General features: G+C 74.8%; 49 protein-coding genes (2 of these 49 running past the window's edge). 41 read left to right on the plus strand and 8 right to left on the minus strand.

The window, feature by feature from the left end:
* Positions 1 to 141, plus strand: the 3' end of a protein-coding gene (locus QRT03_RS06185; RefSeq protein ID WP_286051613.1) for a YybH family protein. The gene continues 642 nt to the left of window position 1, outside the view; the window shows 141 of its 783 coding nt (coding positions 643-783); the start codon falls outside the window, past its left edge; it ends in the stop codon at positions 139 to 141.
* 79 nt (positions 142 to 220) lie between these two features.
* On the opposite strand, the gene QRT03_RS06190 is transcribed toward QRT03_RS06185, so the two are convergent.
* Positions 221 to 931 carry a M23 family metallopeptidase gene (locus QRT03_RS06190; RefSeq protein WP_286052080.1) on the minus strand — a complete coding sequence of 237 codons (711 nt, stop codon included), beginning with the start codon at positions 929 to 931 and terminating at the stop codon, positions 221 to 223.
* A 588-nt stretch (positions 932 to 1,519) separates the two neighbouring features.
* A complete protein-coding gene (locus QRT03_RS06195; RefSeq protein ID WP_286051614.1) occupies positions 1,520 to 2,398 on the minus strand; it encodes an alpha/beta fold hydrolase in 879 nt (292 codons plus the stop codon).
* Positions 2,399 to 2,600: 202 nt separating this feature from the next.
* On the opposite strand from QRT03_RS06195, the gene QRT03_RS06200 reads away from it, so the two are divergent.
* The 10 genes from QRT03_RS06200 to QRT03_RS06245 all read left to right on the plus strand — a co-directional run bounded on the left by QRT03_RS06200 (position 2,601) and on the right by QRT03_RS06245 (position 15,436).
* Positions 2,601 to 4,439 carry a hypothetical protein gene (locus QRT03_RS06200; protein ID WP_286051615.1) on the plus strand — a complete coding sequence of 613 codons (1,839 nt, stop codon included), beginning with the start codon at positions 2,601 to 2,603 and terminating at the stop codon, positions 4,437 to 4,439.
* A 174-nt stretch (positions 4,440 to 4,613) separates the two neighbouring features.
* Complete coding sequence (gene sucC / locus QRT03_RS06205; RefSeq protein WP_286051616.1) at positions 4,614 to 5,789, plus strand: ADP-forming succinate--CoA ligase subunit beta; 1,176 nt, start codon at positions 4,614 to 4,616, stop codon at positions 5,787 to 5,789.
* 1 nt (position 5,790) lies between these two features.
* Positions 5,791 to 6,672: a succinate--CoA ligase subunit alpha gene (sucD, locus tag QRT03_RS06210; RefSeq protein WP_286051617.1), complete on the plus strand. Its 882-nt coding sequence runs from the start codon at positions 5,791 to 5,793 to the stop codon at positions 6,670 to 6,672.
* A gap of 163 nt (positions 6,673 to 6,835) precedes the next feature.
* Complete coding sequence (locus tag QRT03_RS06215) at positions 6,836 to 8,158, plus strand: DUF5336 domain-containing protein (RefSeq protein ID WP_286051618.1); 1,323 nt, start codon at positions 6,836 to 6,838, stop codon at positions 8,156 to 8,158.
* Between the two features lie 196 nt (positions 8,159 to 8,354).
* Positions 8,355 to 9,659 carry a cell division protein PerM gene (locus tag QRT03_RS06220; protein ID WP_286051619.1) on the plus strand — a complete coding sequence of 435 codons (1,305 nt, stop codon included), beginning with the start codon at positions 8,355 to 8,357 and terminating at the stop codon, positions 9,657 to 9,659.
* A 64-nt stretch (positions 9,660 to 9,723) separates the two neighbouring features.
* On the plus strand, positions 9,724 to 10,350 hold the full coding sequence (gene purN / locus QRT03_RS06225) for a phosphoribosylglycinamide formyltransferase (RefSeq protein WP_286052081.1): 627 nt from the start codon (positions 9,724 to 9,726) through the stop codon (positions 10,348 to 10,350).
* A gap of 8 nt (positions 10,351 to 10,358) precedes the next feature.
* Positions 10,359 to 11,948 carry a bifunctional phosphoribosylaminoimidazolecarboxamide formyltransferase/IMP cyclohydrolase gene (gene purH, locus QRT03_RS06230; RefSeq protein ID WP_286052082.1) on the plus strand — a complete coding sequence of 530 codons (1,590 nt, stop codon included), beginning with the start codon at positions 10,359 to 10,361 and terminating at the stop codon, positions 11,946 to 11,948.
* Positions 11,949 to 12,110: 162 nt separating this feature from the next.
* On the plus strand, positions 12,111 to 12,692 hold the full coding sequence (locus QRT03_RS06235; protein WP_286051620.1) for a hypothetical protein: 582 nt from the start codon (positions 12,111 to 12,113) through the stop codon (positions 12,690 to 12,692).
* Between the two features lie 222 nt (positions 12,693 to 12,914).
* Complete coding sequence (locus QRT03_RS06240) at positions 12,915 to 13,709, plus strand: hypothetical protein (RefSeq protein ID WP_286051621.1); 795 nt, start codon at positions 12,915 to 12,917, stop codon at positions 13,707 to 13,709.
* Positions 13,710 to 13,786: 77 nt separating this feature from the next.
* Positions 13,787 to 15,436, plus strand: a complete 1,650-nt coding sequence (locus QRT03_RS06245; protein ID WP_286052083.1) for a DNA polymerase Y family protein — start codon at positions 13,787 to 13,789, stop codon at positions 15,434 to 15,436.
* Here QRT03_RS06245 and QRT03_RS06250 read toward each other — a convergent pair.
* Entirely contained in the window at positions 15,427 to 15,831 is a 405-nt protein-coding gene (locus QRT03_RS06250) for a VOC family protein (protein ID WP_286051622.1), read from the minus strand. The genes QRT03_RS06245 and QRT03_RS06250 overlap by 10 nt on opposite strands.
* Before the next feature lie 92 nt (positions 15,832 to 15,923).
* On the opposite strand from QRT03_RS06250, the gene QRT03_RS06255 reads away from it, so the two are divergent.
* The 3 genes from QRT03_RS06255 (at position 15,924) to QRT03_RS06265 (ending at position 21,741) form a co-directional block, all read left to right on the plus strand.
* Complete coding sequence (locus QRT03_RS06255) at positions 15,924 to 17,738, plus strand: DEAD/DEAH box helicase (RefSeq protein WP_286051623.1); 1,815 nt, start codon at positions 15,924 to 15,926, stop codon at positions 17,736 to 17,738.
* Positions 17,732 to 18,211 (plus strand): hypothetical protein, encoded by a 480-nt coding sequence (locus QRT03_RS06260; protein WP_286051624.1) that lies wholly within the window; start codon positions 17,732 to 17,734, stop codon positions 18,209 to 18,211. The genes QRT03_RS06255 and QRT03_RS06260 overlap by 7 nt, the downstream gene beginning before the upstream one ends.
* Positions 18,212 to 18,303: 92 nt before the next feature.
* Entirely contained in the window at positions 18,304 to 21,741 is a 3,438-nt protein-coding gene (locus QRT03_RS06265) for an error-prone DNA polymerase (protein ID WP_286051625.1), read from the plus strand.
* Between the two features lie 79 nt (positions 21,742 to 21,820).
* Here the strand turns inward: QRT03_RS06265 and QRT03_RS06270 are convergent, their stop codons facing one another.
* Entirely contained in the window at positions 21,821 to 22,489 is a 669-nt protein-coding gene (locus QRT03_RS06270; RefSeq protein WP_286051627.1) for a GPR1/FUN34/YaaH family transporter, read from the minus strand.
* Between the two features lie 232 nt (positions 22,490 to 22,721).
* On the opposite strand from QRT03_RS06270, the gene QRT03_RS06275 reads away from it, so the two are divergent.
* The 18 genes from QRT03_RS06275 to QRT03_RS06360 all read left to right on the plus strand — a co-directional run bounded on the left by QRT03_RS06275 (position 22,722) and on the right by QRT03_RS06360 (position 43,058).
* Positions 22,722 to 23,213: a hypothetical protein gene (locus QRT03_RS06275; RefSeq protein WP_286051628.1), complete on the plus strand. Its 492-nt coding sequence runs from the start codon at positions 22,722 to 22,724 to the stop codon at positions 23,211 to 23,213.
* Entirely contained in the window at positions 23,210 to 25,081 is a 1,872-nt protein-coding gene (locus tag QRT03_RS06280; RefSeq protein WP_286051629.1) for an NAD-binding protein, read from the plus strand. The genes QRT03_RS06275 and QRT03_RS06280 overlap by 4 nt, the downstream gene beginning before the upstream one ends.
* Before the next feature lie 8 nt (positions 25,082 to 25,089).
* On the plus strand, positions 25,090 to 25,938 hold the full coding sequence (locus QRT03_RS06285; RefSeq protein WP_286051630.1) for a bifunctional methylenetetrahydrofolate dehydrogenase/methenyltetrahydrofolate cyclohydrolase: 849 nt from the start codon (positions 25,090 to 25,092) through the stop codon (positions 25,936 to 25,938).
* A gap of 5 nt (positions 25,939 to 25,943) precedes the next feature.
* Positions 25,944 to 26,390, plus strand: coding sequence for a DUF3017 domain-containing protein (locus tag QRT03_RS06290; protein ID WP_286051631.1), 447 nt, complete (start codon positions 25,944 to 25,946; stop codon positions 26,388 to 26,390).
* A 180-nt stretch (positions 26,391 to 26,570) separates the two neighbouring features.
* A complete protein-coding gene (locus QRT03_RS06295; protein ID WP_286051632.1) occupies positions 26,571 to 27,785 on the plus strand; it encodes an NADP-dependent isocitrate dehydrogenase in 1,215 nt (404 codons plus the stop codon).
* Between the two features lie 107 nt (positions 27,786 to 27,892).
* Positions 27,893 to 29,068 carry an AI-2E family transporter gene (locus tag QRT03_RS06300; RefSeq protein WP_286051633.1) on the plus strand — a complete coding sequence of 392 codons (1,176 nt, stop codon included), beginning with the start codon at positions 27,893 to 27,895 and terminating at the stop codon, positions 29,066 to 29,068.
* A 102-nt stretch (positions 29,069 to 29,170) separates the two neighbouring features.
* A complete protein-coding gene (locus QRT03_RS06305) occupies positions 29,171 to 30,502 on the plus strand; it encodes an AI-2E family transporter (protein WP_286051634.1) in 1,332 nt (443 codons plus the stop codon).
* Between the two features lie 114 nt (positions 30,503 to 30,616).
* Positions 30,617 to 31,513 (plus strand): factor-independent urate hydroxylase, encoded by an 897-nt coding sequence (pucL, locus tag QRT03_RS06310; protein ID WP_286051635.1) that lies wholly within the window; start codon positions 30,617 to 30,619, stop codon positions 31,511 to 31,513.
* A complete protein-coding gene (locus QRT03_RS06315; protein ID WP_286051636.1) occupies positions 31,513 to 32,955 on the plus strand; it encodes a nucleobase:cation symporter-2 family protein in 1,443 nt (480 codons plus the stop codon). Before pucL ends, QRT03_RS06315 begins: the two co-directional genes overlap by 1 nt.
* 20 nt (positions 32,956 to 32,975) lie before the next feature.
* Positions 32,976 to 34,271, plus strand: a complete 1,296-nt coding sequence (locus QRT03_RS06320) for an amidohydrolase family protein (RefSeq protein ID WP_286051637.1) — start codon at positions 32,976 to 32,978, stop codon at positions 34,269 to 34,271.
* Positions 34,272 to 34,365: 94 nt separating this feature from the next.
* On the plus strand, positions 34,366 to 35,358 hold the full coding sequence (locus tag QRT03_RS06325; RefSeq protein ID WP_286051638.1) for an isopenicillin N synthase family dioxygenase: 993 nt from the start codon (positions 34,366 to 34,368) through the stop codon (positions 35,356 to 35,358).
* On the plus strand, positions 35,355 to 35,834 hold the full coding sequence (locus QRT03_RS06330) for a nucleoside deaminase (RefSeq protein ID WP_286051639.1): 480 nt from the start codon (positions 35,355 to 35,357) through the stop codon (positions 35,832 to 35,834). Before QRT03_RS06325 ends, QRT03_RS06330 begins: the two co-directional genes overlap by 4 nt.
* Positions 35,834 to 36,700, plus strand: coding sequence for an FAD binding domain-containing protein (locus QRT03_RS06335; RefSeq protein WP_286051640.1), 867 nt, complete (start codon positions 35,834 to 35,836; stop codon positions 36,698 to 36,700). The genes QRT03_RS06330 and QRT03_RS06335 overlap by 1 nt, the downstream gene beginning before the upstream one ends.
* Positions 36,697 to 39,441 carry a molybdopterin-dependent oxidoreductase gene (locus QRT03_RS06340; RefSeq protein ID WP_286051641.1) on the plus strand — a complete coding sequence of 915 codons (2,745 nt, stop codon included), beginning with the start codon at positions 36,697 to 36,699 and terminating at the stop codon, positions 39,439 to 39,441. Before QRT03_RS06335 ends, QRT03_RS06340 begins: the two co-directional genes overlap by 4 nt.
* Positions 39,442 to 39,498: 57 nt before the next feature.
* Positions 39,499 to 40,593 (plus strand): ABC transporter substrate-binding protein, encoded by a 1,095-nt coding sequence (locus tag QRT03_RS06345; protein WP_286051642.1) that lies wholly within the window; start codon positions 39,499 to 39,501, stop codon positions 40,591 to 40,593.
* 7 nt (positions 40,594 to 40,600) lie between these two features.
* On the plus strand, positions 40,601 to 41,407 hold the full coding sequence (locus tag QRT03_RS06350; RefSeq protein WP_286051643.1) for an ABC transporter ATP-binding protein: 807 nt from the start codon (positions 40,601 to 40,603) through the stop codon (positions 41,405 to 41,407).
* On the plus strand, positions 41,404 to 42,198 hold the full coding sequence (locus QRT03_RS06355) for an ABC transporter permease (RefSeq protein ID WP_286051644.1): 795 nt from the start codon (positions 41,404 to 41,406) through the stop codon (positions 42,196 to 42,198). The genes QRT03_RS06350 and QRT03_RS06355 overlap by 4 nt, the downstream gene beginning before the upstream one ends.
* Entirely contained in the window at positions 42,195 to 43,058 is an 864-nt protein-coding gene (locus QRT03_RS06360; protein WP_286051645.1) for an ABC transporter permease, read from the plus strand. The genes QRT03_RS06355 and QRT03_RS06360 overlap by 4 nt, the downstream gene beginning before the upstream one ends.
* Before the next feature lie 64 nt (positions 43,059 to 43,122).
* Here QRT03_RS06360 and QRT03_RS06365 read toward each other — a convergent pair whose 3' ends face one another.
* Positions 43,123 to 44,118 (minus strand): LLM class flavin-dependent oxidoreductase, encoded by a 996-nt coding sequence (locus tag QRT03_RS06365; protein ID WP_286051647.1) that lies wholly within the window; start codon positions 44,116 to 44,118, stop codon positions 43,123 to 43,125.
* Positions 44,119 to 44,313: 195 nt separating this feature from the next.
* Here QRT03_RS06365 and QRT03_RS06370 point away from each other — a divergent pair, with 195 nt between their 5' ends.
* The 6 genes from QRT03_RS06370 to yhjD all read left to right on the plus strand — a co-directional run bounded on the left by QRT03_RS06370 (position 44,314) and on the right by yhjD (position 51,531).
* Positions 44,314 to 45,003 (plus strand): response regulator, encoded by a 690-nt coding sequence (locus tag QRT03_RS06370; RefSeq protein WP_286051649.1) that lies wholly within the window; start codon positions 44,314 to 44,316, stop codon positions 45,001 to 45,003.
* Complete coding sequence (locus QRT03_RS06375) at positions 45,000 to 46,706, plus strand: ATP-binding protein (protein ID WP_286051650.1); 1,707 nt, start codon at positions 45,000 to 45,002, stop codon at positions 46,704 to 46,706. Before QRT03_RS06370 ends, QRT03_RS06375 begins: the two co-directional genes overlap by 4 nt.
* The gene (gene cofG, locus QRT03_RS06380; protein ID WP_286051651.1) at positions 46,699 to 47,925 is read left to right on the plus strand and encodes a 7,8-didemethyl-8-hydroxy-5-deazariboflavin synthase CofG; all 1,227 of its coding nucleotides are present in this window, start codon (positions 46,699 to 46,701) and stop codon (positions 47,923 to 47,925) included. The genes QRT03_RS06375 and cofG overlap by 8 nt, the downstream gene beginning before the upstream one ends.
* Positions 47,922 to 48,950, plus strand: a complete 1,029-nt coding sequence (locus QRT03_RS06385) for an FO synthase (RefSeq protein WP_286051652.1) — start codon at positions 47,922 to 47,924, stop codon at positions 48,948 to 48,950. Before cofG ends, QRT03_RS06385 begins: the two co-directional genes overlap by 4 nt.
* Positions 48,947 to 50,416: a flavin-containing monooxygenase gene (locus QRT03_RS06390; RefSeq protein WP_286051653.1), complete on the plus strand. Its 1,470-nt coding sequence runs from the start codon at positions 48,947 to 48,949 to the stop codon at positions 50,414 to 50,416. Before QRT03_RS06385 ends, QRT03_RS06390 begins: the two co-directional genes overlap by 4 nt.
* Positions 50,417 to 50,478: 62 nt before the next feature.
* Positions 50,479 to 51,531, plus strand: a complete 1,053-nt coding sequence (gene yhjD / locus QRT03_RS06395; RefSeq protein ID WP_286051654.1) for an inner membrane protein YhjD — start codon at positions 50,479 to 50,481, stop codon at positions 51,529 to 51,531.
* Positions 51,532 to 51,628: 97 nt separating this feature from the next.
* On the opposite strand, the gene QRT03_RS06400 is transcribed toward yhjD, so the two are convergent.
* From QRT03_RS06400 to QRT03_RS06410, 3 genes are all read right to left on the minus strand, one after another.
* On the minus strand, positions 51,629 to 52,813 hold the full coding sequence (locus QRT03_RS06400; protein ID WP_286051655.1) for a D-alanyl-D-alanine carboxypeptidase family protein: 1,185 nt from the start codon (positions 52,811 to 52,813) through the stop codon (positions 51,629 to 51,631).
* 120 nt (positions 52,814 to 52,933) lie between these two features.
* Positions 52,934 to 54,121, minus strand: coding sequence for a coiled-coil domain-containing protein (locus QRT03_RS06405; protein WP_286051656.1), 1,188 nt, complete (start codon positions 54,119 to 54,121; stop codon positions 52,934 to 52,936).
* A 189-nt stretch (positions 54,122 to 54,310) separates the two neighbouring features.
* Complete coding sequence (locus QRT03_RS06410; protein ID WP_286051657.1) at positions 54,311 to 55,675, minus strand: primosomal protein; 1,365 nt, start codon at positions 55,673 to 55,675, stop codon at positions 54,311 to 54,313.
* Positions 55,676 to 55,820: 145 nt separating this feature from the next.
* On the opposite strand from QRT03_RS06410, the gene QRT03_RS06415 reads away from it, so the two are divergent.
* From QRT03_RS06415 to QRT03_RS06425, 3 genes are all read left to right on the plus strand, one after another.
* Positions 55,821 to 56,741, plus strand: a complete 921-nt coding sequence (locus QRT03_RS06415) for a haloalkane dehalogenase (protein WP_286051658.1) — start codon at positions 55,821 to 55,823, stop codon at positions 56,739 to 56,741.
* A gap of 160 nt (positions 56,742 to 56,901) precedes the next feature.
* Complete coding sequence (locus tag QRT03_RS06420) at positions 56,902 to 57,315, plus strand: hypothetical protein (RefSeq protein ID WP_286051659.1); 414 nt, start codon at positions 56,902 to 56,904, stop codon at positions 57,313 to 57,315.
* A 304-nt stretch (positions 57,316 to 57,619) separates the two neighbouring features.
* On the plus strand, positions 57,620 to 57,671 hold the 5' portion of the coding sequence (locus tag QRT03_RS06425; protein ID WP_286051660.1) for a hypothetical protein. Its footprint extends 314 nt past the window's final position; 52 of the gene's 366 nt are visible here — the first part of the coding sequence; its start codon is at positions 57,620 to 57,622; the stop codon falls past the right edge of the window.

Genomic DNA, 57,671 nt, shown 5'->3' on the forward strand with positions numbered 1-57,671 from the left:
GTGTCGTGGGGGCTGGACCGGGTGCGGGGGACGGGACCCGACGGCGAACCCTTCGAGACGTGGTCGCGGGGCACCCGGGTGTTCGCCTGGCGCGACGGCCGGTGGCTGCTCGTCCACCAGCACGTGTCGGTGCCCGCGTGAGGCCCCGCCCGCACCGAACGAACGGCACCCTCGCTGCCTCTATGTGCGCGAGAGTGCCGTTCGCTCCGGGAAGGGAGTGCTAGTCGGCCGACGCGCCGAGGGAGATGCCCCGCTCAGCGAGCCACGGCAGCGGGTTGATCTTCGAGCCGCCGGAGGTCCAGACCTCGAAGTGCAGGTGCGGCCCGGTCGACTGACCGCGGTTGCCGATCTCCGCGATCTCCTGCCCGGCCTTCACCTTCTGCCCCTCTTTGACGTAGGAGCGGTTGATGTGGCCGTAGACGTTGATCGTGCCGTCCTCGAGCTGCACCCGGACCCACATCCCGAACCCGCTCGCCGGGCCGGACTCGAGGACCGTGCCGTCGGCGACCGAGACGATCGGCGTGCCGATCGAGTTGGCGATGTCGACGCCGCGGTGCGAGGTGCCCCAGCGGGCACCGAAACCGGAGGTGAACCGGCCCTCGGCGGGCTTGACGAACTTCGGGGCACGGGCGGCGGCCTCGCGGGCCGCGGCGGCGTCGGCGACCTTGCGGGCCTTCGACAGCGAGGAGACCTGGCCGGTCGAGGACGGGGTCGGCGCGATCGCCATGACGCCGGTGGTGGCGGCGTCGAGGGCGTTCGGCGTCGACGCCGCGACCGGCGACGGGGCGGCCGCGGTGGAGGTGCCGGCGGAGAGCGCCAGGTCGGCGCGGGTCTCGCCGGTCGGGGCGTCGAGACCGCTGGAGACGACGCTGTGCCCGGCGGTCGCCAGCGCGCCGGCGGCGACCGCGGCGACGGCGAGGCGGCCGGTCAGCGGGTTGGACGCGCGCCGCGGCTCGGGACGGGTGGGACCGGCCGGGCCGGACCCGGCGTCGGGACGCTGCGGGGCCGGGCGCACCGAGGCCGGCGGGTGCGCCGGGAGCGCCGGGGCGCGACCGGAACCGCCGACGAACGCGGCCGTGCGGCCGTCGTCCACGGGGCGCGGAGCCGGGCGGGAGGGGGCGAAGCGGGGACCGCCGCCGAACAGGCCGGGGCCTCCGGCGCCCGCGAGTGCGGGCGCGCCGAAGGCAGGCGCACCGAATCCGGCGAATCCGTCGAGCCGGGGAGCGAAGGGGACGGCCGGGCGGGGGGAGCTGTGACGCGCCAAGACCTTCCTTCCGCAGGTCGGGGCCGGGCGCGAACGACGATGGCGTGGGGGCGCCGGACGGATCGTCGGGGTCGATCCGTGAGCCGTTCGTGACCGCACCGTGATGCTGGACCAGCGGACGGTGTCACGGAACCCCAGGTCCCGGCAAACTCCGACCCACGGTTCACCCGGGCTGCACGCCGTGCGCGCGTCCGTGCGCGCCGAGCGGTCATCACACGGTCGGGTGAGTGGGACAACCGGTTCGGCCGCAGGACGTCAGCCCGCGACCGCGGTCACCGCCCGGCCCCGCTCGCGCGGCGAGCCCGTCCGGCCCAGACGGCAGGCCACGAGGTGGACGACGGCGGGGTCGATCGTCATGGACATGTGCCCGACGTGGTCGAGGCGCACGTTCTCCACCTGCAGGTCCGGGTGGTCGAGCCGGGCGTTGCGCTGCGGGATGATCAGCTGGTCCATCCGGCTGTACACCGCGAGGAACCGCGTGCGGCAGTCCGGCGCGGGTTCCTCGAGCTCGCGCAGGAGGTCCGACCCGGGCTGGAGCTGGCGCGGGACGAGGGTCGGTGGCAGCAGGTGGGCGATCGCCGAGCCGCGGTGCGGGGTCCCCAGGGTCACGAGCGTGTCCACGCGGGCGTCGCCGCCCAGGCGCTGCACGTAGTAGCGGGCGATCAGGCCGCCGAGGGAGTGCCCGACGACGTGGACGCGGTCGGTTCCAGAGGCCGCGCACAGCCGCTCGACGTGGTCGCCCAGGTCGCGGGCGGCCGTGCGGATGTCGCCCGTGAACGCGGTCATGGGGCTGTAGTTGACGGCCTGGACGGTGCCGAGACCGCGGCGGCGCAGGGCCCGGGCGAGGTAGTGGAAGATCGACCGGTTGTCGACGATGCCGTGGACGAGCAGCACGGGAGTGCTCGACCCGTGCAGGTCGGACACCACGAGCGACCGCTCGCCGGGGGAGAGCGTCTCGGTGCGGTGGTGGGCGTGGACGCCGCCGGGGCGCAGGGCCTCGTCGATCAGACCCCACGGATAGACCGACAGGTGGACCGCGGTGTAGGCGAGCTCGACCGCGAGGCCGCGGACGCCGGCGGGGACACCGACGGTGCGGGCGGCGTAGGACAGCGCTCCCCAGGTCTGCGAGGCCACGGAGGTCACTGCCCCGAGGGGGCCGGCTCGGTCCGCCGCCGACGATGGCGACGTAACCGCGGTCACGTCCATGAGGTCGACGTTAGGCGACGTTCACCGGCGTGTCGCCCCGGCGCGTCAGCTGATCGATCCAGAGTCGATCTCGTGCGCTCCGGCGGGTGAGTGCGGGGAGCGATCGGGTACACGCCTAGCCTTCCGGGGCATGACGGCCTCCCGAGCCGAACCGCGGTCGAGCCCGTCCGGGCCCGTCGACGTGCGGGTGGACCGGACCGACCGGGGTCCGGCGGCGCGCACCTGGTGGATCGCCGCGGCCCTCGTCGTCATCGCCGCCGCGCTGCGCATCGCGGTCGCGGTCGTCGCTCCCGGACCGATCGGAGCGCCGACCCGCGCCGCCGGGGTGCTGGCCCCGGTCCTCGCCGTCGCCGCCGCCCTCGCGCCCGGTCTCGCCACGCGCCGCGCCCGCCGGGAGGCGGGCGCGGCCTCGCTCGCCGCGCCCGCGGCGCTGGGCGTGCTGGGGATCGGCGGCCTGCTCGTCGACCTCACGCTGCTCGTCGACCCGGTCTCCGCGGCCCGCCCGGACGTCCTGCCCTCCGGGCTCTCCGTCCTGCCCCCGCCGATCGCGGCGCTCCTCGTGGCGGCCGACCTGGCGCTGGTCCTCGCGGCGGTGGTGGCCGTGCTCGGACTGGTCCGCATCGCCCGCGCGGGCGGCGCGGCGGTGTTCGGCGGGCACCCGCCCGGCACGCTGGTCCGCCCCGGCGCGGGCGCCGCCGTCGCCGCGGCCGGACTCGTCGCCGCCCCCTTCACCGTCGAGGGCCCGCTCAGCGGCTTCGCCCCCCACGCCGTGCCGGACACCGCCGCCCCGGCAGGGATCGGGACGGCGCTGCTCGCGCTGACGCTCCTGGTGGTCGCCCTGCTGCCGGGCGTCCGGCCGCACGAGCCGGGCGCCGATCCCGAGACGGGGATGCGGGTCCGCCGCGCGGTCCACACCGCGCTGGGGGCGGGCGTCGTCGCGACGGCCGCCCCGCTGGTCGCGGCCTCGGTCGCGCGTTCCGGGCTCGCGCTGTCGCCCGGGGCCGTGCTCGCCCTCGCCGGCGGGCTGCTGCTGATCGGGATGCCCGCGCGGACCGCGGTGCTGCGCTCGCGGGCCGCGGGGGTCGCGGCGCTGCTCACGTCCGTGGCGGCCCTGTTCGGCGCGCTGCTGCCGACCACGGTGCTGCCCGGCACCCCCGACCTCCCCACCGCGCCGATCGACACCGGCACCGGGGTCCTGCTGCTGCCCGCGGCGGCCGTGCTCGCGCTGCCGGCCGTGCTCGTCGTCGTCGGGACCCCGCGGCTGGTGGTGCGGGCCCGGCCGACCCTGTCGGTCGCGTGGCTGACGGTGCCCTTCGCCGCGGGACCCGCCCTGGACCTGGTGCTGGCCGCGCTGGACAGCTCGGCGCCGGCCGTGGACCCCTTGGGCGTGACCACGCTGCCGATGACCGGCGCGGGCGTCGGGGCCGGGGGATGGGCCGTGGTCGGCGCGCTCGTGCTCGCGGTGCTCACCGCGGTGTTCGCCGTCGGGGCCGGGTTCGCGGAGCGCCGGGACGTCGCGGGGGCGTCGTCGCCGCTCGGTGCGCGCCCCGCCGACGGGACCGACACCGTCGAGCCGGACCCCGCGATGCTGCCGATGTGCGCGCTCGCGGCGGTGCTCGCGGTGCCCGGCTTCGGCGGGCCCCTGGCGCGCGACGCGCTCGCCGCGAACGCCGCCGGCGGTGTCTGGCAGAACCCGGGTGCGGCGGCCTGGGGGTCGCTCGCCGGCGTGGTGGGGGTGGCGATCGCGGTGCTGCTCGCGCCCCGCGCCCGTCCTGCCCGAGCGCTCGCGCTGCTGGCGGCGGCGGGTGCGCTGCTCGTGGTGCGGCTCTCCGCGCTGGTGCTCACCCCGCCCCGGCCGGGGGAGAACGTCGGGATCGGCACCTGGGCCGCGATCGTGTGCCTGCTCGTCACGCTCGGCGCGGCCGTGGTCTCGGTGATGGAGGTGCGTGCGCGCGCCCGGGAGGGGTAGCGCGTAGCGCACCTCACCCCGGTCGCACGGCCGGTCCACCCGACACGCCGCTAGGGTCGCCCTCGGTTCCCGCCCGACGAGGTCCGGACCGCCACGGGCGGTCCGTGTGGCCCGCGGGACCGCCGCCGGAGTCCACCGACGGATGCTGCCGGTCAGTGATGGAGGAGTTCACGAGTGGACCTGTACGAGTACCAGGCGAAGGACCTCTTCGCCGCGCACGGAGTGCCGGTCCTGCCGGGCCGCACCGTCGACACGGCGTCCGACGCCGAGGCCGCCGCGGGTGAGATCGGCGGCGCCGTCGTCGTCAAGGCCCAGGTCAAGACGGGTGGCCGCGGCAAGGCGGGCGGCGTCAAGCTGGCGAAGGACCCGGCGGAGGCCAAGGAGAAGGCCCAGGCCATCCTCGGGCTGGACATCAAGGGCCACGTGGTCCACCGCGTGCTGGTCACCGAGGCGAGCGACATCGCGGAGGAGTACTACTTCTCCTTCCTGCTCGACCGCTCGAACCGCACCTTCCTCGCGATGTGCTCCGCCGAGGGCGGCATGGAGATCGAGGAGCTCGCGGTCGAGCGCCCCGAGGCCCTCGCCCGGGTGCCGATCGACGCGATCACCGGCGTCGACAAGGCGAAGGCGCAGGAGATCGTCTCGAAGGGCAACCTGCCGGCCGAGGTCGCCGACGAGGCCGCCGACGTCATCGTCAAGCTGTGGGACACCTTCGTCGCCGAGGACGCCACGCTGGTCGAGGTGAACCCGCTGGTGCGCGACCCGCAGGACCGGGTCGTCGCCCTCGACGGCAAGGTCACCCTCGACGAGAACGCGGACTTCCGCCACGAGGCGCACGGCGCCCTCGTCGACGAGCGCACCGAGAACCCGCTCGAGGCGAAGGCCAAGGCCAAGGGCCTGAACTACGTCAAGCTCGACGACGGCCAGGTCGGCATCATCGGCAACGGCGCGGGTCTGGTCATGTCGACCCTCGACGTCGTCGCCTACGCCGGCGAGCAGTACGGCGGGATGAAGCCCGCCAACTTCCTCGACATCGGCGGCGGCGCGTCGGCCGAGGTCATGGCGGCCGGGCTCGACGTCATCCTCGGTGACGACGACGTGCGCAGCGTCTTCGTCAACGTCTTCGGCGGCATCACCGCGTGCGACGCGGTGGCCAACGGCATCGTCGAGGCGCTGAAGATCCTGGGCGACGACGCGACCAAGCCGCTGGTCGTCCGGCTCGACGGCAACAACGTCGACGAGGGCCGGCGGATCCTCTCCGAGGCGAACCACCCGCTCGTCACCGTGGTGGGCACGATGGACGACGCGGCCGCGAAGGCCGCCGAGCTTGCCGCGAAGGCTGGTGCGTGAGATGTCGATCTTCCTGAACGAGAACAGCAAGGTCATCGTCCAGGGGCTCACCGGCTCCGAGGGCATGAAGCACGGCCGCAAGATGCTCGCCGCGGGCACGCAGCTCGTCGGCGGCGTCAACGCCCGCAAGGCCGGCACCCAGGTCGACGTCGACGGCACCTCGGTGAACGTCTACGGCGGCGTCGAGGAGGCCATGAAGGAGACCGGGGCGGACGTCTCGGTCATCTTCGTACCGCCGAAGTTCGCCAAGGACGCGGTCGTCGAGGCCGTCGACGCGGGCATCGGCCTCGCCGTCGTCATCACCGAGGGCATCCCGGTGCACGACTCGGCGTGGTTCTGGGCGCACGCCACCGCCAACGGCAACCGCACCCGGATCATCGGCCCGAACTGCCCCGGGATCATCTCGCCCGGGAAGTCGCTGGCCGGCATCATCCCGGCGAACATCTCGGGCCCGGGGAAGATGGGTCTGGTGTCCAAGTCGGGCACGCTGACCTACCAGATGATGTACGAGCTGCGTGACATCGGCTTCTCCACCGGCATCGGCATCGGTGGCGACCCGATCATCGGCACCACGCACATCGACGCGCTCGAGGCGTTCCAGAACGACCCCGAGACCGAGGCCATCGTCATGATCGGCGAGATCGGTGGCGACGCCGAGGAGCGTGCCGCCGACTACATCAAGGCGAACGTGACGAAGCCGGTCGTCGGCTACGTCGCCGGCTTCACCGCGCCCGAGGGCAAGACGATGGGCCACGCCGGTGCGATCGTGTCCGGCTCGGCCGGCACCGCCCAGGCGAAGAAGGAGGCCCTGGAGGCCGCGGGCGTCAAGGTCGGCAAGACGCCGACCGAGACCGCCGACCTCGCCCGTTCGCTGGTCTCCTAGGTTCGGTCTGAGGCAGGGTGGGCCGACCGCGGGAGGGCTCCCGCGGTCGGCTCGACGGCGTCGTCACCGCAGGAGGGCTCGTCCGATGAGTACAGGACCCACGGCGGGTGCACCGCAATCCGGGCCCCCGGGCCCGGCGGCCGGACGGAGCGGGCAGCCCTACGTGCCCGCACCCGGGCAGCCGCCGTCGTCGGCGCCGAACCCCGCGGTCGGCAGCCCGAGCCAGCCCTTCGGTGGACAGTCGCCCTACGGGGGGTCGTCGTGGGCCGGGGCGGGCGCGCCCGGATCCGGCCCTGCGCCCGGGGGTCCCGCCGGGCAGCAGGGGTCGGCGTGGGGTCGCCCCGCGCCGCCGCCCACCCCGAGCCGGGGGGTCCCGGCCGGGCCGCAGGCCCCCAACCCCTACGCCGCGGCGACGGTCCCGGCGACGCCGCACCCGGCCGCGTCGCGCGCCTCGTCGTCTCCGTCCTCCTCGTCCTCCCCGGCGGCCGCCGACGGCGTTCCGAGCGGTCCCGGCCGGATCGCCGCGCTCGCGACGGCGGGCCTGGGGCTGCTGGCGTTCATCGCGACCTTCTTCACCAGCTTCGACCCCGCCGGCCTGCTGCCGGCGCTCGTCGTCGGCGGCGGCCTCCTGACCGGGGCCGCCGTGCTGCCGCACGCGCCCCGCACCGTGGTGCCGGGCGCGGTCGTCTCGGTGACCGCGGCGCTGGTCAGCCTGCAGACCCTGTCGGTGACCGACGGGTCCGACATCGTGGTGGTCGTGCTCGCCGTCCTGGGCGCGGCGGCGGCCGTCGTCGCCGCGCTGTTCGCGACCGGACTGGTCTCGGGCGGCGGGACGAAGTCCGTCGCGAGCGCGCCCGCCCAGGGGCCCGCCCCGGCGTCCGCGTCGACCCCGTACGGCGGCGGCTCGCCGTCCGGACCGCACTTCCTGCCGAACGAGCAGGCGACCCAGCGCGTGGCCCCGTCCCCGCAGCAGGCCCCGCCGCCCCGGCAGCCCGCCCCGACGCAGGTCGCACCCTCGTTCGGGACGGGGCAGGGCTCGGGCGGCACCGGCCCGCAGCCCTCGATCGACGACGCGGCCGCCCGGACGCAGGTCGTCCCGCGGTCGCCGGAGTCGTCGGCCGAGCCGGCGGAGGCCTCGTCGGGGTCGTCGACCCCCGAGCCTGCCGCTCCCGCACCGACGGTGACCGACGGGCGGGCCTCGTCGACCGAGGGCACCGGGTCGTCGGGGTCCGGTCCGGCCACCCCGGCGGGCGGGGTCTCGCCGGCCGCCGGTCCGTCGGCCGAGGGTCCGTCCGCGGGCGAGGGCGACCGACCGGCGAGCGCGATGATGGCGTCGCAGAGCGGGGGTGGGACACCCACCCAGGAGCATCGGGAGTCCGAGGAGGACACCCCGCCGTCCGGGATCCCGCGCCCGACCGGCTGGGGCGTCCCGGACCGCGACGGCCCGGGCTCGAACTCCGACCGTCCCGGGGCGCACGAGCGCTGATCCGCCGTCGGGGCCACGGGCAGCTTGTCGCGGGGAGCTGACGGGCCGGGTGCGGCTTGTCGTTGGGATTCCCAGCGACAAGGTGCGGCCAGGCCGTCGGGAACCCGCGACAAGATGGTCGGGTGGGCAGTGCCGCCGCGGCTGTGACGGCGTGGCACCCCCGCTCGCGCGCCGACGCCTGGAATTGTCGGCTCGCGTGAGCGCACCGGCCCGGGAAGACACGGAGGAGACCGGCGACGAGCCGACCCCCGCCCGCCCCGCGATCCCGCCGCGGCTGGCGGTGCTGGCCGAGGTCGCGTTCGTGCCGGTCGTCGTCTCCTACCTCGCCGTCGTGGTGCTCGCGGCGCTGATCACCGCGGCGGCGTCCGGCACCTCCCCGGGCGGCACCCCGGGGCTCGCGCAGGCCCTCGGGACCGGGATCCCGCTGTGGCTGGCGGTGCACCTCGTCCCGCTGACGATCTCCGGGGCGCCGCTGGGTGCGCTGCCGCTCGCACCCGCGATCGGGGTCGGCGTGCTCGTCGCGACGCTCGCCCGACGCGGCGTGGCGCGGCTCCGGACCCCCGCGACCGAGCAGCACCCCTGGACCTCGTGCGCCGTCCCCGTCGTCGCGGCCGCCGCGGCCGTGCACGCCGCCGCCGGGGTCCTCGCCGCCGCGCTGCTCACCCCGGACGCGGCCACCGTCCCCGCCGACGCCTCCCCGGCGACGGCGGGTGTGGTCGCCGGCCTGCTGGCGGCGGTCGCGGCGGGCGCCGGGGTCGCCGGGCCGTGCGGGCTCGCCGGGCTGGTCGCGGGCGTGCCGGTCTGGGTGCGTCGCGGGGTGCGCGCCGGCCTGGGCGCGACGGTCGCCCTGCTCGCGAACGGAACCGTCCTGCTGCTGGTCGTGCTCCTCGCCCACGCGGACGCGGTGGCGGCGGTCTTCACGACGATCGCGCCGGAGGCGGGCAGCGGGGCCGGGCTGTGGCTGCTCGACGTCGCGTACCTGCCCAACGCCGTCGTCGCCGCGACCTCCTGGCTGCTCGGCCCCGGGTTCGCCGTGGGCGCGGTCAGCGCCGCCCCGACCGGCGCCGTCCCCGGGCTCGTGCCGCCCCTCCCGCTCGCGGCGTTGCTCCCGTCCGGGCCGCCGCCGACCTGGACCGGCCTGGTGTTCGCCCTGCCGCTCGCCGTCGGGAGCCTGGTCGGCTGGACCCTGGCCCCGTCGTCACCCGACACCGCCACCCGGCTGCGTTCGGTCGGCGTCGCCGCCGGGGTCACCGGGGTGGCGCTCGCCGTCGCCGCCCTGCTCGCGGGGGGCCGGCTGGGCTCGGGGCCGTTCGACCCGGTCGTCGTGCCGGTCGGGTGGGCGCTGCTCGCGGGGATCGCGTGGACCGGCGTGCCGGGGGCGGTCGTCGCGGCCCTCGCCGCGCCCGCCCCGGCCCGACCCGTCGTCGTGGAGGAGCCCGAAGAGGACACGACCGGGGAGCGTGTCGAGCCCGACACGCCGGAGGTCACCGAGCAGGGTTAGGGTGATCGGCGAGGATCGTCGAGACGCCGGAGCCCAGGTCTGTGCACGGCGGCAAGGAGTCCCGCTGAGCACGCACCGCTGGGAACTGCCCACACCCGCCCGCGTCGTGGTCCTCGCCTCCGGCTCCGGCAGCCTCCTGCAGGCCCTGCTCGACGAGGCCGCGGGCTGCGGGATCGCCGTCGTCGCCGTGATCTCCGACCGGGACGGCGTCGCCGCCCTGGACCGGGCCCGCGCCGCGGGGACCGAACCCGTCGTCGTGAAGGTGTCCGACCATCCCGACCGTGCGGCGTGGGACGTCGCCCTCGCCGACGCGGTCGACGGGTTCGCGCCGGACCTCGTGGTCTCCGCGGGATTCATGAAGGTCCTCGGGTCCGCCTTCCTCGCCCGCTTCGGCGGGCGCACGATCAACACCCACCCCGCGCTGCTGCCCGCCTTCCCCGGCGCGCACGGCGTCCGCGACGCGCTCGCGTACGGGGTGAAGGTCACCGGGGCCACCGTCCACCTCGTCGACGACGGCGTGGACACCGGCCCGGTGCTGGCCCAGGAGGCCGTCGTCGTCGACCCGGACGACACCGAGCCGACGCTGCACGAGCGGATCAAGGTCGTGGAGCGCCGCATGCTCGTCGAGACCGTCGCGGCGCTGGTGCGCCACGGCGCCACCACCACCGGACGGACAGTGAGGTTCCCGTGAGCGACACCGTGACGGACGACGGAGGCCGCCGGCCCATCCGCCGCGCCCTGGTCAGCGTGTTCGACAAGGCCGGCCTGCTCGACCTCGCGACCGGCCTGCACGCCGCGGGCGTCGAGATCGTGTCGACCGGGTCCACCGCGTCGCGGATCGCGGACGCCGGCGTCCCGGTCACCCGCGTCGAGGAGCTGACCGGCTTCCCGGAGTGCCTCGACGGCCGCGTCAAGACCCTCCACCCGCGCGTGCACGCGGGTCTGCTCGCCGACTCGCGGCTGCCCGAGCACGTCCAGCAGCTCTCCGACCTCGGCATCGCGCCGTTCGACCTGCTCGTGGTGAACCTCTACCCCTTCACCCAGACGGTGGCCTCCGGCGCCTCGCCCGACGACTGCGTCGAGCAGATCGACATCGGCGGCCCGGCGATGATCCGGGCGTCGGCGAAGAACCACGAGACGATGACGGTGCTCACCGACCCGACGCGCTACGCGTGGCTGCTCGAGCAGGCCAAGAACGGCGGTGTCACCCTCGCCGACCGGCGCGCGCTCGCGGCCGAGGCGTTCCGGCACACCGCGTCCTACGACGTCGCGGTCGCCTCCTGGATGGGCAACGTGCTCGCGCCCGATCCGGCGACCTCCTCCGAGGGTGCGACGGTGCCGTTCCCGGGCTGGGTCGGGACGACCGCGCGGCGGCGGGCCGTCCTGCGCTACGGCGAGAACCCGCACCAGGCCGCGGCCCTCTACGGCGACCCGGAGTCGACCGTCGGGATCGCCGGCGCGGTCCAGCTGCACGGCAAGGAGATGTCCTACAACAACTACGTGGACGCCGACGCCGCCTGGCGTGCCGCGCACGACCACTCGTCCGAGCAGGTGTGCGTCGCGATCATCAAGCACGCGAACCCCTGCGGCATCGCGGTCGGTACCGACGTCGCGGACACGCACGCCCGGGCCCACGCGTGCGACCCGACCTCGGCGTTCGGCGGGGTGATCGCGGTGAACACCGAGGTCACGGTGGCCGCGGCGGAGCAGATCGCGGAGATCTTCACCGAGGTCGTCGTCGCGCCGTCCTACGCCGAGGGCGCGGTCGACGTGCTCGCGCGGAAGAAGAACATCCGGGTCCTGACGGCGCAGTGGTCGCCCGCGGCGGTCGAGCAGCGGCCGATCTCCGGCGGAATCCTCGTGCAGCAGCGCGACGCGGTGGACGCCCCCGGGGACGACCCGTCGTCGTGGACCCTGGCGACCGGGACCGCGGTGTCGGACTCCGTGCTCGCGGACCTCGCGTTCGCGTGGCGGGCGTGCCGGGCGGTGAAGTCGAACGCGATCCTGCTCGCGCACGACGGGGCGACGGTGGGCGTCGGGATGGGACAGGTGAACCGGGTCGACTCGGCCCGGCTGGCGGTCACCCGGGCCGGCGACCGCGTCCGCGGGTCGGTGGCGGCCTCGGACGCGTTCTTCCCGTTCCCGGATGGCTTCGAGGTGCTCGCCGAGGCGGGCGTCGCCGCGGTGGTGCAGCCGGGCGGGTCGGTGCGCGACGCGGCGACGATCGAGGCGGCCGAGAAGGCCGGGGTCGCGATGTACATGACGGGGACGCGGCACTTCGCGCACTAGGTGGCTTCGCCGAGAGCTGCACCAGGCATCCTCCGGGGAGTCCGGACGTGCCTGGTGTAGCTCTCGTGGACGTCATGGGGATTCGTGGGAACCGATGCGGCGGGTGACCACTCCAAGAGGTGAGGGCGCCCGGCCGGGTGCTCCCGTTCTCGAGGAGGTCCCGTGACTCTGCGCCGCATCCCGTCTGAACCCGGTCCGCTGACGATCCGACGTCCGACGCCGCTGTCCGACGTGGTCGCCGCCGCCCGCGTGAAGCACGCGGAGACGATCGACGCGTTCGTCGCCTGGAGCGCGGTGATGGGACGGGACGTGGATCCCGATGTCGCTGCACTGGTGCACGCGGTCGAGGACGACGACCGTTCGCGGACGTCCCATCGAGGGTGGGACCGGGCGTCGTTCTACTCGTTCTACCGGAACCGCCTCTGGAACTGGTGCAGCCTCGCGGACTGCGACTACCCGGACGACCTGCCCGAGTTCCTCTGGCTCTGGCTCCACCACCGTCGACTCAGCGGACGATGGGGCGCCGACGACGAGCCTCTGCACGAGTTGCTCAAGGTGCTTCTCTGCTATGGCGACATCGGGTTCGATGGCTGGCCGATGCCGGAGGGGGAGACCCGGCGGCTCGTCCCCTGCGAATGCATGGTGTCGAGGGACTACCCGCCTCCTCCGGGGCCTGCCCCGACGATCGCCGATCTCGAGGACGAGGCCGAGGACGACCTCGGCCCGATCGAACGGCATCGGTGAGGTCGGCTTGATCAACGAGTACTCCCGGTGGCTGGTGGTCGCGGTGACCGCCCGGGGTGCTCGTTGATCAAGGGCGACCGCTCGGTGCGTGCGTCCCCGAGATCTCGGGGTGAGCCGCCGACCGGCCCGAGTGACGTCGTCGTCGCGTCGTGGCGCGTTGTCGGTGGGGTGGGCTACCGTTCTTCTCGTTCGAACTCATGTTCGATGATCGAGGAGGGCGCGATGTCGGTGGCGCACGATCTGCTGGCCGGTCGGGTCGCGGAGCTCGGGCTCGTCCGGGCCTCGGAGCTGCCCGCGCGGGGTGCCCGGGCGGCAGCCTCGCACACCCGGCCGACACCGGTGCCGGCGTCGCGTCCGGCGTCACCCGAACCGGAACCGGAGCCCCCGCACGATCCGGAGCAGGCCCTGCTGCCGGTGTCCGGCGCGCTCGCCGGCCTGCTCCCGTGGGGCGGGCTGCGGCGGGGGTCGACGGTGTCGGTGCACGGGTCGACCGCCCTGCTGCTCGCGCTCGTGGCGCAGGCCTCGCGGGCGGGGTCGTGGTGCGCGCTGGTCGGGCTGCCGGGGGTCGGGATGGCCGCGGCGCACGAGGCGGGGCTGGATCTCGCGTGCACGGCCCTGGTCCCGCGGCCCGGCCCGCGTCCGGCCACGGTGGTCGCGGCGCTGGTCGACGGGGTGGACGTCGTCGTGCTCGGGGGTGCGTCGGCGTGGCGGGCGGGCGACCGGCAGCGGCTCGCCGCGCGGGTCCGGCAGAAGGGCGCGGTGCTCGTCCCGGTCGGGGCGTGGCCGGGCGCGGACGTCGAGCTGCACGCCACCGGCGGCACCTGGTCGGGGCTGCTGGGCGACGGCGCGGGCCGGCTGCGGTCCCGGCGGGTGCACCTGCGCTGCGCCGCGCGCGGGCGGGCGCGGGACCTGGGTTCCGACGTCCTCCTGCCGGGTCCCGGCGGCGGGTGCGCTCCCGTGCGCGACGACGAGGCGGGTCCGCTCGGGGCGGACCTCGCACCCGTGAGGGCGGGGTGACGGAGAGCCCGACCCGGGTGGCGGGAGACGGAGCGGAGCGGAGCTCGACCCGGGCAGGGACGGACGGGCCACTGCGGGTGGTCGCGCTGTGGTGCCCGGACTGGCCGGTGGTCGCGGCCTGTGCGGAGTCCGGCATCCCGGCGGACCGGCCTGCCGCGGTGCTCGTCGGGCACCGGGTCGTGGCCTGCTCGGCGACCGCGCGGGCCCAGGGGATCCGGCGGGGCCTGCGGCGGCGCGAGGCCCAGGCGCGGTGCCCCGACCTGGCGGTGCTCGGCCGGGACGCCGAACGGGACGCCCGCGCGTTCGAGACGGTCGCGGCGGCGGTCGAGGAGCTCACGCCCGGGGTCGAGGTGATCCGGCCGGGGCTCGTCGTGCTCGCCGCCCGCGGGCCGGCGCGCTACTTCGGCGGCGAGGAGGTGGTGGCGGAGCGGCTGGTCGACCACGTCGCGGCGCGGGCCCGGGTGGAGTGCCAGGTCGGGGTGGCCGACGGGGTGTTCGCCGCCTCCCTCGCCGCGCGCCGCAGCACGATCGTGCCGCCCGGGGGGTCGCGGGCGTTCCTCGCGCCGCGCCCGGTCGTCGAGCTGGAGCTGGAACCGGGGGTGGAGCCGGACACCGCGGGGGCCGACGGCCCGGGGACGACGGCGCGGGCGGACCTGATCGGCCTGCTGCGACGCCTCGGGTTGACCACGCTCGGGGACTTCGCCGCACTCCCGGCCGTGGACGTCGCCTCCCGGTTCGACGCCGCCGCCGTGCGGGCGCACCGGCTCGCCCGCGGTCTCGACGAGCGGCCGCCGTCGCGGCGACAGGTGCCCGACGAGCTGACCGTGGAGGTCCCGCTCGACCCGCCGGTCGACCGGGTGGACGCCGCCGCCTTCGCCTCCCGGGCGCTCGCCGAACGGCTGCACCACGTCCTGGGGGAGGCGGGGCTGGCCTGTACCCGGCTCGGGGTGCAGGCGCGCACCGTCGGTGGGGACGACCTCGCCCGGACCTGGCGCTGCGCCGAGCCGCTCACGCCGTCGGCCACCGCCGACCGGGTGCGCTGGCAGCTCGAGGGGTGGCTGTCGCGGCGGAGCACGGGGCGCAGTGGGGACGGGCTGGCGGTGCTGCGGCTGGTGCCCGAGGAGGTCGTCGACGCCGGGCGGCTGCAGCTCGGGCTCTGGGGCGAGACCGGGGCGGCCGACGAGCGTGCCGGGCGGGCCCTGGTGCGGGTGCAGGGACTGCTCGGACCGGAGGAGGTGGTCACCGGGGTCCCGGGCGGGGGGCGCGGGCCCGCCGAGCGCATCCGCGCGGTGCCGTGGGGCGACGAGCGCGCGCCCGCGCTCGATCCCGGGGCGCCCTGGCCCGGGATGCTACCGGCGCCGTCACCGTCCACGGTCCCGCCCGAGCCGGCGCCGGCACGGGTCCTCGACGTGGCCGGTCGACCGGTCCGGGCCGCACCCCGCGGTCGGCTCACCGCGCCCCCGGCCTTCGTCGGGATCGGCGACGGCGAGTGCGCGCCGGTGCGGGCCTGGGGCGGCCCGTGGCCCGAGGAGGGTCGCTGGTGGGACCCGGCGGCGCCCGTCGGCTGCCTGCGGGTCCAGGTGGTGTGCGTGCAGGACGACTCGGATCCCGACCCGGCCGCCGACCTCGCTCCCGATCCGGTCGCCTCCTCGGCCGACGCCGCCGGGCTGGCGCTCCTGCTGGTCCTGCGTGACGACCGGTGGGCCGTCGAGGGGATCTACGACTGACCGGGCGGGGTGGCGACCTGCCAGAGGTGCCCGTCCGGGTCGGCGAACGTCGCGGAGTAGCCGCCCCACGGAGGTGCGGTCGGTCGTTCGACCACGGCCGCGCCCGCCGCCTCCGCCCGGGCGAACACCGTGTCCACCTCCGTCGCGGTGTCCGCGACCAGTCCGAGCAGGCACTCGGACACCCCCGGCGCGGCCACGTCGTGCTCCCCGGTGACCCATCCGAAGCCGCCGCGCGGGATGAACATCAGCCACAGTCCGTCGTTCACCACGATCTGCAGCGGCTCCGGGACACCGTCCTCGGCGGGCTCGCCCACCGCGTCGAACCCCAGGTCGCGGTAGAAGGCGTGCGCGCGGACGCGGTCGTCGGTGGGCAGGGCCAGGAGTACCGGAGCCATGTCAGTACGGTATCAGGACTCGACGGTACGGAAAGAGCGATGTGCGCGCCGTGGGGTCCGGCTGCTACCCAGGACCGGTGGGGATCGGGGACGTGCAGCTGAGTTTCCTGGTGGAGCGCGAGGTGTTCGCGTGGTGGGGCGGGGACGATCCGCTCGGAGCCGCCCGGGCGGTGGGTCTCGACGCGGACGCCGACTCCGTCGCCCTCGTCCGGCCGGAGGACGGGGTCATGACGGTGGGCCCGGTGTCGGTCGCGGTGAGCCCGGCCGAACCGACGATCGCCGCGTTGGCGGCCGCGGTGCCACCCGACGGATGGGGGCGGTCGGTCCGGGCCTGGCGCGACGTCGCCGTCGCCCTGGACGCGGGGCCCGTCCTCGCCGACGACGACCGGGCCAGGCTGGCCGCGGGCCTGCCCGTCGCGGCCCACGCCGGGGTCGGCGCGGACGGGGCGACCGTCTGGACCGCACGCGTCGCGGTCGACACGGCCGCCCGCCTGGTGGACGCCGCCTCCGACGCGCCGTCGGTGTGGCCGCGGCTGCGCCCGTACCAGCGGGCCGGGGCGCAGTGGCTGCACTCCCGTCTCGACGAGGCCGGCGGGGCGCTGCTCGCCGACGAGATGGGACTGGGCAAGACCGTCCAGGCGATCGCGGTCCTCGCCTCGAGGTCGGGGCCGCACCTCGTGGTGTGCCCGGCCTCGGTGGCCGGGACCTGGCATCGGGAGATCCTCCGCTTCGCACCGGAACTGGGCGTCGTGGAGCACGGGTCGCGCGCCGGCCGGCCCAGGCCGGGCGCGGTCGTCGTCGCCACCTACGGGCAGCTACGGGCAGCCGCGGTCCTGGCCGACACGAGCTGGGACGTCGTCGTCCTGGACGAGGCCCAACAGATCAAGAATCCGGACACCGCCACCTCGCGTCGCGCGCGTTCCCTCGTCGCGCGGGGGCGCATCGCGCTGAGCGGGACGCCCGTGGAGAACCGGCTGGACGACCTCTGGGCCCTGCTCGCGTTCACCACCCCCGAGGTCCTCGGGACGCGGTCGTCGTTCCGGCGCCGGTTCGCGGGCGCGCGGGCCGGTGGTGGGGCCGCCGCCGGCCGGGTGGCGGCGCTCGTCGGACCGCACCTCCTGCGGCGCCGCAAGGCCGAGGTGGCCACCGAGCTGCCCGCCCGACTCGACCTGGCGCACGGTCTCGACCCGACCGACGAGCAGCGGCGGCTGCACCGCGCGGCGCTGGACGACGCGCTGGGGCACGGGCTCGGGGCGGGCCGCGACCGCCGGGGTCGCGTGCTCGCCCTGCTCACCCGCCTCAAGCAGATCTGCGTGCAGCCCGCGCTCGTCGCGGAGACGGTCGACGGCGGACTCGACGGGCGCTCCGCGTCGTGGGACCGGCTGACCGAACTGCTCGGCGAGATCGTCGACAACGGCGACGCGGCGCTCGTCTTCACCCAGTACCGCCGCGCCGGCGAGCTCCTGGCCGCCCACCTGGCGGGCCGGGTGACCGACGCCCCGGCCCCGTTCCTGCACGGCGGGCTCTCCCGGGCCCGGCGGGAGCGGCTGGTCGAGGAGTTCTCCCACGACGACGGGCCTCCCGTGCTCGTCCTCAGCCTCCGGGCCGCGGGGACCGGGCTGACCCTGACCCGCGCCACCCACGTCCTGCACCTGGACCGCTGGTGGAATCCCGCCGTCGAGGCGCAGGCGTCCGACCGGGCACACCGCATCGGCCAGACGCGCACCGTCACGGTGCACACCTTCGCCACCCGCGGGACGGTCGAGGTGCTGATCGCGGATCTGCACCGGGACAAGCGCGGGATCGCGTCGGCCGCCCTGGGTGAGGCGGGCGGGGACGCGGTCGGTGCTCTCACCCGGCTCGGGGACGAGGAGCTGCGTGCGGTCCTGGAGGCGGCGCCGTGCTGAACGAGTTCGGGACCACGGAACGTGGCCGGGCGTGGCTGCGGCTGGCCGAGCCGCTGCGCGTCGTCCGGCCCAACCCGCACCTGGTGAGCGCCCGGTCGCTCGCCCGGTCGGACCGGGTGGAGCTGCGCCGGACCGTTCCCGGCCGGATCGAGGCGACGGTGGCCGACCGGCGGACGGTGGAGGTCGAGCTGACCTTTCCTCTCTGGGACGACGCCGAGCTCGCCGCTGCCCGGGGCGGGGAGTTCCCGGGCCTCGTTCCCGACGACGGGTCGGTGCGGGCCCGGTGCGGCTGCGGCCGGTCCGGCGACGCGCGCTGCCGGCACGTGCTCGCGACCCTGATCGAGCTCGCCCGCCGCGTCGACGAGTCGCCCGAGCTGGCGCCGGCCCTGCGCGGGCTCGAGGTGTCCGGGGCGGCGGCGGACCCCACACGCATCCGGATCGCCGACCTCGACCCGTCGGCGTTCTGGACCTGATCGGGGAATCCGCGCCACGCTGTCGGACCCTCCCGCTACAGTCGATCCCATCGAACAGATGTTCGAGCAGAGGCGATCGGGGAGGCCGAGGGATGGGCTGGGGCAATCCGGCGGTCAGCTGGTCGGAGATGGAACGGATCCTCGCGGGGAAGCCGGTCCGGCCGGGGGACGCCCGGGCGCGGCGGCGTCCCGAGGTCGACGGGCCGGGCGCCGTGCACCCCGCCGACGTCGCGGCGGTCCCGGTGCGTCCCAGCCGATCGCGGGACGTGGTGCACCCCGGTGACGGGGGCGACTCGCCGGCCTGGAGCCGCACCCGGGCGCCGTACTCGCCGCCGCGGACGCCCCGGGCGGACAGCACGGCCACGGTCCCCTACGCCGAGCTGCACGCCCACTCCACGTACAGCTTCCTCGACGGCGCGAGCCAGCCCGAGGAGCTCGTCGAGGAGGCCCACCGGCTGGGGCTGGAGGCGATCGCGCTCACCGACCACGACGGGATGTACGGCGTGGTCCGGTTCGCCGAGGCCGCGCACGAGCTGGACGTCAGGACGGTCTTCGGGTCCGAGCTCTCGCTGGGGCTGTCCGCGCCGCAGAACGGGGTGGCCGACCCGGAGGGCGAGCACCTCCTGGTGCTGGCCCGCGACCCCGACGGCTACCGCGCGATCTCCCGGGCGGTCACGGAGGCGGCGATGGACCCGCGGGCCGAGAAGGGCCACCCGGTGTACGACCTGGAGCGCACCGCGGCGACGCTGCGCGACCGGGTGGTCGTGCTCACCGGCTGCCGCAAGGGCCACGTCCGGCGGGCACTGGCGAGCGGGGGGCCGGAGGCCGCGGCCGCGGCGCTGGACCGGCTGGTGGGGCTGTTCGGGGCCGAGTCGGTGGCGGTGGAGCTCACCGACCACGGGCTGCCGGTCGACGTCGAGCGCAACGACCTGCTGGCCGACCTGGCGGCCCGGGCCGGCCTGCCCACGGTCGCGAGCACCGCGGCGCACTACGCGACGCCCGACCGGGCCCGGATCGCCGCGGCCCTGGGAGCGGTGCGGGCCCGGCGCAGCCTCGACGAGGCCGAGGGCTGGCTGCCGCCGGGCACGGCGCACCTGCGCTCCGGGGCGGAGATGGCCACCCGGTTCGCCCGCCACCCCGAGGCGGTGACCCATGCCGCGGTGCTCGGCCGGGAGTGCGCGTTCGAGCTGGCGCTGCTCGCGCCCGAGCTCCCGCCGTTCACGGTCCCGGAGGGGGAGACCGAGGCGAGCTGGCTGCGTCACCTGGTCGACCACGGCGGCCGCGGGCGCTACGGCAGCCGCACCGACAGTCCGCGCGCGTGGGAGGTGATCGACCACGAGATGGCGATCATCGAGGGGCAGGGTTTCCCGGGGTACTTCCTCATCGTCGCCGACATCGTGCGGTTCTGCCGCGAGGCCGACATCTACTGCCAGGGCCGTGGATCGGCGGCCAACTCGGCGGTCTGCTTCGCCCTCGGCATCACCCACGTCGACGCGGTGCAGATGGACCTGCTCTTCGAGCGGTTCCTCTCCCCGGAGCGCGACGGCTACCCCGACATCGACCTCGACATCGAGTCCGACCGGCGCGAGGAGGTCATCCAGTACGTCTACCGCCGCTACGGGCGGGACCGGGCCGCGCAGGTCGCCAACGTCATCACCTACCGGCCCCGTTCGGCGGTCCGCGACGCGGCCCGGGCGCTCGGGCACTCCCAGGGCCAGCAGGACGCCTGGAGCAAGCACCTCGACCGGTGGGGCCCGGGGGCCGACCTGGGCGACCAGGTGCCGGGGATGCCGCGTGCGGTGGCCACCCTCGCCGAACAGATCGCGGGCTTCCCGCGCCACCTCGGCATCCACTCCGGCGGCATGGTGATCTGCGACCGGCCGGTCGACCAGGTGGTGCCGGTGGAGTGGGCGCGGATGGAGGACCGCAGCGTCATCCAGTGGGACAAGGACGACGCCGCCGCGGTCGGCCTGGTCAAGTTCGACCTGCTCGGGCTGGGCATGCTCTCGGTGCTGCACTACGCCAGCGACTACGTCGCCGCCCACCACGGGCGGCGCATCGAGCTCCACGAGCTGCAGCCCACCGATCCCGAGGTCTTCGCGATGCTCGCGCGGGGCGACTCGGTGGGGGTGTTCCAGGTGGAGTCGCGCGCCCAGATGGCCACCCTGCCGCGGTTGAAGCCCCGGAAGTTCTACGACCTGGTGGTGGAGGTCGCGCTCATCCGCCCCGGTCCGATCCAGGGCGGGTCGGTGCACCCCTACATCCGGCGGCGCAACGGCGACGAGCGCGTGGTCTACGACCACCCGCTGTGCGAGCCCGCCCTCCACAAGACCCTGGGGGTGCCCCTGTTCCAGGAGCAGCTGATGCAGCTGGCCACCGACGTCGCCGGGTTCTCCGCCGCCGAGGCCGACGAGCTGCGGCGGGCGCTCTCGGCGAAGCGCTCCGAGGAACGCCTCGAGCGCCTGCGGGACCGCTTCTACGCCGGCATGGCCCGCAACCAGATCACCGGTGACCTCGCCGACCGGATCTTCGCCAAGACCAAGGCGTTCGCGAACTTCGGCTTCCCGGAGAGCCACTCGATCAGCTTCGCGTCCCTGGTCTACGTGTCGGCCTGGTACAAGCACTACTTCCCGGCGGCGTTCTGCGCGGCCCTGTTGCGCGCGCAGCCGATGGGCTTCTACTCCCCGCAGAGCCTGGTGGCCGACGCCCGTCGGCACGGGGTCGTCGTGCTCGGCCCCGACGTCACCCGCAGCCGCGCCGAGCCCGAGCTCGAGGCGCACCCCGACAGCGAGGGCGACGTCGCCGTGCGCCTGGGGCTCGCGTCCGTGCGGGGGCTCGGCGACGAGGTCGCGGAGCGGATCGTCGCGGCGCGGGAGAGGGCCCCGTTCGACGGCCCCGCCGATCTCGCCCGCCGTGCCGACCTCACCACCGCCCACCTGGAGGCGCTGGCCACCGGCGGGGCCCTGGCGTGCTTCGGGCTGGAGCGGCGGGAGGCCCTGTGGGCCGCGGGAGCGGCGGCCGCGGGCACCGCGGTGGTGCGCGGCGGCGCCCGGCAGGACCGCTTGCCCGACTCCGCGGTCGGGCTCGACGCGCCCGCCCTGCCGGGGATGTCCGCGGTGGAGCTGACGATCGCCGACGTCTGGGCCACGGGCCTCACCCCCGACGGGCACCCGGTGACCCACCTGCGCGCCGAACTGGACCGGCGCGGTGCCTACAGCGTCGCGGGGGTGGCGACGGTGCCGGAGGGGGAGCGGATCGAGGTCGGTGGCGTCGTCACCCACCGGCAGCGCCCGGCGACGGCGGGCGGGACGACGTTCCTCAACCTCGAGGACGAGACCGGGATGCTCAACGTGGTCTGCTCGGAGGGGCTGTGGGCGCGCCACCGGGTCGTGGCGCGGACGAGCGCGGCGCTGGTGATCCGCGGTCGGGTGGAGCGCGCGCACGACGCCCCGAGCGTGGTCAACCTCGTGGCCGATCGGGTGGAACGTCTGGATCTGGTGGTTCCGTCACGGTCGCGTGATTTCCAGTGACCGGGGCCCGGCACACTGCCTGGGGTGTCCCCGGCCGGTGCGAACGGCCGGGGACACCCCCGTCAGCGGTGGTGGGGGCTCAGCCGCCGACGAGCGGCTTGCCCATGGGGAGGGCGCCGCCACCGGTCGCCTGGCCCAGCGCGTCGAAGAACAGGTAGACGCCGACCAGGGTGAACGCGAACACCGCGATGCCACCCCCGAACAGCAGACCCGTCGACCCGCCGGCGGTGCCCAGCAGCACGAGCAGCAGCGCGATGTCGACCAGCACGAACAGCAGGGTGAACACCGCCGGCAGCCGCAGCGACGCGAGCGTGAGGACGACGACGCCGATCAGCCAGGTGAGCAGGAACGTCTCCTGGGCCGCCACCGCCGCGCCCTCCGCGGTCGCGTCGCCGAACCAGTTGTGCCCGAGCCCGACCACCAGCAACGCGAAGCTCAACCAGAAGCCCGCGAAGATCCCGAAGATGGCCGCCACCGCTCCGGCCCCCGTGCGGATGGCCCAGAGGCAGGCCACGACCTGGCCGATGCCGGTGCACATGAACAGGATCGGGACCATGCCGATCGCCGCGTTGTCGGACGAGCCGGTGAAGCCGATCAGGTAGAGACCCAGCGCGATCGACCCGATCACGAACGTCGGGACACCCACCAGGGCCGGGTTGGCGGCCGCCGCGGCCGCCTCGTCGGCAGCTGCGTCAGCCGCCCGGGTGTCGGCGGCGTGCGCCCCCGTACTCTCGTCGACCGTGGTCATCGCCACTCCTTCGTGCTGCAGATGACGGGGCGTGGCGACGCCGGTGCTGCTCCGGGCGTCGCACGGTGACCCGCTGACTGATCGAGTGTGATCTCACGCACCGCACACGCGGAACCGACCGTCCGTAGGGGTAAGCGCCTGCCATGACGGCTCGTGTACCGGTTCAGGCATGCTCGCGCCCATGAGGCGCCTGCCCCGTTCCAGCCGGTCGGACAGTGTCACCGGAGGGGGAGTGCCTCTCCGTCTCCTCTCCGGCGTCCTCGCCGGGGCCGCCGGGACGGCCGCGATGACGATCACCGGGCGGCTCCATCGGGAGCTGTACGCCCGGCGCCGGGGCGTGGCGCCGTCGGAGATCACCGAGATCCTCGACTACGACGACAGCGACCACGTGGTCGTCGCGGCGTCCAGGCTGTTGCAGGCGGTGTCCGGGCGGGCACCGGAGTCCTCCGGCGCCCGGCGAGCCCTGTTCTGGCTCGTGCACTGGGGATACGGGTCCGCGGTGGGTGTGGCCCACGCCGAGCTGCGGCACCGCCTCGGGGAGCCCACGGCAGGCATCGCCTTCTTCCTCGGCTGCCAGACGATGGCGCTCTCGCTGTTCCCGGTCCTCGGCGGCACCCCGGCCCCGTGGCGCTGGACGCCCCGACTGATGACGACGAGCCTCGCCCAGCACGTGGTCTACGCCGGGGCGGTCGCGGGCGCCGACGCCGCGCTCGCCCGGGGATGAGCGCCGACCACGACCTCGCCCCGCCCCCGCGGGACCACGTCGTCGTGTGCGGCCTCGGCGGCCTGGGCTGGCGGATCGTCGAGCAGCTCCACCACCGGGGTGAGCCGGTCGTCGTGGTCGACCGCGCCCCAGACCCGGCCCGGGTCCGGGTCCTCGCCGACCGCGGGGTCGCCGTCGTCGAGGCGGACGCGACCCTGCCCGGCAGCCTGGAGGTGGCCGGCCTCGCCGGGGCGCGTGCCGTGGTGTGCGTCGAGGACGGCGACGCCGGGGAACTGCGCAACCTCCACGTCGCCCTCCAGGTCCGGGAGCACCGCCCCGGCCTCCGGGTCGTCACCGCCATCGGCAACGCCGCGATCGGGCGGGCCGTGGCCGACGACCCGGGACCCGGATCGGTGCTCGACGTCGCCGACCTCGTCACGCCGGCCCTCGTCGAAGCGTGCCTGCGCAGCCCGGTGCACGCCCTCGACGTCGCCGGGAGCCGGTTCGTCGCCGTCGCGACGACCGCGCCCGCCCCGGGCACCCTGCGGTCGCTCTACGGCGACCTGGCGCCGCTCGCGGTCACCGACTCCTCCGGCGCCGTGCACGTCTGCCCGAGCCGCGACCACCCCGTGGGGGCGGGCGAGGCGGTGACGTTGCTCGGCACCGGCGAGGAGATCGCCGCCGCCGCCGTCGACACCGGGCCTCCGTCCGCCCCGCGCCGTCGCGCGCCGACCACCCGGCGCGGCGGCGGGTACGACCCGGACGCGGCCCGGGGTCGTGCCGGTCCCACGACCCGGACGCTGGCCGTCCTGACGGCGCTCGGCCGGGAGTCCGACCGCGGCCTGCGGTGGGCCCTCGTGGCGCTCCTCGGGCTGCTCGTGGTGTCGACGGCGGTGATCTCGCTCGGCTACCGCTACCCCGACGGCACCCACATGGCCGTCGTCGACGCGCTGTACTTCACGGTGGAGTCCGTCGCCACGGTCGGCTTCGGCGACTTCAGCTTCGCCGACCAGCACGTCTGGCTGCGGCTGTGGGCGGTCTTCCTCATGCTCGCCGGGATCGTCACCACCGCGATCCCGATCGCCTTCTTCACCGACATGCTGATCAGCCGACGGCTCTCCGCGACCGCGGGACGACGGGCCGCGTCGGCGGCGGTGGGCCACGTGGTCATCGTCGGCCTGGGGGCGGTCGGTGTGTCGGTGCTGGAGGCGCTGGCCGCCCGCGGCCGCGACGTCGTGGTCGTGGAGGCCGACCCGCGCAACCGGCACCTGCCGCGCGCCCGCACGCTGGGCGTGCCGGTGGTGTTCGGGGACGCGACCACCCCGGCGGTCCTGCGCGACGCCCGCGTGCCGCAGGCCGCGGCGGTGGCCGTGCTCACCAGCGACGACATGGCCAACATCGAGACCGGGCTCGCCGTGCGCGACGTGCTCGCCGCCCGGTGGGACGACGTGCCCGTGGTGCTGCGGCTCTTCGACCGCGAGCTGGGCCGCACGGTCGCCGCCCGGTTCGGGTTCGGGGCGGTCCGGTCGATCGACGAGCTCGCCGCGCCGTGGTTCGTCGGTGCCGCGCTCGGGCTGGACGTGCTCGGCACCTTCCCGGTGCACGGGCACGCCTTCCTGCTGGGGCGGCTGCGGGTGGAGCCGGGCAGCGGCCTCGACGGGCTCGCGATGCGCGACCTCTCCCTCCGGACGCGGGTGATCGCCCTGCGCCGGGCCGCCGCCGACGACCCGGCGCGCCACGACGCCCCGCTCGAGCACCCGCCCCGGCGGGACACCCGCTTCGCCGCCGGTGACCAGGTGTTCCTGGTCGGGCCGGACTCCGAGCTGCTCGAGGTCCTCACCCGGTCCCGGACCGAGGCCCCTGACGTGCGGAGTCCGGGCGGGACATGATGGGTGGCGTGACCGCGACGATCCTGGACGGCAAGGCCACCCTCGCGACGATCAGCGCCGAGCTCGCGGAGCGCGTCGCGAAGCTCACCGCGGACGGACGGACACCCGGCCTCGGCACGGTGCTGGTCGGCGACGACCCCGGGTCGCAGTCCTACGTCCGCGCGAAGCACCGGGACTGCGCCAAGGTCGGGATCGAGTCGATCCGCCGCGACCTGCCCGCGGACGCCACCCAGGCCGACGTCGAGCGGGCCGTCGACGAGCTGAACGCCGACCCGGCGTGCACCGGCTACATCGTGCAGCTGCCCCTGCCGAAGGGCGTCGACGCGAACGCGGTGCTCGAGCGGATCGACCCGGACAAGGACGCCGACGGGCTGCACCCGACCAACCTCGGCCGCCTCGTGCTGAACGAGCCGGCGCCGCTGCCGTGCACGCCGCGCGGCATCGTCGAGCTGCTCCGCCGCTACGAGGTGCCGCTGGACGGGGCGAAGGTCACGGTGCTCGGCCGCGGCCTGACCGTGGGCCGGCCCCTGGGCCTGCTGCTCACGCGTCGGTCGGAGAACGCGACGGTCACCCTGTGCCACACCGGCACCCGCGACCTGGCGGCCGAGACCCGGGCCGCCGACGTGATCGTCGCGGCCGCCGGAGTCCCCGGCATCATCACCGCGGACATGGTCAAGCCGGGCGCGGCCGTCCTCGACGTCGGCGTCTCGCGCGGCCCGGACGGGATCCTGGGCGACGTGGCGGAGGACGTCCGGGAGGTCGCGGGCTTCGTCGCCCCGAACCCGGGCGGGGTCGGCCCGATGACGCGCGCGATGCTGCTCACCAACGTGGTCGAGCGTGCGGAGGCGGGAGGCTGACGGCGATGACGGAGCCGGAGCGCCCGGACGGGCCCGACCCGGCGTCGGGAACGACGACGGACGTCGAGGATGCGGATTCCCTGCCACTGGATGACAGCAACGACGCGCTGCCACACGAGGGTCCCCGGCACGCCCGCCCGCCCCGCACCGTCGGCGACTACGCCCGCGCGCTGCTGCACCGGCTGCGCGCGCAGGCGGCGCTCGCGTCGGTGCTGGCGGTGCTGGTCGTCGGGTTCGTCCGGATCGCGCTGCAGCACTGGCGGGACGGCACGACGATCGTCGGGATCGCCCTGCTCCTCGCGGCCGTGCTGCGGGTGGCCCTGCCCGACCGCACCGTCGGCCTGCTCGCCGTCCGGCCGCGCCGCACGGACGTGCTCACCTACGCACTGTTCGGGGCCGTGGTGATCCTGCTCTCGCTCACGATCACCGGCGGACCCCTGACCGTCCGCTGACGGCCCCCCGACGGGGTGACCCGTGCGACCCGCCACGGCCGGTCGCGCGGAGTGTCACGTTGATAGCGTGCGGGAAGTGGGAGCGCACGGGGCCGTGCCGGACCGGACGGCCGTCGGAAGCGCGATCCCGAGTGAGTCCGTGCGGCGCCGTCACCCGGCGCGAGAGGAGAGCCCGCAGACGTGGCGAAGATCAAGGTGGAGGGCACCGTCGTCGAGCTGGACGGCGACGAGATGACCCGGATCATCTGGCAGTTCATCAAGGACAAGCTGATCCACCCGTACCTCGAGATCGACCTCGAGTACTACGACCTCGGGATCGAGTATCGCGACCAGACCGACGACCAGGTCACGGTGGACGCGGCGAACGCGATCAAGAAGCACGGCGTCGGCGTGAAGTGCGCGACGATCACGCCGGACGAGGCGCGGGTCGAGGAGTTCGGCCTCAAGCGGATGTACCGCTCGCCCAACGGCACCATCCGCAACATCCTCGGCGGCACGATCTTCCGCGAGCCGATCGTCTGTTCCAACATCCCGCGCTACGTCCCGCACTGGACGAAGCCGATCGTCGTCGGCCGCCACGCCCACGGCGACCAGTACCTGGCCCAGGACTTCAAGGTCCCCGGCCCGGGCACCGTCACCATCACCTACACCCCCGACGGTGGCGGCGAGCCGATGGAGTTCCAGGTCGCGAAGTTCCCCGAGGACGGGGGCGTCGCGCTGGGCATGTACAACTTCAAGAACTCGATCGTCGACTTCGCCCGCGCCTCGCTGCGCTACGGCCTGGACCGCGGCTTCCCGGTCTACATGTCGACGAAGAACACCATCCTCAAGGCGTACGACGGCATGTTCCGCGACACCTTCGAGGAGATCTTCGAGTCGGAGTTCAAGGCCGACTTCGAGAAGGCCGGGCTCACCTACGAGCACCGCCTGATCGACGACATGGTCGCCGCCGCCATCAAGTGGGAGGGCGGCTACGTCTGGGCCTGCAAGAACTACGACGGCGACGTCGAGTCCGACATCGTCGCGCAGGGCTTCGGCTCGCTCGGCCTCATGACCTCGGTCCTCATGACGCCCGACGGCACCGTCGAGGCCGAGGCCGCCCACGGCACGGTGACCCGGCACTTCCGCCAGCACCAGCAGGGCAAGGAGACCTCGACCAACCCGATCGCGTCGATCTTCGCGTGGTCGCGGGGTCTGGCCCAGCGCGGCCGGCTCGACTCCAACGACGAGCTGGTCGACTTCGCCGAGAAGCTCGAGCAGGTCTGCATCTCGACCGTCGAGGACGGCAAGATGACCAAGGACCTGGCGCTGCTGATCGGCAAGGACGCGCCGTACCTCAACACCCAGGACTTCCTCGACGCGATCGACGAGGGCCTGCAGAAGGCGATGGCCTGAGCCGTTCGGCCCAGCCCCCCTCTGAACGAACGGCACTCTCGCGCTCATAGAAGCTGCGAGGGTGCCGTTCGTTCGTTCCGGGGCACCCGGCCTGCGACACTCCGCGCGTGATCGATCCGGACGCCCCGACCCGGGGCCGCGTCATCGGCGACGGACTGTCCTGGACCGCCCGGTGGAGCTGGCGGTTCCTCGCCGTGGCCGCCGCGCTGGTCGTCGTCGGGCTGGTGATCGGCCAGCTGTGGTCGATCGTGTTCCCGGTCCTGCTCGGGCTCATCATCGCGACGGTCATCGAGCCGCCGGTGGCCTGGCTGCGGGCCCGCGGCACCCCCTCGACGCTCGCGGCGCTGCTCGTCGTCCTCGCCGGTCTCGGGGTGCTCGGCGGGGTCGTGGCGCTGCTCGCGCCCTCCGTCGCCGGGCAGGCCCCGCAGATCGCGCAGGGCGCCGCCGGCGGGCTCCAGCAGATCCAGCAGTGGGTGCAGGGGCCGCCGCTGAACCTCGGCGCGAGCCAGATCGGGAACTACCTCGACCTCGCCGTCCAGCGGCTCCAGCAGAGCGCCGCGCAGATCGCGGGCGGCGTGGTCACCGGCATCACCGCGGTCGCGAACGGCGTCATCAACGGTGTCCTCGCGATCATCCTCGCGTTCCTCTTCGTCAAGGACGGCCCGAAGTTCCTGCCCTGGCTCCGCCGGCGGACCGGGCCGACGGCCGGCGAGCACCTCGAGCAGGTCGGCCGCCGCGCGTGGGCGCGGCTCGGCGGGTTCATCCGCTCGCAGGCCGTGATCGGGCTCGTCGACGCCGTCTTCATCGGGGTCGGCCTGGTGATCTTCGGCGTCCCACTGGCGCTCCCGCTCGCCGTCCTGACCTTCTTCGGCGCCTTCATCCCGATCATCGGCGCGTTCGTGGCCGGTGCCCTCGCGGTCCTGATCGCCCTCGTGGTGCAGGGACCGACCGTCGCGATCGGGGTGCTGATCCTCATCCTCGCGGTGCAGCAGATCGAGGGGAACCTGCTCCAACCCCTGGTCCAGGGCAAGGGCCTGGGACTGAACTCGGCGGTCGTCATCCTCGCGGTGACCGGCGGCAGCAGCCTGTTCGGGATCGCCGGCGCCTTCTTCGCCGTGCCGGTCGCCGCGGTCGGTGCGGAGATCTTCCGTTACCTCGACCAGCAGGTCGCCCGCCGCACCGGTGAGCCCGACCCGGAGCCCGACGACGGCGCGGCACGGCCGGGTCCGGACGGTCCCGATCGGGAGGACACCGTCGCGGAGGGGGACGCGCCGGACGCGTGATCCCCGCCGGGGCATCCCGATCGGGGGATGCCCCCTGCTCGTTTCGGGTACGCGACGCCCGCCCGCGGACCCCCGGACGCGCGGGTGGGAGAGGACGCGACCGTGACGCAGGAGATCCCGGTCCCGCCCGGGCCGGCGAGGCCGGCGGGCCGGAGCAGCCGTGGGCGGCTCATCGGCGACGGGCTCGCGTGGACCGCGCAGTGGAGCGGCCGGCTGGTGCTCACCGCCCTCGGCGTCGTCCTGGTGGGCCTGGTCATCGGGGAGCTGTGGTCGGTGGTCCTGCCGGTGCTGCTCGGGCTGATCATCGCGACGGTGCTCGAGCCGCCCGCGACCTGGCTGCGCCAGCACCGGGTCCCGCCTCTGCTCGCCGCGATCATCGTCGTCGTGGGAGCCCTCGCGATCGTCGGCGGCATCATCACCGCGATCGCGCCGCAGGTGGCGAGCCAGATCCCGGAGCTGGTCCAGAGCGCGACCGGTGGGGTGGAGGACGTCCAGACCTGGCTGTCCGAGACGTTCGGGCTCGGACAGTCCCAGATCGGCCAGGCGGTCCAGGCCGGGGTCGACCAGCTGCAGAACTCGGCGACCGCGATCGCCGGGACCCTGGTCACCGGCCTGACCACCGTCGCGAACGGCCTGATCGACCTGGTCCTCGCGCTCGTCCTGGCGTTCCTGTTCGTCAAGGACGGCTACCGCTTCCTGCCGTGGCTGCGCGGCCAGGTCGGGACGGGGGCCGGCGGGCACTTCGCCGCGGTCGGCGGCCGCGCGTGGGACCGCCTCGGCGGCTTCATCCGCTCCCAGGCGATCATCGGGTTCGTCGACGCCGCCTGCATCGGCATCGGCCTGGTGATCCTCGGGGTGCCGCTCGCCCTGCCGCTCGCCGTGCTGACGTTCTTCGGCGCGTTCATCCCGATCGTCGGCGCGCTCACGGCGGGAGCGCTGTCCGTGCTGATCGCCCTGGTCAGCAACGGCGTGACCAACGCGCTGATCGTGCTGCTGCTCATCCTCGCGGTGCAGCAGATCGAGGGGAACCTGCTGCAGCCGCTGGTGCAGGGCAAGGGCCTGGGGCTGCACGCCGCCGTCGTCATCCTCGCCGTGACCGGGGGCAGCAGCCTGGCCGGCGTCGTCGGGGCGTTCCTCGCGGTCCCGGTCGTGGCCGTGACCGCGGAGATCTTCCGCTACCTCAACGAGCAGATCGACGCCCGCGCCCGCAGCGACGACGAGCACCCCACGCAGGCCCCACGGCCGACGGACGCCGAGCTGCTGGCCTCGTCACGGCCGCGCCCGGCCGGGAACGGCCGGTTCGCCCGGTGGCGTCGCCGCCGGCAGGAGGCCGCCGGCGCGGCGCCCGACGAGACGGTGGCCGCCGAGGACGCGACGAACCCGGTCCGCGGCGACGGCCGGTCCGGCGAGGGAGCCGCTGCGACGAACGGGTGACCGACCGCGGTCGTCACCCCCCGGCAACATCCGTCGCCTTCACTGGCGCCCCACGACCGCCGCCGTCGCCGCCGGCTCTCCTCCCGCCCGACCTACCCGGGGAGCTGATCGGCAGTGGGCATCGTCCTGGGCACGAACCAGTACGGCAAGGCGGAGGTCCGCCTGGTCCACGTGGACCGCTCGACCCCGCAGCACGTCATCACCGACGTCAACGTCACCAGCCAGCTGTTCGGCGACTTCACCGAGACCCATCTGACGGGGGCGAACGGGGCGGTCATCGCGACCGACACGCAGAAGAACACCGTCTACGCCCTCGCCCGGACCGGCGGGATCCCCTCGATCGAGGAGTTCGCGCTGCGCATGGCGCGCAACTTCGTCGACAAGTACGACCAGGTGACCGGCTCCCGCCAGGAGATCGAGCAGTACTCGTGGGGGCGGATCGAGACGAGCGCCGACGGCCCGCACGACCACGCGTTCGTGCGGTCGGGCACCGAGACGCGCACCGTCGTCGTCACCAAGCGCGGAGCCGCCGAGACCGTCATCTCCGGGCTCGAGGACCTCGTCGTGCTCAAGAGCACCGGCAGCGAGTTCTGGGGCTTCCCGGACGTCGAGTACACCTCGCTGCGCGAGACCACCGACCGCATCCTCGCCACCCAGGTCGCGGCCCGGTGGCGCTACGGCGGGGTCGACGTCGACTGGGACAAGTCGTTCACCGCGGTTCGCCAGACGATGCTTGACCTCTTCGCCGGCACGCACAGCTACTCGATGCAGCAGACCCTCTACACGATGGGGCAGGGCGTCCTCGAGGCCCACCCGGAGATCGCCGAAATCCGCTTCTCGATGCCGAACAAGCACCACTTCCTGGTCGACCTGTCGATGTGGGGCCTCGACAACCCCAACGAGGTCTGGTTCGCCGCCGACCGCCCCTACGGGCTGATCGAGGCGGCCGTGACCCGGGACGACGTCCCCGCCGACGAGGCCGCCTGGGCGGGGATCGCGGGGTTCTGCTGATGAGCACCGAGAGCCCCAGCGAGCCGACCACCGGAACCGACGTCGACGTCCCCGGGCCGCGGCACGCGGCCGACGACACCGTCCGGCCCGAGGACGAGCGCGCGAGCGTCGGGAAGGCGGGCCTCTACGGCCTGCAGCACATCCTCGCGATGTACGCCGGGGTCGTCTCGCCGCCGATCATCATCGGCGGTGCGCTCGGGCTCGGCACCGCGGAGCAGGCCGTGCTCGTCACCGCCGCGCTGTTCGTTTCCGGGCTCGGCACCCTCCTCCAGTCGCTCGGCATCGGGCCGGCCGGGCGCAGCTGGATCGGCGCGCAGCTGCCGCTGGTGCAGGGGGTGTCGTTCGCCGCGGTCGGCACCATGACCGCCGTCGCCGCCGACGCCTCGATCGGCAGCCCGGAGGCGCGGCTCGCCACGATCTTCGGTGCGGTGATCGTGGCCGGCGTCGTCGGCTTCGTCATCGCCCCGCTGTTCGCCTCCCTGGTGCGCTACTTCCCGCCGGTGGTCACCGGCACCGTCATCACCGTCATCGGCCTGTCGCTGTTCCCGGTGGCCCTGCGCTGGATCCGGGGCAACGAGACGATCACGGTGAACGGGGCGCGGGTGCCGAACCCGGCCTACGGCTCGGCCACCAGCCTCGCCCTCGGCGCGCTGACCCTGCTGGTGACGTTGCTGGCGGCCCGGTTCGCGCCCGGCTTCTGGTCCCGCATGGCGGTGCTGCTGGGGCTGGTGTTCGGGACCCTGCTGGCCACCGTGCTCGGCCTGGTGAACTGGGGCCGGGTCGCCCAGGGCCCGATCGTCGGCTTCCCCACCCCGTTCGCGTTCGGGGCGCCGCTGTTCTCGATCGGCGTGATCGTCTCCATGACGATCGTGATCCTGGTGATCATGGCCGAGACGACGGCGGACATCCTCGCCGTGGGCGAGATCCTCGGCACGAGGACCGACCGGAAGCGGATCGCGGCCGGCCTGCGCGCCGACATGGGGGCGACGGCGATCTCCCCGGTGTTCAACGGGTTCCCGATCTCCGCCTTCGCCCAGAACGTCGGCATGGTCGCGATCACCGGCATCCGGTCCCGGTACGTGGTCGCGGCCGGCGGCGGGATCCTCGTCCTGCTCGGCCTGCTGCCGGTGCTCGGGCGGGTGATGAACGCGATCCCGCTGCCCGTCCTCGGCGGCGCCGGGATCGTGCTGTTCGGCAGCGTCGCGGCGGCGGGCATCCGCACGTTGTCCCGCGTCGAGTTCACGAACTCGAACATCCTGATCGTGGCCGCGTCCATCGGCCTCGGCATCGTGCCGATCACGGTGCCGGAGGTCTACGACCACATCCCCGAGTGGCTCGGCCACATCGTCGAGTCGGGCATCAGCGCCGCCGCGATCACCGCGGTCGTCCTGAACCTGGTGTTCAACGGACGGGGGTCGCCGGAGGAGGCGCCCGCCCACTGACGCTCTAGGGTCGGGCGCCGATGCCCCCCGACCTCACCGTGCGCGCCCGCCGGGTCGTGCTGCCCGACGGGACCGCACCCGCCGTCGTGACGATCACGGACGGCCGGATCGCCGCGGTGGACGCCTACGGGGCCTCCGTCGACGGGCCGGTCGTCGACCTCGGTGCCGACGAGGTGCTCCTGCCCGGCCTCGTCGACACGCACGTGCACGGGAGCTGCGCGGGCCCGACGACGAGCGCGGTGGCCGCCGCGGGCGGCGTCACCACCCTCGTCGAGATGCCCCTGCACGCGGACCCGCCGACCGTGGACCCGGACGCGCTGGCGGCGAGGCGGGCGGCGGCGCGTGGCGAGGTCGCCGTGGACGTCGGGTTCTGGGGCGCGGCGGTCCCGGTGCGGGGCGGGCTCCCCGACCCCGCGGGCCGCGTCGACGCCGGTCGTCTGACGGCGCTGGCGCAGGCCGGCGTGCGCGGCTTCGCCTGCGTGCTCACCGACACCGGCGTGCCGGGGTTCCCGCCGGTGGGCCACGAGGACCTGGAGACCGCCGCCGCCACCTGTGCCTCCCTCGGCCTCCCGCTGCTCGTGCACGCCGAGGACGACGGCGTCCTCTCCGACGCCCCGCCCGCGGGGCCGGACCTCCGCTCGTTCCTCGCCTCCCGACCGCCCGGTGCGGAGACGACCGCCGTGCTGCGCCTCGCCACCCTCGCGTCCCGGACCGGCGCCCACGTCCACGTCCTGCACGTCTCGGCGTTCGAGGCCGCCGAGGAGATCGGGGCGGCCCGGCACGCGGGCGTGCCGCTGACGGCGGAGACCTGCCCGCACCACCTCGCGCTCGCCTCCGAGACGCTGCCCGGCACCGTCGGGAAGTCCCTGCCCCCGGTGCGCTCGGAGTCCAACCGCGAGCTGCTGTGGGGCGCGCTCGGCGCGGGACGCCTCGACGCGGTCGTGTCCGACCACTCGGTCCGCCCGCCGGAGCCCGCCGACCGCGGGTTCGACGCCGCGTACGCCGGGATGCCCTCGCTCGGGATCACGCTGCCCCTGGTCTGGTCGGGTGCCGCCGCGCGTGGGCACACCCTCGACGACGTCGTCGGCTGGATGGCGGCCGCACCCGCCCGGCTCGCGGGCCTGCCGGCCAAGGGGGCGATCGAGGTCGGACGCGACGCCGACCTCGTGGTCCTCGCGCCGGACGAGGTCGCCGAGGTCGACCCCGGGGTCCCCGGCGGCTCGCCCTACGCCGGGCTGGCGCTGCGCGGCGTGGTGCGCCGGGTGTGGCTGCGGGGGACCGAGGCCCCGGCCGCGGGCGGGGGCGCGCTGCTCTGACGCGGTCGACCCGCGGTCGTCACACGGCGGCCCTACAGTGTCGGTCCGGGCAGCGCCGCTCGCCACGATGTCCAGCGAGCACCGGAGGCGGAGCATGTTCGTCGTCCCCACGGTCGACCTGTCCCCGTACCTCGACGGCGACCCGGGCGGCCGGCCCCGCACCGCGGTCGCCCTCGACGCCGCCTGCCGCGCGCTCGGCTTCATGCAGGTGGTCGGGCACGGCATCCGGAACCGGGCGGTCACCGCGCTGACCGAGGCGGTGGACGCGTTCTTCGCGCTGCCCGACGACGACAAGCGGGCGCTGGTCGTCACCGACGGCACCAACCGCGGCTACAGCCCGCCACGCAGCGAGTCGCTGAGCCGCAGCCTCGGCGTCGAGCAGGGCACGCGGATGAACGACTTCTTCGAGGCGTTCAACGTCGGGACCGCCGCCGACGGGCCGTCGTCGGGCGGCGACGGCAACGTCTGGCCCGACCTGCCCGGCTTCCGCGAGGGCGTCGAGACCTGGGTCGGGGAGGCGCGCCGGGTCGCCCGGGCGCTCACCACCGCGATGGGCGACGCCCTGGGGGACCGCGACGTGTTCCGGCGGCTCGCGACCGACCCGGTCGAGGTGCTGCGCATGAACCACTACGCCCTCGAGGAGCAGGACCTGCCCGTGGACGCCGACCTCACGGGCATGGGGGAGCACACCGACTACGGCATCGTCACCGTGCTCTGGGCGGACGCCGTCGCGGGCCTGCAGGTCCTCGACGGCGGCGAGTGGCACGACGTGGTCCCCGACGACGGGGCCCTGCTGGTGAACCTCGGCGACCTCACCGCGCGCGTCACCGGGGACCACTGGCGCTCGACGCTGCACCGGGTCCGGCCACCGGTCGAGGACGGCCGCGTGCGACGGCGCCGCTCGGCGGCCTTCTTCCACGACGGCGACCCGGACGCCGTCGTCGAGACCCTCCCCCTCCCCGGTGCCGTGCCCTACGCGGCGACCACCGTCCGCGACCACCTCGCGGCGAAGCTCGCCGGCAGCCGGGACGGGAAGCTCAACCTCGACGCGGGCCGCGAGGAGTCGCGCGTCCGGGCCGTCCGATGAGCGCCGACGAGACGTGGCTCCGCGAGGCGGTCGCGCTCGCGGAGCGGAACGTCGCCGACGGCGGAGGACCGTTCGGGGCGGTGATCGTGGCCGACGGTCGCGTCATCGCGCGGGGCCAGAACCGTGTCACCCGCGACATGGACCCCACCGCGCACGCCGAGGTGACCGCGATCCGCGCCGCGTGCCGCGAGCGCGGCGACTTCGCGCTGCCCGGGGCGACCCTCTACACCAGCTGCGAGCCCTGCCCGTTGTGCGTCTCGGCCGCCCTGTGGGCACGGCTGGACCGCGTCGTGTACGCCGCGGACCGGCACGACGCCGCCCGCGGGGGCTTCGACGACCGGGAGTTCTACGAGCTCTTCGCCCGGGACCCCGGCACCTGGCCGACGCGCGTGGAGGCGCTGGGTGCGACGGTGGAGCTCGACCCGCGGGCGCCGTTCGACGCGTGGCTCGCGAAGACCGACCGGGTGCACTACTAGTGGATCTGCTCACGGTCGGCACGTTCGCACGACCCCCCGACGATCTCGCCCTGCGCGCGCTCCAGCCGACCCTCGGACCCGACCGCGCCCTGCTCGGCGGGGGCACCTGGCTGTTCTCGGTGCCGCAGCCGCACCTCGCCGGGATCGTCGACCTGACCGCCCTCGGCTGGGAGCCGCTGCGCGCGGACGACGAGGGCCTGACGATCGCCGCGACGACGACGCTCGCGACCCTCGCCGACGTCGACCCGGCGGCCCACCCGGCCTGGCCTGCGGTCGCGCTGTTCGCCGGGTGCTGCGAGGCGCTGGTCGGTTCCCGCAAGGTCCAGCACGTCGCGACGGTCGGCGGGAACGTCTGCCTCGGCCTGCCGGCCGGCCCGATGATCACGCTCGCGGCCGCGCTCGACGGCGTCGCGACGGTCTGGGGCCCCGACGACGGCAGGTGGACGGCCCCCGTCGTCGACCTCGTCGTCGGGCCGCAGCGGACGTCGCTCGTCCCGGGCGAGGTGCTGCGCTCGATCCACCTCCCGGCCCGGGCCCTGCGGGGGCGCACCGCGCTGCGCAAGGCGTCCCTGTCCCCGCTCGGGCGCAGCGCGGCGCTGCTGGCGGGCCGCCTCGACGATCCCGCCGACGGGTCCGGGTTCACGCTGGCCGTCACCGCGTCCCTGCCGCGCCCGGCGGTCCTGCGCTACGCCGGCCTGCCCGACGCCACGACCCTCGCCGCCGACGTCGCGGCCCTCGGTGACGGCGAGGACGGTGTCGGGGGTGGCTGGTACGACGATCCGCACGGCTCGCCGGACTGGCGGCGGGCGATGACGCTGCTGCTCGCGGAGGAGATCCGCGCGGCGCTGGGGGAGGTGGCCCGGTGACGACCGTCGACGGCGCCGCGCTGGACGCCGAGCCCCGCCCCGGCCAGTGCCTGCGCACGTTCCTGCGCGAGCACGGCCACCACGCGGTGAAGAAGGGCTGCGACGCCGGCGACTGCGGGGCCTGCACGGTGCTGGTCGACGGCACCCCCGTGCACTCCTGCCTGTACCCCGCGATCCGCGCGGCAGGGGCGACCGTGACGACGGCGGCCGGGCTCGACGAGGGTCCCGACGATCCCCGGCCCCGCTTCGCGGCGGCGGCGGGCTTCCAGTGCGGGTTCTGCACGCCCGGGATGGTCACGACGGCCGCCGCGTTCGCCGACCGGCTCGCGGAGCCCGGGCAGCGCGCCCGCACCCTGCAGGGCAACCTCTGCCGCTGCACCGGCTACCGCGCGATCGCCGACGCGCTGGACGGGACACGGGCGGTCGAGGAGGGCGGCGTCGGTGCGTCCGTGCCCGCGCCCGCCACGGACCGCGTCGTCCGGGGCGCCGAGCCGTACACCCTCGACGGGGACCCGCCGTCGGGCACGGCCCACCTCGTCGTCGTGCGCAGCCCGCACGCCCACGCCCGGATCACCGCGATCGACACCGCCGCCGCGCTCGCGGTGCCCGGCGTGCTCGCGGTGCTCACGCACGAGAACACGCCGGCCACGCTCCACTCCACCGCCCGCCACGAGAGCCGGCTGGACGATCCCGACGATACGCGGGTCCTCGACGACGTCGTGCGGTTCCACGGGCAGCGGGTGGCCGCCGTGGTCGGCGACGACCTCGCGGCCGCGGAGGCCGGGGCGCGGGCCGTCGTGGTCACCTACGAGCCGCGGCCGCCGGTGCTCGACGTGGAGACGGCACGCGCGGGGCCGCCGATCCACGGGGAGAAGCTCGCGAGCCGCATCGCCGACCCCGCGCGCAACGTCGTCGCGGCGCTGCACCAGGGCGTCGGGGACGTCGCGGCCGGGGTCGAGGAGGCGCGGCGCTCCGGAGGTGCGGTGGTGACGGGCACGTGGCGCACCGGGCGGGTGTCGCCCGCGTCGCTGGAGACCCACGGCAGCCGCGCGTGGGTCGAGGAGGACGGCAGGCTCGTCGTCCGGACCTCGTCGCAGGTGCCGTTCCTGGTCCGGGACGAGCTCGCACGGCTGCTCGACCGGCCGCCCGGGTCGGTCCGGGTGCACACCGCGCGGGTCGGCGGCGGCTTCGGGTCGAAGCAGGAGCTGCTCACCGAGGACCTCACGGCCCTCGCCGCCCTCGTCACCGGCCGCCCGGTGCAGTGGGAGCTCACGCGCACCGAGTCGCTCACCGCCACGCCCACCCGGCACCCGATGCGCGTGACGGTGACCGCCGCGGCGCGGCCGGACGGCTCGCTGACCGCCCTCGGCATCGACGTGCTCTCCGACGCGGGCGCGTACGGCAACCACTCGCCCGGCGTGATGTTCCACGGCTGCCACGAGTCGATGGCGCTCTACCGGTGCGCGAACAAGCGGGTCGACGCGGAGGCGGTCTACACCACCACCCCGCCCTCCGGGGCGTTCCGCGGCTACGGCCTGGGCCAGGTGCAGTTCGCGATCGAGGGCGCGCTCGACGACCTCGCCCGCGAGCTCGGCCTCGATCCCTTCGAGCTGCGTCGACGTATCGTCGTGCGGCCCGGGGACGACTTCGTCGCGAGCGCCGACCCGGCCGAGCACCCCGACGACCTCGCCTTCGGCTCCGACGGGCTGCCGCAGTGCCTCGACCTCGCCCGCGAGGCCCTCGCCCGCGGTGGCGATCCCGCCCCGGACGGGCCGACGTGGCGGGTCGGGGAGGGGATGGCATCGACCATGATCGCGACGATCCCGCCGCGCGGGCACCGCGCGGAGGCGGGCGTCGTCCTCGACGGCGGGCGCTACCGGGTCCGTGTGGGGACGGCGGAGTTCGGCAACGGCACGGCGACGGTGCACGCCCAGATCGCCGCGACCGCGCTCGGCGCCCGCACCGACCAGGTGGACCTGCACGGCGGCGACACCGACGCCGTCGCCGTGGACACCGGCGCCTTCGGCTCCACCGGCACCGTGGTCGCCGGGACGGCCGTCGCCCGTGCGGCCGAGGCGCTCGCCGCCGAACTGCGTGGCAAGGCGGCGGCGCGGCTCGGGGTCGGCGCGGCGGAGTGCGTGCTGGGCCCGGACGGGGTGAGCACCGCGGACGGTCGGACGGTCGCGTTGGGGGAGCTGTCCGGGGCGCGCGGCGAGGGCGCGCACGGCGGGTCACCGCGATCGGTGGCCTTCAACGTGCACGCGGTGCGCGTCGCCGTGGACACCGCGACCGGGGAGGTCCGGATCCTGCGCTCGGTGCACGCGGCCGACGCCGGCGTCGTCGTGAACCCGCAGCAGTGCCGGGGGCAGGTCGAGGGCGGGGTCGCGCAGGGGATCGGCACGGCGCTGTACGAGGAGATCCGGCTCGACGACGCGGGCCGGGTGACCACCCGCGTCCTGCGGGACTACCACCTGCCCCAGTTCGCCGACGTGCCCCGCACCGAGGTGCTCTTCGCCGACACCGTCGACGCCCTCGGCCCGTTCGGGGCGAAGTCGATGAGCGAGTCGCCCTACAACCCCGTGGCCCCCGCGATCGCGAACGCGATCCGGGACGCGACCGGGGTCCGGCCGCGCCGGCTCCCGATGACCCGCGACCGGGTCTGGGCCCTGTGCCGGGAGGCGGGCGACGATGTCACGTCCGTGCACGGCGGCCGAAACACGGGCGTCACGGAGGCTTCCTAGGTTCCGTGCCGCGCCGTCCGGTTCCGGGCGGGCGATCCCCTTCGTCGAGGAGGCCCCGTGCCGAGCACCCCGGCCGCGTCCGTCATCGGACGCCGTTCCTTCCTGCGCTGGTCCGGTCTGGCCGCAGGAGCCGTCGGGGGCGCCACCCTGCTCGCCGCGTGCGGCGGCGGCTCGGACGCGGGCTCGGCGCCGGCGGCGCCGGGCTCGAACGCCTACGGCCGGGAGGCGATCCAGCTCTCGTGGATCAAGAACACCGAGTTCGCCGGGGAGTACATGGCCGACTCGCGGGGCTACTACCGCGAGGCCGGGTTCGAGGGGATCGACCTGCTCGCCGGGGGGTCCGCCTCGACCGGGGTCGAGGCGAACCTCGTCTCCGGCAACTGCTGGGCCGGTCTGTCCGCGCCGGCGCTGACGGCTCCGGCGGTCCTCCAGGGCGCCCCGCTGAAGATCGTCGGCGCCACGTACCAGAAGAACCCCTTCTGCATCGTCTCCGGCGCGGGGAACCCGATCCCGGAGCCGCGCGCGATGATCGGGAAGCGCATCGGGGTGCAGGACTCGAACGACCAGGTGTGGAACGGGCTGCTGCGGGCCAACGGGATCGACCCCGCGCAGATCACCCGGGTCCCCGTCCAGTTCGACGCCGCCCCGCTGACGACCGGGGAGATCGACGGCTATCTCGCCTACATCACCAACGAGCCCAACTCGCTGACCCGCCGCGGCTTCCCCAACACCACGTTCCTGTTCGCGGACCACGGACTCCCGCTGGTCGCCGAGACCGTGACCGTGCTGCAGGAGACGATCGACAACGAGCGGGCGAAACTCAAGGCGTTCCTGCGCGCCGAGGTGCGCGGGTGGAACGACGCCGTCCGCGACATCCCGGGCGTGGCCCGGCTGACCGTCGAGACCTACGGCCGCGACCTCGGACTCGACATCCCCGGTCAGGTGAAGGAGGCGACCGACCAGAACGCGCTCGTCGTCACGGACGACACCCGGGCCAACGGACTGTTCACGATGACCGACGTCCTGGTGGAGGAGAACCTGCGGGCCCTCTCGCTCGCCGGCTCGACGATCGCGCGCGAGCAGCTGTTCGACCTCTCGCTGCTCACCGAGGTCTACGCCGAGGACCCGTCCCTGCGCGTGGCCCTGCCGTAGCGCCGCCGTGAGTGCCGAGGCCACCGTGCCGCAGACCCCGACCGGGATCGACATCGCCGGGCTCACCAAGGAGTTCGGGCGCGGGCGCAAGGTCACCCGCGCCCTCGAGGAGGTCGACCTCCGCACCACCGACGGCTCGTTCCTGTCGCTGATCGGGCCGTCGGGCTGCGGGAAGTCGACCGTCCTGCGGGTCCTCGCCGGCCTGGAGGACCCCACGTCGGGCTCGGTGTCGGTCACCGGGCGCACCCCGGCCCAGCTGCGGACCTCGGGCGAGCTGGGCGTCGCCTTCCAGGACGCCGCGCTGCTGCCGTGGCGATCGGTGGAGTCGAACATCCGGCTGCCCCTGCAGGTCTCCGGGCGGGAGGCCAACGACGGGCTGGTGCGCGAGCTCGTCGAGCTGGTCGGCCTCGGAGGGTTCGAGAAGGCGAAGCCCGCGCAGCTCTCCGGCGGGATGCGCCAGCGGGTGTCGATCGCCCGCGCGCTGGTCCTGGAACCGACCGTGCTGCTGCTCGACGAGCCCTTCGGCGCCCTCGACGACATGACCCGCCAGCGGTTGAACCTCGAGCTGCAGCGCATCTGGACCGCCCGCCGTGCCACCACCCTCATGGTCACGCACGGCATCGCCGAGGCGGTGTTCCTCTCCGACGAGGTCGCGGTCATGAGTCCCCGGCCCGGACGCATCGTCGAGGTCGTGCCGATCGACCTCCCGCGGCCCCGGCAGCCGGAGATGATGCGTTCCCCGGAGTTCCACGCCCTCCACGACCGGCTCTCCGAGCTCATCTTCGGTCGGGTCCAGGCCGAGGTGGCCCGATGACGGGTCACCGGCCGGCGTGGGTCGGCGGACTGGCCGGCGGGCTCGTGGTGATCGCCCTCTGGTGGGTCGCCGCGCTGGTGTTCTTCCCGCCACCGCCCGGGGCGCCCCCGGGCGCGGCCGGCGCGGTGCCCACCCCGCCGGAGATGCTCGCGGCGATGGCCTCCGACGGCGCGGGGTTCTACGCCCCGAACGTCGCCGCCACCGCGTCGACGGCCCTCTCCGGGTTCCTCTGGGGCAATGGTCTGGCGATCCTGCTGGCGCTCCTCGTGGTCGCCCTGCCGTGGCTCGAGACACTGGTCCTGAACATCGCCGTGATCAGCTACTGCCTCCCGGTGGTGGCGGTCGGCCCGATCCTCGCCGTGGTCTTCGGCGGGCGGACCCCCTCGATCGCCCTCGCCGCGATCTTCTGTTTCTTCACCACCACCGTCGGCACCCTGCTCGGTCTGCGGTCCGCGGACCGGGCGGCCATGGACGTGGTGACGGTCTTCGGTGGGGGGCGTCTGGACCGGATACGCCGGGTCCAGATCGTGTCGGCCGCACCCGCGGTGCTCGCGGCGCTGAAGATCGCCGCGCCCTCGGCGGTGCTGGGCGCGATCATCGGGGAGTACCTCGGTGGTCTCGACACCGGGCTGGGCGTGGCGATGACCCTCGCGCAGCAACAGCTCGACGCGCCGCGCACCTGGGGCATCGCCGTGGTGTGCGGGCTGGTCGCCGGCGCGGGCTACCTCGTGCTCGGGCTCGTCGAGCGGTTCGCGACGCCCTGGTCGACCGGTCGGGAGGCCGTGTCGTGAGCGCGCCGACCGACGACCGCCCGTCGGGCGGGCTCGCCCCCGGCGTCGCACCGGGTCGCTCCGGCGGCGGGTTCGCCCGCGAGGCGCTGGCCGCGGTCGCCCGCCGGCTCGCCCCGGTCGCGGTGTCCCTGGCCGTGATCCTCGTGCTCTGGACGGTCTTCCTCCAGGTGTTCGGGGTCCGGGCGCTCATCGGGAAGAACCCGTGGGACGTCCTCGAGTGGTTGTTCCTGCTCCCCGCCTCGGCGGCGAACCGCGCGCAGGTCCTCGGCGACCTCGGGGTGACGTTCGTCGACGCGGGCATCGGATACGTCGCCGGGCTGGTCGCCGCGGCGCTCGCGGCCTCGGTGTTCGTCCTCTCCCGCCCGCTGGAGCAGGCCCTCATGCCGATCGCGACGCTGCTGCGCTCGGTGCCGCTGGTCGCGATGACGCCGCTGATCGTGCTCGCCTTCGGGCGCGGCCTGACCGCGACCGGCGTGATCGGCGCGATCGTCGTGTTCTTCCCGGCGCTGGTGACGATGGTCTTCGGGCTGCGCTCGTCCTCGCCGTGGGCGATGGAGCTGGTGACGGTGTACGGCGGCGGCCGGCTCTCCCGGCTGCGGCGCGTGATGCTGCCGTCGGCCGTCCCCGCCTTCTTCGCCGCCGCTCGCGTCGGGGTGCCGGCGGCGATGGTGGGTGCCCTCATGGCCGAGTGGCTGGCCACCGGCCGCGGCAGCGGCACGCGGATGATCACGGCCGTGGCGGGCTTCCGCTACATCGAGATGTGGGCCGCCGTCACCGTCGTGACCGCGGCCTGCGTCGCGGTCTACGCCCTGGTCGGCATCATCGAGTCGCTGGTCGTGGCGCGGATGGGCCTCGACTGACGAACGAACGGCACCCTCGCAGCTTCTATGCGCGCGAGAGTGCCGTTCGTTCGGATCACGAGGCTCAGGACGCCTCGACCTTCGGCATGATGTCGTTCTTGATCCGCTTCAGGTCGTCCAGCGTCTTCGAGACCGGGACGTCGACGAACGGCGGCCAGATGAGCGGCATCGTCAGGCCCGCCTCCTTGTAGGCCTTGAGCCGGTCGGTGAGCTGCTTCTCGGTGCCCACCAGCAGGTTCGACGCCACCCCGCCCGCGGTGCTCTGGTCGGTCTCCTCCTCGGTGATGACCGTCCAGATCATGCTGCAGATCTCGAGGTCCTTCGACCGCTTCGGGCTGCCGATCTCCTCGAACTGCTCGTCGATCGCGGTGAGCCACTTCGCGAGGCCCTCCGGCGAGTCCTGGATGCCGATCCAGCCGTCCAGGTCGTACTTCGTGATGCGCCGGGCGGAGCGCAGCGGGTCCTTGAGGCCGCTCATGAAGATCGGCGGGCGCGGCTGCTGCAGCGGCTTCGCGCCGAACCCGCAACGGTCGAAGTCGGCGAACTCGCCGTGGTACTCGAACAGGTCGTTGCCCCAGACGCCCTGGAGGACCTCGATCGTCTCGCGGACGTGCTTGTGCCGCTTCGGGAAGATGTCCGTCGCGCTCGCGGCGGCGAACTCCTCGGGCATCCAGCCGGCGCCGAGGCCCACGTTGAGGCGCCCGCCGGAGAGGTGGTCGATGGTGGCCAGCTCCGCGGCGAGGACGCCCGGCGCGCGGAAGGGGGTGTCGATGATGCTCTGCCCGATGCGGACCTTCGACGTGCGGGCCGCCAGCCACGGGAGCAGCGGGTAGCCCTGGAACCACTGGCCGCGGGACTGCACCGGCAGGGCGTGCGGCAGGTTGTCCATCATCCCGAACGTGTGCTGGAGCTCCTCGCGGTCCGAGGCCTCCGGGACCACGATGCGGTCCAGCGTCCACACCGAGTCGAAGTCGAGCTCCTCGGCGAGGTCCGTGAGGTCCTCGAGCTCCTTGATCGTGACCTCGGTGCGGAAGTTCGGCAGGTACAGCGCGAGCTTCATGACGATGTTCCTCCTGCACGCCTCGACGGCGAGGGTCCGGGGCAGGTCCGCGTGACCGCCACCACTCGGAGTATCACCCTGGGTGATGCGCCTCACACGAGGGACAACGCTTTCTCAACGGTTCCTCAACGCGATCGGAGCCCTTGTCGCCCCGTGCCGCCCCCGGCACGATCACGAGCACGAGAGGGGGTCGCCGTGGACCCGAGCACCGGCCCGCGCGTGCTCGTCGTGGACGACGACGAGGCCGCCCGCACGGTCGCGTCGTGGCGGCTGGAGTCCGACGGGTTCGCCGTCGACCAGGCCGCCGACGGGGCCGCCGCGCTCGCGGCGATCGACGGCTCGTGCCCGGACCTCGTGGTCCTCGACCTCTCCATGCCCGGCATCGGGGGCCTCGACGTCCTGCGCCGCGTCCGCGCCACCCCGACCACCGAGAGCCTGCCCGTGATCGTCCTGTCCGGGCGCAGCGGCGAGACCGACCGCATCGTCGGGCTCGACCTCGGCGCGGACGACTACCTGGTCAAGCCGTTCTCCCCGGGCGAGCTCGCCGCCCGCGTGCGCTCGGTGCTGCGCCGGGCCCGCCCCGCCGCACCCGTCGTCACCGGCGGGATCGAGCTCGACGTCCCGGCCCGCGAGGTCACCCTGGACGGCGCCTCCGTCGAGCTCACGGCCCGCGAGTTCGACCTGCTGGCGTTCCTCGTCGGCCACCCCCGCCAGGTGTTCAGCCGGGCGCAGCTGCTCGCTCAGGTGTGGCGCAGCGAGGGCTGGCAAGGCGAGGCGACCGTCACCGAGCACGTCCACCGGCTGCGACACAAGCTGCGCCTCGACCCGGCCGACCGCCCGCGCATCCGCACGGTGCGCGGCGTCGGCTACCAGCTCGACCCGTGACCGCCGTGAGTTCCGCGAGCGACACCGACGTCCTGCTCGGCCACCAGCACCGCGTGCTCGAGCTGCTCGCCGGCGGCGCGGCCCGCCGCGAGGTGCTCGAGGCGGTGACCACCTCGCTCGAGGAGCTGATCCCGGGCAGCCGCTGCTCGATCCTGGTGCTCGACCCGGTGGCGGGCACCCTGCACCACGGCGCCGCCCCCTCGCTGCCCGCCGAGTACTCCGCGGCGATCGACGGGATGGCGATCGGGGACGACGCCGGGTCGTGCGGCACCGCGGCCCACACCGGACGCGCCGTGGTGGCCGAGGACGTCGCCGTCGACGAGCGCTGGGCGCGCTACCGGTACCTGGCGCTCCCGCACGGGCTCGGGTCGTGCTGGTCGAGCCCGATCCGGCTCGGCCGGGGCGGGGTCCCGCACGACGAGGTGCTGGGCACCTTCGCGGTCTACCACGAGGCCGGGCACCGTCCGGACGAGCGCGAACGCCGGCTGGTCGCCCGATTCACCGACCTCGCCGCGGTCGCCCTCGAGCACGACCGGCTCTACGGCGCCCTCGCCCAGAGCGAGGAGCGGTTCCGCCGCGCGTTCGAGGACAACGCGGTGGGTATGGCGCTGACCGACCTCGACGGCCGGTTCCTCAAGGTGAACCCGGCCCTCGCCCGCATGGTCGGGCGCGAGCCGGCCGACCTGCTCGCGGCCGACCTCACCGCCCTCGTGCGCCGCGAGGACCGCGCGGGCGCCCGGCTGCTGCTGCGTGGCCTCGCGGACGGGTCCGCCGACGCGGGGCCCGGTCCGCTCGAGGTCGTGCTCACCCGACGCGACGGGAGCACGCTGACCGCCTCGCTGTCGGCGTCGGTCGTCGGCGCGGGGGCGGCGCGCCACGTCAGCCTCAACGTCGTCGACGTCACCGCCCGTCGGGCGGCGCAGCGCGACCGGATCGCCCGCCGCGAGGCGGAGCTCGCCGCCCGGGTCGCCGAGGACGCGAGCCGGGCCAAGTCCGAGATGCTGTCGACGCTCTCCCACGAGCTGCGCACCCCGCTGCAGGCGGTCATCGGGTTCGCGGAGCTGCTCGGCACCCTGGACCTGCCCCCGGAGCGCCGCGCGGCGGCCCTCGGGCACATCGACACCGCCGCCCGGCACGTGCTCGACCTCGTCAACGACGTCCTCGACCTCGCCCGGCTGGAGGCCCGCGCCCTGCCGCTGTCCCCGGCGCCCGTGGTGCCGGGGGAGGTCGTCGGCGAGGTCGTGGAGCTGCTCGAGCCGCTCATGGCCGAGCGGGGCATCTCGGTCGGACTCCCCGACGGCGGGTGCGGTCCGGTCTTCTGCGACCGGCGGCGGCTGCGCCAGGTGCTGATCAACCTCGTGACGAACGGGGTGCGCCACAACCACCCCGACGGCTGGGTGCAGGTGGACGCCCACGACGACGGCGGGGAGGTCGTCGTCGCGGTCCGCGACGGCGGACCGGGGATCGCCCCGACGCTGATCGACCGGTTGTTCGTGCCCTTCGACCAGCTCGACACCGACCGGGGCGGCTCCGGCCTCGGTCTCGCGCTGGTCCGTGGGCTGGTGGAGGCGATGTCGGGCACCGTGGCCGTCGCGAGCGCGCCGGGGGAGGGAACGACGGTGACGGTCCGGCTGCCGGCCGCGGGGGCGTCCGCCGTCGGTGCGCCGGCGGCCGGGGCGGGCGTACGTTCGGGTCGTGGGTGATCAGAGGGAGCCGGCCGGTCCCGGGTCGGTCGACGAGGTCGTCACGCTGCTGCGCGCCCGGGGCGACGCCCTGGAGGCGTTGCTGGAGCGCGCGGGCCGCCGTCGGGAGGAGCATCTCGCGCACGAGGGCCGCCCCGGCACGGTGACCTACAGCCCCAAGGTCTTCGTCCCGCTCACCCGCCTGTGCCGCGACCGGTGCCACTACTGCACCTTCGCCACCGTCCCCGGGCGGGTGCCCGCGGCCTACCTCGAGCTCGACGAGGTCCTCGGGATCGCCCGCGCCGGCGCCGACCAGGGCTGCACCGAGGTGCTGTTCACCCTCGGCGACCGGCCCGAGGCCCGGTGGAGCGCGGCCGACGCGTGGCTGACCGCCCGCGGGTACGCCTCGACCATCGACTACGTCCGCACCGCCGCGCAGGCCGTGCTCGACGGGACCGGCCTGCTGCCGCACCTCAACCCCGGCGTCATGACCCCCGACGAGCTGGCCGCGCTGCGGCCGGTCGCGCCGTCGATGGGGATGATGCTCGAGTCGACGTCGACGCTGCTCGTCGAGCCCGGCGGCGCGCACTTCGGGTCGCCGGACAAGGAGCCCGCGGTGCGCCTGGCGGCCATCGAGGACGCGGGCCGGGCGCGGGTGCCGTTCACCACCGGCATCCTCGTCGGGATCGGGGAGTCGCTGCGCGACCGCGCGGAGTCCCTGCTCGCGCTGGCCCGGCTCGCCGACGAGTACGGGCACGTCCAGGAGGTCATCGTCCAGAACTTCCGGGCGAAGCCGGACACCGCGATGCGCGGCGAGCCGGACGCGGAGTTCGACGAGTTCGTCGCCGCGGTCGCGGTGGCCCGCCTGCTGATGCCGCTCGGGGTGACGGTGCAGGCGCCACCGAACCTCGCCGGCGAGCTGGGCGACGCCGGGGACGCGGCCTCCGACCAGGCGCTGCTGCTGCGCGCCGGGATCGACGACTGGGGCGGCGTGTCGCCGGTGACCCCCGACCACGTGAACCCCGAGCGTCCCTGGCCGGGCCTGGACGATCTCGCCGCCGTCACCGGGGCCGCCGGCTTCGCCCTGCGTCCGCGGCTCACCGTCTACCCGCGCTACCAGCGCGAACCCGGCTGGATCGACCCGGCCGTGGCACCCGCCGTCGGGAAGCTGGCCGATGCCGACGGGCTGCGGGAGACGGAGCGCAGCGGAGCTCGACCCGTCGAGATGGCCCCGCGGTGACCTCGTGGCTCGCGGTTGCGCGGGAGGACCCCGCGGGCCTGCCCGACGAGGGGTACGTGGCGCTGCTCGGCGCCGACGGCGACGAGCTCGAGGAGCTGGCGGACCTCGCCGACTCCGTCCGGCGTCGGACGGTCGGTGACGACCTGACGGTCGTCGTGAACCGCAACCTCGACCCGGCCCTCGTCGTGAAGCCGGAGCACCTCGACGCGCTCGTCGAGGAGGCCTGGACCCTGGGCGCGACGGAGGTCTGCCTGCAGGGCCCGCTGCCGCCCGAGGCCGGGCCGGACGCGGCGGTCGACCTGGTCGCGCGGGTCGCCGGACGGCACCCGCTGCACGTCCACGCCTTCCGGCCCGCCGAGGTCGAGGCCGCGGCCGCCCGGCGGGGGACGTCGGTCGAGGACTTCCTGACGGCGGCCCGCGCGGCCGGGCTGGGCTCGGTGCCCGGGACGGCGGCGCGCATCCTCGACGACGGCGTCCGCGCGGCCCTGACCGGCGGGACGGACATCCCGGCGGCCCGGTGGGTCGAGCTGATCCGCACCGCGCACCGCGTCGGGCTCCGGTCCACCGCGACGATCGTGTACGGGCACGTCGAGACCGCCGCCCAGCAGGTCGCGCACCTGAGGGCGCTGGCCGGGATCCAGGATCTCACCGGGGGCTTCACGGAACTGATCGCCATGCCGCTGGTGGACGTCCCGCCCGGCGTCGCCGCCCGCGGCGCGTCCGGGCGCGAGACCCGCGCCCTGCACGCCGTCGCGCGTCTCCTGCTGCACGGGCGCATCGACCACCTGCAGGCCGCGTGGCCGAAGCTCGACCGGGACACCGTGCTCGCGGTGCTGCGCGGCGGGGCGGACGACCTGGGCGGGCTGCTGCTCGACGGCGTCCTCGACCCGGGTGCGGGTCCGGAGGCCGGTCGCGTGCTGACGGTCGACGACGTCCGCGCGATCGCGGAGGAGCTGGGCCGACCGGTGCGGCAGCGGACGACGCTCTACGGCGAGGTGGACCCGGAGCGGGTGATGCTGCGGTGAACGGCGTCGGTGTCGTCGACGTCGCGATCGTCGGCGCCGGGTTCGCCGGGCTCGGCCTGGCCATCCGGCTGCGCCGCCAGGGCCACGGCGACTTCGTGCTGCTCGAACGGGCCGGCGACGTCGGCGGGACGTGGCGGGACAACCGCTACCCGGGGGTCGCCTGCGACGTGCCGTCGCACCTCTACTCGTTCTCGTTCCGTCCGGCCCCGGACTGGTCGCGGGTCTTCGCGCCGGGCGCGGAGATCCAGCACTACCTGCGGACGGCGGCGGTCGACGAGGGGGTGGCCCCGCACGTCCGGCTCGGGGCCGAGATGCGGGACGCCCGGTGGACCGGGGAGGACTGGGAGATCGACACGGCGGCGGGGTCCTGGCGAGCCCGGGTCCTCGTGCTCGCCGCCGGTCGCCTGACCGAGCCCCGGATTCCGGACCTCCCGGGCCTCGAGGACTTCGGCGGACCGGTGCTGCACACCGCCCGCTGGGACCCGTCGTTCGACCCGGAGGGCCTGCGCGTCGGCGTCGTCGGGACGGGCGCGTCCGCCGCGCAGGTCATCCCGCGCCTGGCCGGGCGGGCCCGCGAGCTCGTCGTCTTCCAACGCACGCCGGCGTGGGTGGTGCCGCGGGGGGACCGGCCGTACACCCGCGCCGAGCGCACGCGGTTCACCCGCGACCCGGCCGCCGCCCGCGCGCACCGTCAGGACATCTTCGACGACGCCGAGCGCGCGATCGCGGCCCGTCGCCGGGTCCGGCCCGCGATCGACGAGCTGCGCACCCGGGCCCGGACCCACCTGCACACCCAGGTCACCGACCCCGGCCTGCGGGCCCGCCTGGAACCCGGCTACGAGATCGGGTGCAAGCGGATCGTGCTCTCCGACGAGCTCTACCCGGCTCTGGACCGCGACGACGTCACGCTCGAGGACTCGGCGCTGACCGCGGTCGGACCGGGCGCGGCGCGTGCCGCGTCCGGACGACGGCACGAGCTGGACGCCCTGGTCCTCGCGACCGGGTTCCACACCACCCGACAGCCCTACGCGGAGCGGGTGCGTGGACGGGAGGGCACGCTCGCCGAGCACTGGGCCGGGGGCATGAGCGCCTACGCCTCGACCGCCGTGCACGGGTTCCCCAACATGTTCGTCCTCGACGGGCCGAACGCGAGCCTCGGTCACAACTCCGCCGTCTACATGATCGAGACGCAGATCGACTACGTGCTGGGCGCGCTGGCGCACCTGCGGCGCGCGGGAGGCCCGCTGGAGGTGTCCGCCGCCGCCGAGCGGGCCTACGTGCGCGACGTCGACGACGCCGCCCGGGACACCGTGTGGCTGCGCGGCGGCTGCCGGAGCTGGTACGTCGACGAGGCCAGCGGACGCCTGACGCTGCTGTGGCCGGGCTCGGCGCGCTCGTTCCGGGAGCGGAACGCGCGGTTCGACCCGACGCCCTATCTCGGTACCGCCGGGGCCGCGTCGGCGTGACCGGGGCGCTCGCCGGGTAGGTCAGTTCCCGGACTGCGGTCGGGGAGACGAGGGCGGGCGGGATGAGCGCGACGATCTACGGCACGGCGGAGCCGGCGGAGAAGACGAAGTTCGAACAGATCCGCGAGAAGTACCCGTGGCTCGACCACGTGGTGCGGGCCGGCGCGCGGTACACCGAGAAGCACGGGGACCACTACGCCGCGGCGATCACCTACTTCTCGATCCTGGCGCTCGTGCCGCTGCTGATGATCGCGTTCGCGGCCGCGGCGTTCGTGCTGGCGAACAACCAGCAGCTGCTCGACCAGATCTCGGTGAGCATCACGCAGGCGGCGCCACCCGGGCTCGGGGACCTGCTGAACCAGGTCATCCAGCAGGCGATCCAGCAGCGCAACGCGGTCGGCATCGTCGGTCTGCTCGGTGCGCTCTACTCCGGGCTCGGCTGGATGGGGAACCTGCGTGAGGCCCTCTCCGAGCAGTGGGACCAGCGCGGCGACCCGCCGACCGTCGTCAAGCGCTACGCCGGCGACCTGCTCGCCATGATCGGGCTCGGGGTGGCGCTGGCGCTGTCGTTCGCGATCACCGCCGTGGCCAACGGCGCGGGCCGGATCGTCGCGGAGTTCCTCGGGCTGGCCGGGCAGGCGTGGGTCCAGGTGGTGCTGAGCCTCATCGGCATCGTCATCACCCTGGCCGCCAACTGGCTGGTCTTCCTCTGGGTGATCGCCCGCCTGCCGCGCGAGCCCGTGACGCTGCGCTCCGCGGGCCGGGCGGCGATCCTCGCCTCGATCGGCTTCGTGATCCTCCAGCAGATCATGACCTTCTACATCGCGAGCGTCACCAACTCGCCGGCCGGTGCGGCGTTCGGCCCGATCATCGGTCTGCTGGTGTTCGCGAACTTCGTCTCGCGCTTCATCCTGTTCGTCACCGCCTGGGCGGCGACGCTCAAGGAGAACGAGCGCGAGGAGGTCCCGGAGCCCGCACCGGTGATCGTCCGGCCCGCCGTCAGCGTCGGGCGCGCCCCGGGGGCCCGGACGACGGCGGGGCTGCTCGGCGCGGGCGCGGTGCTCGGCGCCGTCGGGGGCCTGCTCGGGATCAACGGGATGCGGCGGCGGCGCTGACCCCTCCCCCTTCCTGAACGAACAGCACTCTCGCGCGCATAGAAGCTGCGAGGGTGCCGTTCGTTCGTGAGGGGGCGGGCGCGGACGGCCGCACCGACTACGACCGACGGCGCAGCCGGGCGCCGAGCACGACGAGCCCCAGCACGACGACGAGGCCGATCGCGAGCCAGGCGCCCCAGCCGGTGTCGCCGGTGGCGGGGGAGTCCGGCGCGTCGGACGCGGACACCGGGGACGCGGTCGTCTCCACCGCCGACCCGGCGTCGGGGGCCTGCTCGGTCAGCCGGCCCACCGAGGCGTCCCGGGGGAGCGCGTAGCCGTAGTCCAGGAGCGCGAGCCCCTGCTCGACCATCGGCACCGGATGCTGCTCGCCGTGCATCAGGACCACCACGAGCCGGCGGCCGCCCCGGTCCTGCGCGCCGATGTAGGTGTGGCGGGCATCGTCGGTGAACCCGGTCTTGCCGCCGAGCGCGCCCGGATAGCGAAAGATCTTGTTGTCGTTGTCGACGACGATCGGCGGCTTCCCGGCGAATCCCGGGAACTGGATCTGCCGCGTGCCGACCGCCTGCGCGAACGGTGCCTCGCGCATGCCGAGCCGGAAGATGCTCGCCAGGTCGTAGGCGCTCGAGCTCTGCCCCGGCCCGTCGAGTCCCGACGGGGTCGCTGCCCGGGTGTCGTGCGCGCCGATCTCCGCCGCGGTGCGGTTCATCAGATCCACCGTCGCGGGCACCGAGCCGGTGAGGCGCACCGCGAGGGCGTGCGCGGTGTCGTTGCCCGAGGCCATCAGCATCGCGTCGAGGAGCTGGCGCACCGTGTACTGGCCGCCCGGCCCCATCCCGACCCGGGTGCCCTCCTGGTTCGCGTCGTCCTGGGTGCCGGTGAGCACCTGGTCCAGGGGCAGCTGCCGCGCGACCAGCAGTCCGGTCAAGGTCTTGAGCAGCGACGCCGGGCGCAACCTCGCGTGCGGGACCCGGGCGGCGAGCACCGCCCCCGTGTCCAGGTCGGCGACGACGTAGGACTGCACCCCGACCTCCGGCGGCGCGGGAGCTCCGCGCGGCACGACGGTGCCGCAGGTCCCCATCTGCGCGCCCCCGACCGGCGTCGACGGGACCGGCAGGGCGGCCGGCGCGGCGGCGCCGGGGCGAGGGGCCTCCGAGTCGTCCACCGGGGGCGCGGGGCGGTCGACCTGGCACCCGGTCTGGGAGGGGGCCGCCGACGCCGTCGGTGCGGCGCCGAGCAGGAGGAGCAGGGCGACCAGCAACGAGGCCGCGACACGGTGGGACATCGTGCTCCGACCCTAGACGGGTGACGTCCCGACGGCGGGTCGGGTCCGTCCCGGTGCCGCCCCGGACACGACGACGGCCCGCCCCCCGCAGCTGGGGGACGGGCCGTCGTCGGGAAAGGATCAGTCCTCGTCGTCCTCCGGGGCGTGCTCGCCGTTGAGCGAGATGTCGCGGCCGGAGGTCAGCGCCGGCTTGCGGTTGCTGCGGCGGGTGGCCGGACGCGGCGCCGGGCCCTGCTGCTGCCCGCCGGAACCGAGGATGATCTCGGCGAACGTCGAGAGCGCCTCGTCGAGCTGGCCGGCCTGCCGGCGCTCGGACTCCTCGTTGGAGCGGTTGACCAGCGCGACGACGGCCTCGTGGTCGGGGCGGTTGACCAGCGTGCCGTCGAGCTTGTCCAGCGACGCCTCGAGCGAGGAGGCGAGCGAGGAGACCCGGTCGCGCAGGTTCGTCTCGACGCCGTCGACGCGGGCGGTCAGCCCGGTCAGGGACTTCCCGAGGTCGTCGGCGGTGCCCGCGAGCTTGGCGTCGACGCCGTCGATGCGGGTCCCGACGGTCGACTCGACCGTCTCGACCCGGCCGCCCAGCGAGCTCTCGACGCCCTCGACACGGTTGCCGAGGCCGTCCAGCCGCCCCGCGAGCTCCTCGAGCCGCGTCGTGAGCTCGCTCGCCGTCGTGCCGGCCGCGGTACGGGCCTCCTCGGCGTCGCCGTGCGCGGCCTGGCGGGAGGAGGCGATCTCCTCGGAGAGCGCGCGGGAGGTCTCGGAGAGCGCGCGCGAGGTCTCCTCGACCTGGCCGCGCAGCGTGGACTCGACGGCCTCCAGACGCTCCCGGACCGGGCCGGTGACCGCGGCGGGCATCCCGTCGAGGCGCATCTCGTGCCGGTCGAGGCGGTTGTCGAGGTCGTCGAGGCGCTTGTGCAGCCCGCCGATGCGGTCCTCGAGGCCGTCCATGCGGCCGGCCACGCCCTCGAAGCGGCCCGTGACGCCGTCGAGACGGCCGTCGAGCTGGGCGAACGGCGTCGCGAGCTTGTCGGCGACGCGGTCGACGATCCCCTCGACGAGCCGGGCGAGCGACGAGATCGCCGACTCCTGCGCGTCGAGCTTCGCGACCGTCTCGTCCAGCCGCTCGGCCAGCACGCTCATCTCGGTGCGGTCGGGCACCTCGGCGAGCCGCTTGCGGATCGCACCGAGGGCGTCGAGCGCGGCGAGCCGACCGTGGATCTCGTCGAGCGAGTCGAAGATCTGCTGCTGCTCGGAGTCCCTGACCTCGGCGGCCCGGACGAGCATGCTGCGCATCCGATCGAAGGACATGGTCTGGTTGGTGTCGATCACAGGAGCCACTCTCCGAGGGGACACGGCCAGGTCGGACGACGACACAGGGTCGAGCTCGACGTCGGTCATCGAGGACGCAGGCTAGCCAGGGCGGATGACCCGATCGGACGCGCCCCCGTCAGCGCAGCGTCCGCGACACCGATGACGACGCCTCGTGCGCCACACGGGTCACGGGTGACGCAGCCGTCCCAGGAGTCGGTCCTCCAAGTCACGCCATCGGGCGGATTCACGCGTGAACGGCGGGCTCGGGGTGAGCCGGTTCGGGTCCGGGCGCAGGACGAAGGAGACCAACCACCCCAGCGACTCCGACGGCGCGAGCGCCTCCCGGGTCTCGGTGTCGCCCGCCCAGTCGGCGGCGTCGAGGACCAGTTCGACGGCGAGCTCGAGCTGCGACGGGTCGACCGCCTGCGGGCCCTCGAGCAGGTCCTCGCCGAGGCCGAGCAGGACGTAGCGGTTCTCCGGGGCGATCTCGACCTCCAGGTCCCCGCCCACGGCCGCCGTCAGGACGTCGGCCCAGGTGGAGACCTCCGCGAGGTCGTGACCGTCGGCGCCCTCGTCGGCGAGCCAGGTCCGCAGGGCCCGCGCGTTCGCGAACACCTCGATCCGGCCGTCGCGGCCGAGGAAGACCGGCTCGTCGTCGAGGAAGCACCGCAGGGTGATCACCTCGCCCTCGGGCGACAGGATCGAGATCGGGTCGATGCCGACCTCCTCCCAGAACCCGGGCTCGGGCTCCTCGGCCTCGTCGACGAGGTCGGTGCGCACCGACTCGCCCGCGGTGTCGGCGCGGACGTCGCCCGGGGCGTCGGCGAGCGGCCCGTCGACGGCGGAGTCCTGCGGGTCGCTCACCACCGCCTCGGGATCGGCGGGGTGGTTCTCGGCGTCCTCCGCGCTGCCGGACTCCGCGTCCTCCGGATCGTCGATCGGGGCGGGGGTCGCCGTCGCCCGCAGCTTCGCGGCGAGCTCGGTGTCCACCTCCGGGACGGTCACGAGGGAATCGAGGGCGTCGACGACCTCGTCCCAGCGTTCGGCCACGACGTCGGCGAGCTCGGCCCACCGGGCCTCGCCGTCGCGGCCGCCGAACACGGCCACGCCCTGCTGCAGCGCGGCGAAGGACTGCGTCGAGCCGAGGATCTCGAGGACGACGGTCAGGTCGCACACCTCGGCCAGCGACCGGGTCATCTCGGTGATCTCGGCGAGGTCGTCGACCGACCAGGTGTCGGGCTCCTCGGCGACGAGCTCGGGCACGCCGACGACGTCGTAGCGCTGGATGTCCTCGGGGGTCAGCTCGTCGACCGTGAGCCCGCCGACGACGGACCAGGCGGGATGGTCGACCAGGTCGTGCTCGAGCCCGTCGGCGTCACTGGTCCGGATCCACGCGGCGAGGTCGGCGGCGTCGGCGAAGGCGAACACGTGGTCGTCGTCGCCGAGGAACGCCTCCCACTCCTCGCCGTCCTCCCGCCAGCGCGGCGCCCAGAGGGTGACCAGGTCCCCACCCGTCAGTGCGAGGGTGATCGGGACGATGTCCTGGGCCACGGTCGGCCTCCGGTGCTCCTACGGGGTGATCACGTGCGGCGGCCACCCTAGGGGCCCGCGCGTGACCAGGCCGTTCGGGGATGCACCCGTCGGGGTCACGCGACGAGGCTCGCCCTGGGCCGCGGTGCCTGGCACCCTGCGCGGAGTGCGGCTGCTGCGGACCCCGGACGAGCGATTCGCCGGCCTCGCCGGCTTCGGCCACGAGCCCGTGTACGTGGAGGTCTCCGATCCCGACGGCGGGTCCCCGGTCCGGGTCGCGACCTACCGGGTCGGTCCCGACGGCGCCGGCCCGACGGTGCTGGTGCTGCACGGCGAGCCGACGTGGTCCTACCTGTACCGCTCCGTCCTCGACACGCTGGCGGGCGCCGGGGTGCGCGCCGTCGCCGTCGACCTGGTCGGGTTCGGCCGGTCGGACAAGCCGGCGGAGGTGGCCGACCACAGCTACGCCCGGCACGTCGCATGGGTGCGGGAGGCGGTCGTCGACGCCCTCGGCCTGGACGACCTCGTGCTGCTCGGGCAGGACTGGGGCGGGCTGATCGGCCTGCGTCTCGTGGCCGAGGCCCCGGAACGGTTCCGCGCCGTCGTCGCCGCCAACACCGGTCTGCCCACCGGCGACCACGACATGCCGGAGCCGTGGTGGCGGTTCCGGCGCGCGGTGGAGCGGGCGGAGTCGCTCGACGTCGGACGCCTGGTCGCCTCCGGGTGCGCCCGCGGGCTCGATCCGGCGGCGCGGGCGGCCTACGACGCGCCGTTCCCGGACGAGTCGTACAAGGCGGGTCCGCGGGCGATGCCGCTGCTGGTGCCGACCCGGCCGGACGACCCCGAGACGGAGGCCAACCGCGCGGCCTGGGAGGCCCTCGGCCGCTACGCGCGACCGTTCCTCCTGGCGTTCTCCGACTCCGACCCGATAACCGGGCCGATGGCCCCCGTGCTGCGCGAGCACGTCCCGGGCGCCGTGGGCCTCGAGCACGCGGTGCTGCACGGGGCGGGGCACTTCCTCCAGGAGGACGCGGGCAGCGAACTGGCCTCGATCGTGGTCGGACTGGTCCGTGAGGTCGCTCGTTAGTGCTTTCGGGCTAGAGCTTAAGACCGTTGCGCGGATGACGCTCGAACGAATGAAGTAACCGCGCGGGCCGTGACCCCCGATCGTCGCCCCCGTTGAGGCCGTCGTGATGGCGCGGACCCGCGACCAGCGGGCCGTTGGACACCTCAGATTCCATGGGGGAATGAACGTGTCGATGTTCCGCAAGACCGTGCTGGCGACGGCGATCATCGGGGCCGGCCTCGGCTCGATGTCCGGTGCGGCCTTCGCCGGGGACGACCCGGGCGACGGCGGCCACCACGGCAGCCACGGCAAGCACTGGGACGACTCGTCGAAGGACGGCGGCTGCAGCAACAAGGTCTCCGCCGAGTCGAAGAACGGCGCCGGGGACACGCTGGGCGACACCACCGGTGGCGACCAGGACCTCTCGGCCTCGAACCTCTGCCACATCCTCACCGGCAACGAGATCCTGTCGAACAACAACATCGCCCTGCCGGGCGGGTCGATCGTCAACGGCGACACGCTGACCAAGACCCTGACCCGCACGTCGACCTCGGACGAGTCGACCACGACGACGACGGGCGTTCCGGCGACCTGATCCGCACCGACTGCGGGCAGGCAGTCAGCTCGACCCGCACGACCTTCGGGCCGGCACCCCCGGGAACACGTTCCCGCTCGGGTGCCGGCCCGTTGTCGTTTCCTGCTCCGTTCGGGTGAAGTGATTCGTCGGATCCCCTGCTCAACACTCGATCGTGAAGATCGTCGTCGCCCGGATCGTCACCTGGCCGTGACCTTCACTCGATCGAGGCGTTGAAGTCACCGGGTCGTGATGCGTAGCCGTGTCGCGACGCACGGTGCGCGATCCGCGCGATCGTGCTCGACCACGAACCAGGGGAGAAAGAGTGTCTGCCTTCCGTAAGACCGTCCTGACGACCGCCATCATCGGCGCCGGCC

The organism is Actinomycetospora termitidis, from assembly GCF_030286555.1.
In the GTDB taxonomy this organism is placed as follows: Bacteria; Actinomycetota; Actinomycetes; order Mycobacteriales; family Pseudonocardiaceae; genus Actinomycetospora; species Actinomycetospora termitidis.

Excerpts from the sequence above, each read along its gene's own strand:
- QRT03_RS06200 (WP_286051615.1), top strand. The coding sequence starts at position 2,601 with ATGACGGCCTCCCGAGCCGAACCGCGGTCGAGCCCGTCCGGGCCCGTC.
- sucD (WP_286051617.1), top strand. The coding sequence starts at position 5,791 with ATGTCGATCTTCCTGAACGAGAACAGCAAGGTCATCGTCCAGGGGCTC.
- QRT03_RS06240 (WP_286051621.1), top strand. The coding sequence starts at position 12,915 with ATGTCGGTGGCGCACGATCTGCTGGCCGGTCGGGTCGCGGAGCTCGGG.
- QRT03_RS06250 (WP_286051622.1), bottom strand. The coding sequence starts at position 15,831 with ATGGCTCCGGTACTCCTGGCCCTGCCCACCGACGACCGCGTCCGCGCG.
- QRT03_RS06265 (WP_286051625.1), top strand. The coding sequence starts at position 18,304 with ATGGGCTGGGGCAATCCGGCGGTCAGCTGGTCGGAGATGGAACGGATC.
- QRT03_RS06270 (WP_286051627.1), bottom strand. The coding sequence starts at position 22,489 with ATGACCACGGTCGACGAGAGTACGGGGGCGCACGCCGCCGACACCCGG.
- QRT03_RS06280 (WP_286051629.1), top strand. The coding sequence starts at position 23,210 with ATGAGCGCCGACCACGACCTCGCCCCGCCCCCGCGGGACCACGTCGTC.
- QRT03_RS06290 (WP_286051631.1), top strand. The coding sequence starts at position 25,944 with ATGACGGAGCCGGAGCGCCCGGACGGGCCCGACCCGGCGTCGGGAACG.
- QRT03_RS06315 (WP_286051636.1), top strand. The coding sequence starts at position 31,513 with ATGAGCACCGAGAGCCCCAGCGAGCCGACCACCGGAACCGACGTCGAC.
- QRT03_RS06320 (WP_286051637.1), top strand. The coding sequence starts at position 32,976 with ATGCCCCCCGACCTCACCGTGCGCGCCCGCCGGGTCGTGCTGCCCGAC.
- QRT03_RS06325 (WP_286051638.1), top strand. The coding sequence starts at position 34,366 with ATGTTCGTCGTCCCCACGGTCGACCTGTCCCCGTACCTCGACGGCGAC.
- QRT03_RS06330 (WP_286051639.1), top strand. The coding sequence starts at position 35,355 with ATGAGCGCCGACGAGACGTGGCTCCGCGAGGCGGTCGCGCTCGCGGAG.
- QRT03_RS06355 (WP_286051644.1), top strand. The coding sequence starts at position 41,404 with ATGACGGGTCACCGGCCGGCGTGGGTCGGCGGACTGGCCGGCGGGCTC.
- QRT03_RS06365 (WP_286051647.1), bottom strand. The coding sequence starts at position 44,118 with ATGAAGCTCGCGCTGTACCTGCCGAACTTCCGCACCGAGGTCACGATC.
- yhjD (WP_286051654.1), top strand. The coding sequence starts at position 50,479 with ATGAGCGCGACGATCTACGGCACGGCGGAGCCGGCGGAGAAGACGAAG.
- QRT03_RS06400 (WP_286051655.1), bottom strand. The coding sequence starts at position 52,813 with ATGTCCCACCGTGTCGCGGCCTCGTTGCTGGTCGCCCTGCTCCTCCTG.
- QRT03_RS06405 (WP_286051656.1), bottom strand. The coding sequence starts at position 54,121 with ATGTCCTTCGATCGGATGCGCAGCATGCTCGTCCGGGCCGCCGAGGTC.
- QRT03_RS06420 (WP_286051659.1), top strand. The coding sequence starts at position 56,902 with ATGAACGTGTCGATGTTCCGCAAGACCGTGCTGGCGACGGCGATCATC.